Annotated in this window: 49 protein-coding genes and 1 tRNA gene (1 of these 50 running past the window's edge); 38 read left to right on the top strand and 12 right to left on the bottom strand. The window is 32.1% G+C overall.

Features of this window, described 5'->3' with window-relative positions:
- Window positions 1-589, bottom strand: partial view of an O-antigen ligase family protein gene (locus tag Q4Q35_RS05450; RefSeq protein ID WP_303276934.1) — the beginning only. Its footprint begins 809 nt before the window's first position; 589 of the gene's 1398 nt are visible here — the first part of the coding sequence; its start codon is at window positions 587-589; its stop codon lies off the left edge, out of view.
- 445 nt (window positions 590-1034) lie between these two features.
- Between Q4Q35_RS05450 and Q4Q35_RS05445 the strand changes: the two genes are divergently transcribed.
- From Q4Q35_RS05445 to Q4Q35_RS05420, 6 genes are all read left to right on the top strand, one after another.
- The gene (locus Q4Q35_RS05445) at window positions 1035-2582 is read left to right on the top strand and encodes a transglutaminase domain-containing protein (RefSeq protein ID WP_303276933.1); all 1548 of its coding nucleotides are present in this window, start codon (window positions 1035-1037) and stop codon (window positions 2580-2582) included.
- A gap of 345 nt (window positions 2583-2927) precedes the next feature.
- The gene (locus Q4Q35_RS05440) at window positions 2928-4586 is read left to right on the top strand and encodes a hypothetical protein (RefSeq protein WP_303276932.1); all 1659 of its coding nucleotides are present in this window, start codon (window positions 2928-2930) and stop codon (window positions 4584-4586) included.
- Window positions 4583-6379, top strand: coding sequence for a T9SS type A sorting domain-containing protein (locus Q4Q35_RS05435; protein WP_303276931.1), 1797 nt, complete (start codon window positions 4583-4585; stop codon window positions 6377-6379). Before Q4Q35_RS05440 ends, Q4Q35_RS05435 begins: the two co-directional genes overlap by 4 nt.
- Window positions 6380-6383: 4 nt before the next feature.
- A complete protein-coding gene (locus Q4Q35_RS05430) occupies window positions 6384-9290 on the top strand; it encodes a hypothetical protein (protein WP_303276930.1) in 2907 nt (968 codons plus the stop codon).
- 10 nt (window positions 9291-9300) lie between these two features.
- A complete protein-coding gene (locus Q4Q35_RS05425; RefSeq protein WP_303276929.1) occupies window positions 9301-9774 on the top strand; it encodes a hypothetical protein in 474 nt (157 codons plus the stop codon).
- A gap of 98 nt (window positions 9775-9872) precedes the next feature.
- Window positions 9873-10673: a BatD family protein gene (locus tag Q4Q35_RS05420; RefSeq protein ID WP_303276928.1), complete on the top strand. Its 801-nt coding sequence runs from the start codon at window positions 9873-9875 to the stop codon at window positions 10671-10673.
- 469 nt (window positions 10674-11142) lie between these two features.
- Here the strand turns inward: Q4Q35_RS05420 and Q4Q35_RS05415 are convergent.
- Window positions 11143-11224, bottom strand: a tRNA-Leu gene (locus tag Q4Q35_RS05415).
- Window positions 11225-11413: 189 nt separating this feature from the next.
- Here Q4Q35_RS05415 and Q4Q35_RS05410 point away from each other — a divergent pair.
- The 3 genes from Q4Q35_RS05410 (at window position 11414) to pth (ending at window position 13837) form a co-directional block, all read left to right on the top strand.
- Window positions 11414-12355, top strand: a complete 942-nt coding sequence (locus Q4Q35_RS05410) for a ribose-phosphate pyrophosphokinase (RefSeq protein WP_303276927.1) — start codon at window positions 11414-11416, stop codon at window positions 12353-12355.
- A 123-nt stretch (window positions 12356-12478) separates the two neighbouring features.
- Window positions 12479-13132, top strand: a complete 654-nt coding sequence (locus Q4Q35_RS05405; protein WP_303276926.1) for a 50S ribosomal protein L25/general stress protein Ctc — start codon at window positions 12479-12481, stop codon at window positions 13130-13132.
- 78 nt (window positions 13133-13210) lie between these two features.
- Window positions 13211-13837, top strand: coding sequence for an aminoacyl-tRNA hydrolase (gene pth, locus Q4Q35_RS05400; RefSeq protein WP_303276925.1), 627 nt, complete (start codon window positions 13211-13213; stop codon window positions 13835-13837).
- Between the two features lie 78 nt (window positions 13838-13915).
- Here the strand turns inward: pth and Q4Q35_RS05395 are convergent, their stop codons facing one another.
- Complete coding sequence (locus Q4Q35_RS05395; protein WP_303276924.1) at window positions 13916-17425, bottom strand: zinc-dependent metalloprotease; 3510 nt, start codon at window positions 17423-17425, stop codon at window positions 13916-13918.
- 81 nt (window positions 17426-17506) lie between these two features.
- On the opposite strand from Q4Q35_RS05395, the gene Q4Q35_RS05390 reads away from it, so the two are divergent.
- From Q4Q35_RS05390 to Q4Q35_RS05305, 18 genes are all read left to right on the top strand, one after another.
- Window positions 17507-18445, top strand: a complete 939-nt coding sequence (locus Q4Q35_RS05390; protein ID WP_303276923.1) for a bifunctional riboflavin kinase/FAD synthetase — start codon at window positions 17507-17509, stop codon at window positions 18443-18445.
- Window positions 18435-19751 carry an HTTM domain-containing protein gene (locus tag Q4Q35_RS05385; RefSeq protein WP_303276922.1) on the top strand — a complete coding sequence of 439 codons (1317 nt, stop codon included), beginning with the start codon at window positions 18435-18437 and terminating at the stop codon, window positions 19749-19751. Before Q4Q35_RS05390 ends, Q4Q35_RS05385 begins: the two co-directional genes overlap by 11 nt.
- 142 nt (window positions 19752-19893) lie before the next feature.
- Window positions 19894-21165, top strand: coding sequence for a serine--tRNA ligase (gene serS / locus Q4Q35_RS05380; protein ID WP_303276921.1), 1272 nt, complete (start codon window positions 19894-19896; stop codon window positions 21163-21165).
- Between the two features lie 599 nt (window positions 21166-21764).
- Window positions 21765-22298, top strand: a complete 534-nt coding sequence (locus Q4Q35_RS05375; RefSeq protein ID WP_303276920.1) for a GNAT family N-acetyltransferase — start codon at window positions 21765-21767, stop codon at window positions 22296-22298.
- 14 nt (window positions 22299-22312) lie between these two features.
- On the top strand, window positions 22313-24088 hold the full coding sequence (locus Q4Q35_RS05370) for a tetratricopeptide repeat protein (protein ID WP_303276919.1): 1776 nt from the start codon (window positions 22313-22315) through the stop codon (window positions 24086-24088).
- Between the two features lie 2 nt (window positions 24089-24090).
- Window positions 24091-24603: a GNAT family N-acetyltransferase gene (locus tag Q4Q35_RS05365; protein WP_303276918.1), complete on the top strand. Its 513-nt coding sequence runs from the start codon at window positions 24091-24093 to the stop codon at window positions 24601-24603.
- Window positions 24604-24605: 2 nt separating this feature from the next.
- On the top strand, window positions 24606-24929 hold the full coding sequence (locus Q4Q35_RS05360; RefSeq protein WP_303276917.1) for a DUF4286 family protein: 324 nt from the start codon (window positions 24606-24608) through the stop codon (window positions 24927-24929).
- A 219-nt stretch (window positions 24930-25148) separates the two neighbouring features.
- Window positions 25149-25943 carry a 16S rRNA (adenine(1518)-N(6)/adenine(1519)-N(6))-dimethyltransferase RsmA gene (rsmA, locus tag Q4Q35_RS05355; RefSeq protein ID WP_303276916.1) on the top strand — a complete coding sequence of 265 codons (795 nt, stop codon included), beginning with the start codon at window positions 25149-25151 and terminating at the stop codon, window positions 25941-25943.
- Window positions 25944-25964: 21 nt separating this feature from the next.
- Window positions 25965-27335, top strand: a complete 1371-nt coding sequence (gene mgtE / locus Q4Q35_RS05350) for a magnesium transporter (protein ID WP_303276914.1) — start codon at window positions 25965-25967, stop codon at window positions 27333-27335.
- Window positions 27336-27408: 73 nt separating this feature from the next.
- Window positions 27409-28365, top strand: coding sequence for a 2-hydroxyacid dehydrogenase (locus Q4Q35_RS05345; RefSeq protein ID WP_303276913.1), 957 nt, complete (start codon window positions 27409-27411; stop codon window positions 28363-28365).
- A 174-nt stretch (window positions 28366-28539) separates the two neighbouring features.
- Window positions 28540-28950, top strand: coding sequence for a response regulator transcription factor (locus Q4Q35_RS05340; protein WP_303276912.1), 411 nt, complete (start codon window positions 28540-28542; stop codon window positions 28948-28950).
- A gap of 120 nt (window positions 28951-29070) precedes the next feature.
- A complete protein-coding gene (locus Q4Q35_RS05335) occupies window positions 29071-29442 on the top strand; it encodes a VOC family protein (RefSeq protein WP_303276911.1) in 372 nt (123 codons plus the stop codon).
- A gap of 15 nt (window positions 29443-29457) precedes the next feature.
- Complete coding sequence (locus Q4Q35_RS05330; protein ID WP_303276910.1) at window positions 29458-29967, top strand: DUF4199 domain-containing protein; 510 nt, start codon at window positions 29458-29460, stop codon at window positions 29965-29967.
- Between the two features lie 4 nt (window positions 29968-29971).
- Window positions 29972-30445, top strand: coding sequence for a DUF1801 domain-containing protein (locus Q4Q35_RS05325; protein ID WP_303276909.1), 474 nt, complete (start codon window positions 29972-29974; stop codon window positions 30443-30445).
- Window positions 30442-30828, top strand: a complete 387-nt coding sequence (locus Q4Q35_RS05320) for a VOC family protein (protein ID WP_303276908.1) — start codon at window positions 30442-30444, stop codon at window positions 30826-30828. The genes Q4Q35_RS05325 and Q4Q35_RS05320 overlap by 4 nt, the downstream gene beginning before the upstream one ends.
- A gap of 28 nt (window positions 30829-30856) precedes the next feature.
- Window positions 30857-31621, top strand: a complete 765-nt coding sequence (locus Q4Q35_RS05315) for a sulfite exporter TauE/SafE family protein (protein WP_303276907.1) — start codon at window positions 30857-30859, stop codon at window positions 31619-31621.
- 76 nt (window positions 31622-31697) lie between these two features.
- Window positions 31698-32150 carry a hypothetical protein gene (locus Q4Q35_RS05310; protein ID WP_303276906.1) on the top strand — a complete coding sequence of 151 codons (453 nt, stop codon included), beginning with the start codon at window positions 31698-31700 and terminating at the stop codon, window positions 32148-32150.
- Between the two features lie 87 nt (window positions 32151-32237).
- Window positions 32238-32687, top strand: a complete 450-nt coding sequence (locus Q4Q35_RS05305) for a TM2 domain-containing protein (protein WP_303276905.1) — start codon at window positions 32238-32240, stop codon at window positions 32685-32687.
- 76 nt (window positions 32688-32763) lie between these two features.
- Here the strand turns inward: Q4Q35_RS05305 and Q4Q35_RS05300 are convergent, their stop codons facing one another.
- Entirely contained in the window at window positions 32764-33129 is a 366-nt protein-coding gene (locus Q4Q35_RS05300) for a DUF805 domain-containing protein (RefSeq protein ID WP_303276904.1), read from the bottom strand.
- 87 nt (window positions 33130-33216) lie between these two features.
- Here Q4Q35_RS05300 and Q4Q35_RS05295 point away from each other — a divergent pair, with 87 nt between their 5' ends.
- The 4 genes from Q4Q35_RS05295 (at window position 33217) to Q4Q35_RS05280 (ending at window position 35240) form a co-directional block, all read left to right on the top strand.
- Window positions 33217-33540: an ArsR/SmtB family transcription factor gene (locus tag Q4Q35_RS05295; protein WP_303276903.1), complete on the top strand. Its 324-nt coding sequence runs from the start codon at window positions 33217-33219 to the stop codon at window positions 33538-33540.
- 86 nt (window positions 33541-33626) lie between these two features.
- Window positions 33627-34148, top strand: a complete 522-nt coding sequence (locus Q4Q35_RS05290; protein WP_303276902.1) for a DUF6428 family protein — start codon at window positions 33627-33629, stop codon at window positions 34146-34148.
- Entirely contained in the window at window positions 34132-34623 is a 492-nt protein-coding gene (locus Q4Q35_RS05285; RefSeq protein ID WP_303276901.1) for a GNAT family N-acetyltransferase, read from the top strand. The genes Q4Q35_RS05290 and Q4Q35_RS05285 overlap by 17 nt, the downstream gene beginning before the upstream one ends.
- 170 nt (window positions 34624-34793) lie before the next feature.
- Complete coding sequence (locus Q4Q35_RS05280) at window positions 34794-35240, top strand: arsenate reductase ArsC (RefSeq protein WP_303276900.1); 447 nt, start codon at window positions 34794-34796, stop codon at window positions 35238-35240.
- 3 nt (window positions 35241-35243) lie between these two features.
- On the opposite strand, the gene Q4Q35_RS05275 is transcribed toward Q4Q35_RS05280, so the two are convergent.
- Genes Q4Q35_RS05275 through Q4Q35_RS05265 form a run of 3 tightly spaced genes read right to left on the bottom strand, consistent with a single transcriptional unit; the run spans window position 35244 to window position 38839 of the window.
- Window positions 35244-37070, bottom strand: a complete 1827-nt coding sequence (locus tag Q4Q35_RS05275) for a GNAT family N-acyltransferase (RefSeq protein ID WP_303276899.1) — start codon at window positions 37068-37070, stop codon at window positions 35244-35246.
- A 22-nt stretch (window positions 37071-37092) separates the two neighbouring features.
- Window positions 37093-38358 (bottom strand): aspartate kinase, encoded by a 1266-nt coding sequence (locus Q4Q35_RS05270; protein ID WP_303276898.1) that lies wholly within the window; start codon window positions 38356-38358, stop codon window positions 37093-37095.
- 1 nt (window position 38359) lies between these two features.
- On the bottom strand, window positions 38360-38839 hold the full coding sequence (locus Q4Q35_RS05265) for a GNAT family N-acetyltransferase (protein WP_303276897.1): 480 nt from the start codon (window positions 38837-38839) through the stop codon (window positions 38360-38362).
- Between the two features lie 123 nt (window positions 38840-38962).
- On the opposite strand from Q4Q35_RS05265, the gene fbp reads away from it, so the two are divergent.
- Entirely contained in the window at window positions 38963-39970 is a 1008-nt protein-coding gene (gene fbp, locus Q4Q35_RS05260; RefSeq protein WP_303276896.1) for a class 1 fructose-bisphosphatase, read from the top strand.
- Window positions 39971-40122: 152 nt separating this feature from the next.
- Here fbp and Q4Q35_RS05255 read toward each other — a convergent pair whose 3' ends face one another.
- The 5 genes from Q4Q35_RS05255 to gltB all read right to left on the bottom strand — a co-directional run bounded on the left by Q4Q35_RS05255 (window position 40123) and on the right by gltB (window position 48440).
- A complete protein-coding gene (locus Q4Q35_RS05255) occupies window positions 40123-40659 on the bottom strand; it encodes a hypothetical protein (RefSeq protein ID WP_303276895.1) in 537 nt (178 codons plus the stop codon).
- 124 nt (window positions 40660-40783) lie between these two features.
- On the bottom strand, window positions 40784-41395 hold the full coding sequence (locus Q4Q35_RS05250; protein WP_303276894.1) for a hypothetical protein: 612 nt from the start codon (window positions 41393-41395) through the stop codon (window positions 40784-40786).
- Window positions 41396-41406: 11 nt separating this feature from the next.
- The gene (locus Q4Q35_RS05245) at window positions 41407-41664 is read right to left on the bottom strand and encodes a hypothetical protein (protein ID WP_303276893.1); all 258 of its coding nucleotides are present in this window, start codon (window positions 41662-41664) and stop codon (window positions 41407-41409) included.
- Between the two features lie 793 nt (window positions 41665-42457).
- Window positions 42458-43921, bottom strand: a complete 1464-nt coding sequence (locus Q4Q35_RS05240) for a glutamate synthase subunit beta (RefSeq protein ID WP_303276892.1) — start codon at window positions 43919-43921, stop codon at window positions 42458-42460.
- 4 nt (window positions 43922-43925) lie between these two features.
- Complete coding sequence (gene gltB / locus Q4Q35_RS05235; RefSeq protein WP_303276891.1) at window positions 43926-48440, bottom strand: glutamate synthase large subunit; 4515 nt, start codon at window positions 48438-48440, stop codon at window positions 43926-43928.
- 462 nt (window positions 48441-48902) lie between these two features.
- On the opposite strand from gltB, the gene Q4Q35_RS05230 reads away from it, so the two are divergent.
- The 6 genes from Q4Q35_RS05230 (at window position 48903) to Q4Q35_RS05205 (ending at window position 57508) form a co-directional block, all read left to right on the top strand.
- Window positions 48903-49913: an outer membrane beta-barrel protein gene (locus Q4Q35_RS05230; protein WP_303276890.1), complete on the top strand. Its 1011-nt coding sequence runs from the start codon at window positions 48903-48905 to the stop codon at window positions 49911-49913.
- A gap of 83 nt (window positions 49914-49996) precedes the next feature.
- Window positions 49997-50335 (top strand): P-II family nitrogen regulator, encoded by a 339-nt coding sequence (locus tag Q4Q35_RS05225; RefSeq protein ID WP_303276888.1) that lies wholly within the window; start codon window positions 49997-49999, stop codon window positions 50333-50335.
- Between the two features lie 23 nt (window positions 50336-50358).
- Entirely contained in the window at window positions 50359-51624 is a 1266-nt protein-coding gene (locus Q4Q35_RS05220; RefSeq protein WP_303276887.1) for an ammonium transporter, read from the top strand.
- 412 nt (window positions 51625-52036) lie between these two features.
- On the top strand, window positions 52037-54373 hold the full coding sequence (porZ, locus tag Q4Q35_RS05215; RefSeq protein WP_303276886.1) for a type IX secretion system anionic LPS delivery protein PorZ: 2337 nt from the start codon (window positions 52037-52039) through the stop codon (window positions 54371-54373).
- On the top strand, window positions 54373-55092 hold the full coding sequence (gene recO, locus Q4Q35_RS05210; protein WP_303276885.1) for a DNA repair protein RecO: 720 nt from the start codon (window positions 54373-54375) through the stop codon (window positions 55090-55092). The genes porZ and recO overlap by 1 nt, the downstream gene beginning before the upstream one ends.
- Window positions 55093-55096: 4 nt before the next feature.
- Window positions 55097-57508 (top strand): TonB-dependent receptor plug domain-containing protein, encoded by a 2412-nt coding sequence (locus Q4Q35_RS05205; protein ID WP_303276884.1) that lies wholly within the window; start codon window positions 55097-55099, stop codon window positions 57506-57508.
- Window positions 57509-57671 lie beyond the last annotated feature (163 nt).

Here is a 57671-nt window from a genome sequence, read left to right as displayed (position 1 = left end):
AATCATTCATCGCTGCATAAATATAGTCACCCACCATAATTTCATTCCACCCTCTTTGAACGTTTTTAAAATAAGCTGCCTTAGCAGTATTGTAACCTTTTTCAAAAGAAAATAATCCATACCCTAACATGGGTTGGTTTTTGATTTCATTTAATGTGATTTTAGCAACTAATAATCTGCCATCTGCAGATTCTTTTTTGTAATCGTATAGCTTTTTTCCTCCTATCAAGCAACAAAGTGTAAACACAATTATACTAAAGAATTTTGTCCTTAAGTTAAGTTTATTTAAGGCTAAGGTTTTATTTTTTATTAAAAAAATAAAAAGACATACTATAAAACCTATAAGTGCAGCCCGAGATTTTGTAGTAATTAAAAGAAAAATATTAGTTGCGATATAAATTAACAGAATGTATTTCTTTAAAAGAGATAATTTTTTGTAGTTATAAAATGTATACCAGATAGAAATTAGTAACCCTATTACTAGGCTATATGCGAAATAATTAGGGCTTGTATGAGTTCCTACGGTTGAAAAAAATATTGTTTTACTCAACTTTAACCAACCAATATATTGTGATACTCCAAGTAACATTTCTAGCAGTACTTTTATATATAATATATAAATTAGCCCCTTAAAAATGGACTCTTTGTAAACCGAATACATAATTTTAAAAAAAAAGTAAATACAAGCATACGACACTCTAATCCATAATGCTCCATCTAGTATATTGCTTTGAGAGAACATTGAGAAATGAATTACTTGATAGCATACAAATAATAGTATGAGCCTGTCTATTACATTAAATGCTATATGGTTTTTCTTTTCGAAAATAACCAAGCAAAACCCCCATAAACCAGTTGATACTAATATATACTCGTTTTTTGGAATCTTTACAAAAAGATCAATTAAGGGAATAGTAATTAATATCAAACACAATAAAAAGAAGTATATATTTGTTTTTTTGTTTGAATTAACAAAATAAGTACTGTTTAAATATTTTTTTTTTAACACAAACTAATCAATTCTGTTTTAAATTATGGTTTTAAAAATACAAACATTTTTAATGTTATTTATTTCATTTTTGTCATTTGGACAAAAAAATAGAACTGAAGTTTTACAAAATTATAATAATGTACTTAAAGAAGTACAAAGCCATTATAAGGATGACCCTAATACTTATAAGTTAAAAGCAGCAAATTTTCTTTTAACAAATTTGTATTCACACAAATCATTAATTAGTGAGTTTTCAACTAAAGAAGGTGATCCATATAACTTTAATGAATTCAATTACGATAATATTGATTCAGCTGAAAATGATTTAAAATCTTTTATAAAAGCAGGTGGAAAACATAAATTCATCTCAATTTATGATATAGAAAAGGTTACTTCGTCTTTTATAATATCAATAGTTGATAGTTCAATAAAAGCATGGGAATCAAGCCCATGGAAAGGCAGTTATGATTTCAATACTTTTTGTGAATATATTTTGCCTTATAGAAATACTTTTGAACCAGTAGGAAACAACTGGAAACAACGTTATTATGAGCGTTATCATTCTCTAATTAATGATTCAGAAGATAAAGAAGACCCTATAGCTGTATGCACAAGTCTTTTGCAAGAAATGGATTATTTTGAATTTCAAAAAAAAAGAACACTTCCACAACCTGCTTTGAGTATTGACCAAATGCATTTTAGAAAAAAAGGAAAATGTGAGGATTTGGCTAGTATTGCATTACTAAATGCACGAGCCATTGGTTTAGCAGTTACCTATGATTTTACACCTCATAATGCAGCTTCTTCAAACTCACATTATTGGAATACAATTATTAATAAAAATGGAGATCATATTCCTTTTAACGGAAGCCTAGACCTTCCATATAATTATAATGCTAATCATAGGAGATTGGGTAAAGTTTTTAGAAAAGTATTTTCTAATCCTAAAAATAATTTAAGAAAATTCGTTAAAGTCAATCAAATACCAGAAAAAAAATTAAAAGACCCTCATATAATAGATGTTACCGATGAATATGTAGATACCTATAATATTGATTATAAATTTTCTAATACTAAAGACCAAAAGGTTGCTTATATAACTGTTTTTAATAAAAATAAATGGAGAGCTGTATGGTGGAGTAAAATCAGTAATGGTATTACAAAATTCACCGATATGGGAAGCAATATTGTGTATTTACCGGCACTAACCAAAGAGATGATTGATAATGGGGGAAAACGAGTTAGTTTGGCGTATGAAAAATACCCAATTTGGTTAGATAAAAAAGGAAATCAAACGGTTCTTAAGCCGAATTTTAAAAATAGTTTTTCATGTAGTATCTCAAGAGATAATGAAGAGGTTGGCCCTTATAGGGATTTTAATACCGTTGAGCTTATTGATGGTCAACTATTTAATTTGTACTATTGGGAAGGCGAATGGAAAATGATTACTAAACAAAAAGTAAAAGGGACCTCTTTATCTTTTAGTGGCTTACCTAAAAATACTTTATTTAGACTTACCCCCGAAAATCCTGATCGTTTTGAGCGTATTTTTTTAATAGATGATACCAATTGTAAGATAATTTGGTTTTAAATTATCTTACGCCCTCTAGTTTTTAGTATCATCATTGTTAAAATCACTTTCTATAAATATTTTTTAATTTATTTTACTCGCTGAGAATACTTGACATTGCTGTGTTTTACGGTTAAACCGTAAATGAAATGTGGGAAACCCGTAACAAAAAAAAATAAAATAATTTATATTTGGTTAACCAATTTTGTTGCTATTTTTTGTAAAGAAAACAATAAAGGATTTATAGCAATTTTTTAAATTCAAAACAATAATACGATTTTAAAAAAGTGTTCTAAGTTAGAGTATAAAACATATGTTCAACATAAAAAAGTCAATTTGTTTCGAAAAAAACACCTAACAACTATATTGATTATAATAATAAGTCAATCTTTTTACGGACAAGTATCTGATTTATTGCTAATAGAAAAAGAAAAGCAATATGTAATTCAGAAAATTTTACAAGAAAAAAATTCTGATGCTACTACATCTTTTATAAAAAAAGCACAACAAGCAAACATTTCCAAATCAGAAATAGATTCTTTATTAATTGCTAAAGAAACTTATTTATATCTACAAAAACGTATACAAAACAATGCTAAACTAAGAGATTCTCTTTTTTTGTTTTCAGAAAATAAAGGAACCCTTAAAAGAGAGAATTTCAATATGTACCGCAAAAAGCTAACAGATATTTTATCTCAAAAACAATTTTATAATTTATATAAGGACATTATTGATGCTAAATCAAAGTTGGCAGTTAAGCATAAAATGAATGAAGTTGTTAAAACCTACAAGGTTGAAGAAAGAACTAGAAAAGAATTACTTACCATTATAGAACCATTATATAAAGATATTTGTTTAGCTGAAGTATATTATAACTACGATAAGAAACTAGCTCAATATGAGAAGTATCAATTAGAAAAACGTTTAGCTCTTAAGGTTGAAGAAAAAATAAAACGTTTAGGCCTACAAAAGGCACATACTATTTTTGATTCATCAGATTCAAAAGTGATTGATTTTATTAAAACGGCCCGATCTTTAAAAATTAAAGACAGCCTTATCGTTGAAATAACAAATAGAATTGAAGATTTAAATCAACAATTAGAAAATTCAAAGAAATCGCAAGGCGTAAGTAAGCCAGAATATTTATATACACTTTATGATGATAGCTTAGATAGTTCAGATGCGTACCGAGCGTTTGAAAACTATGTGACTTCTGTACTTACTCAAAATCAATATCAATGGTTGTTTTGGGACCAACTTAAACCTAAAATTGACCAAATGTCTCGTCAAAGATTTGTTGAGTTTAGTACTAGATATAATTTAGATGATTTCAATAATAAAGGCAGTAAGCTATTGCAACAATGGATACATAGGTATGTTACTGAAGAAGTAATAGCGAATCGTTATTATGCTCATGAAAGTTCTTTGGCAAGCGTAAAAGTAAAATTAGTGAAAACTAAGGCTGATAAAAAGTATAAAGAAATTATTGAAGGTATCATTAAAAAACCTACAATTGAAATCAATGTAATACCAAGGGTTAAGGACTTTTTAGCAAATGCAGCAGAACAAGGTGTTGATATTGAAAAAACCCACAAAATTCTCCAAGCTTGTTTAGAGTATGAATTAAAGCAAGAAGAAATAATGGTGTTAAAAAAATATAATAAGACAACTGTTTACAGTTTAGAAAACGATGATAAAAAGATTCAAACTAGAGATTCATTCAGGTATTTTTTAACTAAAAACTTAACTAAGGAAGAATATCGAAAACTTTTTTGGAAACAACTAAAACCAGAGATCGATGCTCGTGTAAAGTCAAGACTCAATAAAGTAAGAGAAACTTATCCCAAAATAAAAGGAAGCCCGTTTGAAGAGCTACATTTAATGATTCAAAATCAAGTGACAAACGAAACAGTTGCTAAATATTATTATAGTTATGATAAGAAAATTGCCAAGCAGAAAGTAAAAGCACTTAATTACAAATTTAATAAAGAGTACAAAGAAAAAATAAAACAGAATAAAATATGAAAAATAAGCTCATGATGCTCTTTGTATTTACAACGAGTATCTTTTCAGCCTTCACTCAATCTGGTGATTTCGACTGCGTAGAAGATACAGCATTTCAAACAAAATTTATTGTTGGATCTTCTTATTATATTCAAAACATTCCCAGAGGGATTAAATTTTTAACACGTTTTGCAGAAAGTGGCTGTTTAGATGCTCAATTAAAATTGAGTGAAATATATTCTAATTCTGAAGATAAGTATGGGGTTTTTGATACTCAAAAAGCTTGCTATTTTGCTAAAAAAGCTGCAGATGCAGGTAGCGAAAAAGCTAGAAAATTACTTTTAGAACTATATAAAAAAGAAAATGGGTGTGATTTAGAAGATGATGAAATAGTTGCTTACATGACTTGTGATGAAAAAACGGATAAAGTTTACACCTTACTTAAAGGAAACACTATAGTCGTTGCAGATGAAATCAAGGCTATTGAAAGGCTTACCAAATTTGCAGATGAAGGTTGTGTTGAAGCTCAATATATTGTTGGTAAATATGCTAAAAAAGGTTTTAGAGATAAAATAGAGATTGATTATAACAAGGCTTATCAATATCTAACTATGGCTGTAAACCAAGGTCACCCAAGAGCTCATGCACATTTAGGACAACTATATGAAAGAGGTTATGGTTGTGATTTAAATTATAACAAGGCTTTAGAGTTGTTTGAGAATGGTTACCATCTGGGAGATGATATGAGTGCTTATTGTATTGGCTACGATTATCTAAGAGGCATGGGTAATGTAGAACAAAATTATGATAAGGCTATAACATGGTTTGAAAAAAGCAACTATCAAATGGCTAAACATTGGCTTGCTATATTAAATTATTTTGGATTTGGAATGCCAATTAATAAAGATCAAGCAATCGAACTTTTAGTAAATAATGAGGGTATTTATAATAGTCCTCGTTTATTAGAACACTTAGAACTACATAAAAATGATCCTGAAACTATTTTAGGAGACTTTAAAGAATTTGATATTGACCAAGAAACAGAACAGGTTAATGAGGTTTTAACTACAGAATATGAAGACTTTAATGTTGAAATTTCAATAGATAATATCACTAGTAACTGGCAAGGAAAATTAGTTGAACTAGATTTTGCAAGTGAATATATTGTTCGTGAATTCCCTATTGCAGTAAATCTAGAAAAAAACAGCAATGCAGATGCTGTAAATTATACAACTACCATAAATAACAACTCTTATTCTGGTGAGGGCATACTTCAAGATGAAAGTTTATATTTTGATGATTTTACAATATCAATTCCTAAACTATACAAAGACAATTTAGTGGATAGTTTAAGCTTAAAAGTCTTATCAGCAGATTTAGAACTTAAAAAATTAAATCACATAGAGTATTTAACTGCATTTGTTGAAAGTAAAGAACTGAATTGGAATGAAAAAGGAACTCCCCTATTATTAGTATTAACTAATACAGAAGTGGTTACAGATAATGGCGAAGTAATTAGTCAAGAAATCATTAACGAATTATTAAATACTCAGAGCAATAATTTTATAAAACTTTTCCCTAACCCATTTCAAAGTGATTTGTTAATCCAATATGATTTGGCTATCGAAGGTTATACTACTGTAGAAATTTATAGTTTACATGGAGGGTTTTATAAAAAAGTGGTAGATAATCATCTGCAACCAGCAGGCGAAAAATTATATTTTTTTGATGGAGATAATTTAGAAAATGGCTATTATGTTGTAAAAGTTACAGTAAATGGTCTAGTGCATACTAAAGTGATAATTAAAGAATAGATAGATGAAAACAAGTTATTTAAAAACTGTACTATTTTTGTTTCTAAGCATTATAGCAGCACAAGGAAATGTTTATGCTCAGGAAGATTCAGATGATGATTGGGACGATGATCCTTTTGAGGGCGACAGTGGGTATTCAAGTGATGGATTTCACTCCCAGTTAAGTTATACTGCAGGAGGTGGAGGTGGATTTGTATCTGAATCTATAAGTAATGGCTATACAATTGCTTATACAGAATATCTAACTGGAAACTCTGGAAATATGACAACGGGTTATTCAGGTGCAGGATTAGTATTTCATGTTATAAATGTCGAGGGGACTAATAATGAAGATTTAAATTCTTTTAGCTATGTAATAGACCAACCTAGTGATGATAGCCCTTATGTAAATAGTGAAAATTCCAATGGAAATACTAGCACAAATAGTAATGTTGGGAATAACACAACAGGCAATGAGGATGGCAGCACTCCTAATCCAGATTTAAATTTAAAAGTAAAAAATGATGGTTCGGTTGTTATTAAGGTAATTAACTTAAAATTAAAACATGGGAAATCTAAACAATTTACAGTCAAAGTCCCTTATTCTCTTCCTGTCGTAAAAAATTTGGTAGGTAAATTGCCTGACCTTCAAATTCCCGGTATAGATATAGGAAACTATGAACTTTCGGGTTTGGCAATGGTAGATGGAATTGCAGCGTATACAGTATTAACTATTACAGCAGACTTTCCTGATTATATGTCGGATGACACTATAATGACATCAGTTCAAATACCTATAGAAGGAAATGGAAACAGTTCTGTACCTGATAGTAATACTAGTCCTGATGAAGATGAAGAAGATGTGATTGTTGCAGAATATACTGTTGAAGCCCCTGGAGATGAAGAAGAAAATCAGAACAATTCTACTGATGATGACACACCTTTATCCCCGTTAGCTGATTCTGCTACTATAACTAAGAACACTATTGTAGATAATAAGCGTGTTGTAATTCTTAAAGCTAATGGTCTTATATTTAATACTACCTCATATGGAATGTATTTAAATATTGAAGTTCCTGAAGCATGGTCTCCTCATTCAGTAAGAGAAGTAGGCCATATCATGAAAGAAGGGGTTGGAAAAATAGGTACTTATGTTCTAGGGCATTTCTATAATAATTGGAATGGTGATATTAACACAATCGGCCAAAAAACTGTAACTCCAGGTACTTTTAATAGCATAAGAATACGGTTAGATGTAGATGGCTTTGATGGAATTGAAAATTTAGAAATTAATATTAGTAAAGACTATCAAGAACAATTAGAAAAACAAGTTTTACCACCTCTTTATGGTTACGACACCGATATAGAAGTTGTGAGAATTTGTGATGAATTCCCATTAGAAGCTGGACGAAGATTTACAAAATCAGTAGAAATTACCTTACCATATTATCTTAATCCTGAAACTGGAGGAGAAGGTCCATCAGGTATTATATACGATGATTGTGGATCTGTAAAAGCTATATATAATTTTTTAGACCCAATCAATAACGGTGATGGTACTAGAACATATGAAGAAGTAGAAGTTATAGCATATACAGATATTCCTGAAGGGGGATGTATTGAATTTGAAGTAGAATATATAGTAGAAGCCAATGATGAAACAGACTATCATCGTTTTTCTTTGCCCCATGATAGAGACTATGACATAACAGCTGGCTGTGAAAAGGCGCCATGCAGTGAAGATGCACTAGAAAATTGTAGTGATCTTATATTACAAGCTATAGCTCTACAAAACACGCCACCACCGTTAATGGCAAGCAGAGAAGTAATTATTAATTACGAAAAAGAGTTTGTAGCTGTAATAGAACAATTAGGAGGAGAAACAAATCAAATAGTATCAACGGTATATGGTAATGCTTCAGCTAATGATGTATTAGAATTAGAATCACACTCTGAAATTCTTAAAAACATACAAAGTACTTTGGATATAAGTGCACCTTATGATTTTAATATAGGCAGTATTACAGATGCTGAAGGTTTAAGGCAAGTTACAGAAGATACTGTTGAAACAGCTGCAATAGATGCGCTTCCAGAAAATCAAGAAGTGGCAGACCAAGAAATGGATTTCGGTGATTATTTAACTATTGCAGAGCCATTTTTAGTAGAAGCATTAATAGCTTTTTTACCTGGCAGTGATATTATAGAGTTAGTACGTAGTATAAACAATGGCGATAAATTAGGAGTTGCTTTAGCTATAGCTGGTTTAGTAGCAACTGCAGTGGGTGGTAGTGCAATTAAAGGAGCTTTAAAGAGTATTAAGATTTTTAACAAAATCACACAAATTACTCGAAAGCTGGGTACTGCTGCCAAAGCTGCCGCCAAAGCTGCTAAAAAAGGTTTTGAAACCACAATGGATAATGCGGGTAGGTTAATTCTTAAAAGAGGGGATGATGTTGTTACTGTGGGGGACGATTTAGTAAAGAAGTTTCATGAGATCCTAGGAATTCCTAAAGGCTCTAGACCAAATCCAAATACTTATTTGGATCCACAGTATATTTCAAATCATTTAGCTAAATTTGATGATGGAGCTGTTAGATTTACCAAACAGTCTAATATTGATACATACGGAACACTTGGACCTAATGATGCTTTTACAATGCCTAAAAGTGAATACGACAACTTAATTGCAGAAACGGGCGGTGATTTGGCACAAATAGAGACCAAGCTAGGCTTAAACCCGGGTGATCTAACAGGTGATGATGCGGTTATAGCTTGGATTGAAAAGAATGATTTTGGAGAAGTTAAAATCCCTTCAGGAAATGAATCTGGAGTTATAGATGAGTTTTGGCAACCAGGAGGAATTACTTCTGGAGGAGTGCCTGAAGGTATTATAGATCTTTCAGACCCTAATTTACCATATACTAAATTATAATTTTTTAATTATGAATAAACAATATGAATTAGATAACGGTTGGATAGTTAAACAAGAAGGAGACAATCCTCCAATTCTATATGTAACTCCCATAGCTAATACAGTTTTTAAAAAAAAAATAAAAGTTGAAATTGACGAGACAGTCTTCAAAGATATTGTTTTTGGAGAAAGAAGTACTAAAGAACTTTTTAAAAAGTATAAACTACATACAATAATTATTGAACAAGGTTCTATTAAAGTCAAGCCTATATCTATTTCTAAAAATAGTTCTAATACCTATTATGGTAAGGACTTTATTCTAACAATAGAAAATGATAAGTTTTTTATAGAGTATCAATTATCTATACAAGGTGGTGGAAGTAGAAAATTTGAAATTAATCATGAAGTTTATTTAGAGGCTATAAAAGGAAATTATACAACTTTTGGTTTATTTAAAAAATATAATCTTCATCATTTAGATACCCCTGAAAATGATGTGAAATAGCTTTTTTACAAATTACTATTAAGAGAGAGTCTATTTATAACATATGAGTTAAAAATGAATTTTAAGATACTATATATATTACTTTTATTACAAATACAATGCTTGGGCAAGTAAGTTTTAAAGCTGTTATAAGTCAAGATAATATCGCTATTGATGATATTTTTACTGTTAATTTTATACTTGATTCTATAACAGATGAAAAAATAAGTAACTTTAAAGCTCCTGATTTTAAAGACTTTAAATTTGTTTCAAAACCAGGAAAAATAGTGCGTGGTGGTTGGAAAGAAGGAAAAAGAATTGATTCAAAAATATATTATCATAAAATTAAAGCTTTAAAACCTGGAAGGTTAACTATAGGGAAAGCCTTTGTGTTAGTAGATTCTAAAGAATATATTACTAAATCCATTACTCTAAATGTACTTTCTATTGAAGAAAAGGTAGCAACTCAAGCCACTGCATTTTGGAATAATAAAGATAAAAGCAAGTTAATATTAATAGATAAGAATATTCATTTATTTTTAGGTGTGAGAATGATTGACTTTGACCGAGATAAAGCTAAGTTCTATTCGGTAAAAAACAAAGAAGTAACTCCTAAGTCTATAAATAATGTGCTTCCAAAGTTTTTAACAGAACATTTATGTGATATTAAGAAAATGAAGCAAGACGGTAATAGTATTTTATTAAGTACCCTTTTACTTATGGAGAAATATTATGTTAGAAATCTCCTCAAACCAAAAGATAATGAGGATTTAGTGTTTGTTCAAAAATTAAATGTTAATAAGAAACCAAAAAAAGAGGAAATTAAAGAACTTGAGATTTTAAAGAAATATATGTACAATACAATTACATACTCTTATGATGATGAACAAGGGCGGTTCTTTTTAAAATCTACTCAATAAGATGTTGTATTTTTTAAGAGAGATTACCTTTAATAATAAATAATAATCAAAAAAAGGACTCTTGATTCCTCGCAAGAAAGTACAGGAAATTAAGAGAAAACCTTGTCAATTATGTGTTTAAATTAAATAATTGATTTGAATTTTCGAATACAGATTATCTAAAAACCTTTAACTACTAAATAATCTTTCGCGAATTCTAGAAACATAAGTCCTCTAACGTCTAAAGTGCTGTATCGTTATTTTAAATTATAATTGGCTGTTTATGTATAAAAATACCAGATTTTTAGTTTAGCGACAGACTTATGTTTTTGATCCAAAAATAGTGTGATTACCGAGATAAGGAGCTTTAAATCTAGTCCAGAATTGAAAAGCATTTTCCAAATATTGAGCTATAAATATTTAAGTTGAATTTTATTTTGTTGTACCTGTGAAATAAAAAAGGCTTCAACATTTCTGTTAAAGCCTTTTGTACTCAAGGTGGGAATCGAACCCACACTTCCGAAGAAACTGGATTTTGAATCCAGCGCGTCTACCAATTCCGCCACTTGAGCATGAAGTGTCTACCTCCCGATAGCTATCGGGATCGCCACTTGAGCATTTCGGACAGCAAAAATATAGATTTTTTCGATATTAATCATAAAAATACAGAGCAATATACTTTTTAGGTGAAAATAAATGTATAAATTTGCACCTCGTTTAAAAAAGGGTGCTTTTTAGTACTATAAAACAACAAGTTAACTATGCCAATTGTTATTCCCGAAGCTAAAATTTTTGCATGTAAGCAGAGTAAAGTGCTAGGTGAAAAAATAGCTAAATCCTTTGGAGCCGATTTAGGTAATGTTATTACATCTACTTATAGTGATGGAGAATTTCAACCATCATATGAAGAGTCTATTAGAGGTACCAGAATTTTTATTATTGGTTCTACCAATCCGGGTCCGGAAAATTTAATGGAAATGCTATTGATGATTGACGCTGCAAAACGAGCATCGGCAAGACACATTACGGCAGTAATGCCTTATTTTGGTTGGGCAAGGCAAGATAGAAAAGATAAACCCAGAGTACCTATTGCGGCTAAGCTTGTAGCAAAAATGTTAGAAGCTGCTGGAGCAACACGTATTATAACCATGGATTTGCATGCCGATCAGATTCAAGGCTTTTTTGAAAAACCAGTAGATCACTTGTTTGCATCTACAATTTTTCTACCTTATTTACAAAGCTTGAATTTAGATAATTTAACCATTGCATCTCCAGATATGGGAGGTTCAAAAAGAGCCTATGCCTATTCTAAAGCCTTAGAAAGTGACGTAGTAATATGTTATAAGCAACGAGCTAAAGCCAATATAATTTCGCATATGGAATTAATCGGGGATGTTACAGGCAAAAATGTAGTACTTGTAGATGATATGGTAGATACAGCAGGTACACTAACAAAAGCAGCAGATTTAATGATGGAGCGTGGCGCATTAAGTGTAAGAGCTATTTGTACACATCCTATATTGTCTGGGAAAGCTTATGAAAATTTAGAAAAATCAAAATTAGAAGAACTTATAGTAACAGATTCTATTCCGTTATCTCAAAAAAGTGATAAAATTAAGGTTTTAAGCTGTGCCGACTTATTTGCTGAGGTTATGGAAAAAGTACATAATAATCAATCTATAAGCTCGAAATTTGTAATGTAGTTTCAATTTGAGTTTATCTTGAATATAGTCGAAAAACTCAATTACTATAAAACATTATAGTAGCTTAAAAATAAATATTAATAAAGTTTACATAATATAATTAAATAATAATAAATAACAATTATGAAATCAATTACAATCAACGGATCTCAAAGAGAAAGCGTGGGCAAAAAAGCAACAAAAGCCTTACGTAATGCTGGTCAGGTTCCTTGCGTATTATACGGAGGAGATAAGCCAGTTCATTTCGCAGCACCAGAACTAGCATTCTCTAAACTTGTATACACTCCTAATGCGCATACAGTTGTGATTAATTTAGATAATGGAGAAACTTTAAATGCAGTACTTCAAGACATTCAATTTCACCCAGTCACAGATAGAATTTTACATATAGATTTTTATCAGTTATTTGAAGACAAAGAAATTGCTTTAAATATTCCAGTAAACCTTGTAGGAAACTCAAGAGGGGTTAAAAACGGAGGTGTTTTAAGAAGAAACAATAGAAAACTTCGTATTAAAGCACTTCCTGCAAACTTACCAGATTTTATCGAGATAGATATTACTCCTTTAAAAATTGGTGATAAAGTTGCAGTTGGTGATTTACCAAGTGATAAATACACGTTCTTGCATTCAGATAACACCGTAGTATGTCAAGTTAGAACATCTAGAGTAGCGGTTGAAGATGAAGAAGATGAAGAATTAGAAGAAGGAGCAGAAGGAACTGAAGGAGCAGCAGCGCCTGCAGCAGAAGGGGCAGAAGCACCTGCAGCTCAAGAATAGATAATATTCTTAAATTTTAAATATTAAAAGCATTCTGTATATCAGGATGCTTTTTTATTTTTACAGAAACATAAGATTATGTATCGGTTTTTATTCAAACTATTTAAAAGAAAAAAAGTAATAGAAGAACAAGATATTATGAAGAAGTATTTAATAGTTGGTTTAGGAAATATTGGAGAGAAATATGCAAATACGCGTCACAATATAGGGTTTAGAATATTAGACTATTTTGCTAATAAAGAAACATTAGCTTTTGAAACTCAAAAACTGGGAGATATAGCTACGTATAAATTAAAAGGGAGAACGTTTATTTTTTTAAAGCCCAATACTTATATGAATTTAAGCGGAAAAGCTATATTATATTGGTTAACAAAAGAAAAAATCCCTTTAGAAAATTTATTAGTTATTACCGATGATTTAAACCTGCCTTTTGGGAGTATTCGGTTAAAAGCAAAAGGTAGTGATGGTGGGCATAATGGATTAAGGGACACTCAAGAGAAATTAAATACAACAAAATACAATCGTTTTAGATTTGGAATTAGCGATGCCTTTAGCAAAGGAAGGCAAGTTGATTATGTTTTGGGAGAATGGACCCAAGAAGAGTCAGATAAACTTAAAGAACGTTTAGACACATCGGCTGAGCTTATAAAATCATTTGTTTTAGCAGGAATAAATATTACTATGAATACTTTTAACGGTAAATAAAAGTGGCTGTTTATAAGCGTTTAAAATTAAATGTTACATTGAGCATAGTTGAGATGCCGTTCATTTTTTAGGAAACTTTTAATTAACAACAATCTTTTTAGTAGCTTTTCGAAGCCCATCATATGCACTTAAAATATATATGCCAGATTGTATATTATTTAAATCTATACTTTCGTCGAGATCACCAGTAGCTTCAAATACGCTTTTATAAATAAGTTCCCCTCTTACAGTAAAAATTTCGACAATAATATCTCTGGAAAGAGAACCATTTAGATTAATATTGAATTTTCCGTTGTTTGGGTTAGGATGTACTATTAGGTTATCAAAACCAGACTCTTCAATAGCTGCGGTTGGCAGTATTGTAAGGGTGTAATCTTCTACTTCTCCATCAAACCCATTTGCAGAAGGGATTGGTTCTTGTTCTCCCATACTTCCAATATATCTGGTGGCAACTCTCATGATAGTGTTTCCTAAAATAGCGTCTATAGGAACACTAATAGAAAGAGGTGAATTACTAGTTGCTTCATTTGTAGCGTTGGTAACTTCACCTAAATCATATGCCTCACCAGTATCATTAAAATTGGAATTTTGATTCCAGTCAATCCATACTTTTGTTGCTGTCGTAAAATTACCATCAGTAGTAACATTTGCAGTTAAATCATAAGTGTCATCTCTACTAATTTCTGTAGCAACAGATGAATAATCGGAATAATCAGAAGGCTTTGTAGAAGATTGACTAATAGTATTAAATTGAACAAGCGTTATAGAAGTGTCATATTCTACATCTGTTGATAATATATTGAGTGTATAATCTTCAACTTCACCATCAAAACCATTTTCGCAAGACGTTGGAGATGTGTCGAACTTGGTTGAAACCCTCATGGTAGTATTCCCCACAGCAGCATCAATAGGAACGGTAATAGAAAGTGGCGAAAGTGTTGTTGCTCCATTAGTGACGTTAGTGGCGTCTCCTAAATCATATTCTTCACCAAAATCATCAAAACTACAATTTTGATTCCAATCTATCCAAACCTTAGTACGGGTAGTCCAATTACCATCAGTATTAACATTTACGGTTAGGTCATAAGAGTTATTCCTATTTATGTTTGTAGTGATCGAGGTATAATCTGAGTAACCGAAAGGTTTTGCGGAGGATTGGTTAATGGTATTAAATTGTACCAGCGTGGTACTTGTTTTATAAACTGCACTTTCTGCAACAGAAACACAAAGGCCATCGAAAAAAGGAAATTCTAGGGACTTGTTTTTTGTAATAGATGTTGAAGTTCCTGTAACTGTTAACGTATAATTGCCCTGTGAAACACCATCTAAATCACTAATAGTCATGGTAACGCTACCAGAAGCGCTTAAATTAGCTGGCGAGAAGTCAACCGTAGAACTTCCTGGATTTCCAGAAGCACTAAAAACAGTATTTTCTGAAAAACCATTTGCTACAACATATTCAAAATGAAAAACAGCAGTAGTTGCATTGCAGTCAACCGGATCTAAAGTCTCTTCAACTATAAAAAAATCGGGGTCTGAAGAAATCGAAAAATCGAAATCAGAGACATCGTAAAAAATATTATCCGCGGCTTCTACTAATAATCTAGCATTAGCTGTATCAGGCATTGCAGGAACAGTATAAGTAAAAGAACCGTCGTTAGGCGTGTTTGATGCAATAGTCGTGGGAAATGTTAATCCGCCATCTGTGGATAATAGAATATTTACATTTTGACAATTTATAGTACCATTAGCTGTTTGTCCAACAACCCATTCAATAGTTTGATTAGTTCCTTGTGCCCAGGAAACCGGGTTGTTGGTTATGGTAAAAGGAGTAACATCTTCTACGGTGATTTGCATGGTATCATAACTAGTTTGCCCACCTGTTGAAGAAGCCGTAGACCTATCTCTAACAGTTAACGCCCAATTTAAAGTTCTGGCTACACTAGATACTGTTTCCCAATCACTTCCTAAAGTAGGATTGGTTCGAGTAGTATTCCCAGCTAAGACACTATTAAATTTAGGTATGTATCTGTCTGGAGAGTTTGTTGGAGGTAAGGACCTGTTCATAGGCCCAGAAGTTAAATCGGGTCCAAAATTAAAGTAGTTAGAAAGGCCACTATCTATTTGTTCCCAACAATAGGTTAAATTATCTCCCCCGTCCAAATCGGTAGCAGAACCCTTTAAGATATAAGCTGTTCCTCTTGGTATGTTATAGTCATTTCCAGCATCTGCACTTGGTGGATTATTAGATATGGCTTCGGTCGTTTGACAGCTTTTGGTATCCAGATTGTCTAATATTTGCTTAATACTATGGTAGTGAAAATAATCGTCGCTATTTTGCTCTACGTTATTTTGTTCAGGATCAGCAACACCAGCATACGCCATAATTGTTGTTCCGCTACCAGGCTCAGAGTTAACACCTGTGCCTTCAGTCTCGAAAGCCCAAGTATGATTCGCTCCCATTTGATGTCCAATTTCATGAATTACATAATTGATGTCGAATGAATCGCCTTCTGGGATTGCATTACTTGGAGAGGTATAGGCACTTCCTTTACCATGAGGCGATCCGCCAGTGGGATTTTGACACACACATCCAATACAACCTGCGTTTCCACCACCACCAGTAGCCCCAAATAAATGACCAATATCGTAAGCGCTATTACCAATCTCATTGGTTAACGTATTTTGAAGTTGTAAACTCCATCCATCAGTATTGTCGAAATTATCCTTATGGGTACCAACATTGGCGTCAGAATACGGATCGGTATCTGCATCATTATATATTAATTGTGTTGCATCTATAAGCTCGAAAGTTACGGCCATATCAATCTCAAAAACCTCATTAACTCTAGATAATGAAGCATTAATTGCTGCTAAAGCATCTGCAATGGCATCCCCATTTCCAGCATTTTCGTCATCGTGATAATCGGTATATTCAGAGGTCGTAGAAATAGCTATTCTAAATTTTTGAAGTGTTTGATCGTTAGCCCCACCCTCATTAATTTTGCTTAAAGAATTTTGGCCATTTTTATTGAGTGTCTTATTTAATTCGTCGATAGTTTTACATTCAAATTTATTTGTAAGGCTGTTTTCGTTTTCTCTATTATATAGTACATATTGATTAGAGTTTTTAGAAAGGGGTTGCATAAAAACAGTGGGTTTATCAATATACGAAATCATGGTCTGTACGCCTTGAAGTGAAACACTCATTCGTAATCGGGCACCCGAATTATCTCGGCTTACCCCAACATACGATTTAATATTTGGGTATTTAGCAGCAAGCTCTGGAGAGAAAACAGGAGCTTCATAAATGTTAAACGATTCTAATTCACCATGATGTCCCGGAATACTAATAATGGTATTGCCTTTTTTATTTTGCCCTCTTAACGTTGCAGAAGTAGTAGTACTTTTAAACAAAGACAGATCAAGTTCGAAAACTTGAACCTTATTTTTATCTAAATGAAGTTTAGATAATTTTTCATAACTTTTAATGATTTCAACCTTTTTCCATGAAGAATTTTGTGCAATGCTTGAAAATGTATACAAAATCATTGCAATTGATAAAACATAATGTAGTTTTGTTTTCATAAAAAATATTTAGGGCATTTTCATTAAACGTAATATAACAAATCTAACTTTTTTAAATTAATTTAACAATTTTATCGTTAAATGAGTAAGGCGAAAAACATTGAAACATATAAACCTGTAGACCCTACAGTGGTTACAATTGGAACTTTTGATGGGGTTCATATAGGGCATAAAAAAATAATAAAACACTTAATTGATACTGGTAAAAAAGAGCATTTAAAATCTGTAATCCTCACTTTTTTTCCTCATCCACGGATGGTGCTTCAAAAAGATTCAGGCATAAAATTGATAAATACTATTAAAGAACGTCGCCATATTTTAGACGCTTTGGAATTAGACCTATTAATAGTTAAAAAGTTTACAAAAGAATTTTCAAGGCTCACATCCGAAGATTTTGTTAAGGAAATTCTTGTCGATAAACTAAAAGCAAAAAAAGTAATAATTGGCTACGATCACAGATTTGGCAGAAACAGAAATGCAAATATCGACGATTTGAAAAAATTTGGAGAGATGTATGGATTTGAAGTTGAAGAAATTTCGGCACAAGATATAGACGATGTAGCCGTTAGTTCTACAAAGATTAGACATGCTTTAATCGATGGCGATATAGCTAAAGCAAATTCTTTTTTAGGTTATAATTTTATGTTATCAGGAAGGGTTGCAAAAGGAAAAGGTCTAGGAAGACAATTAAACTTTCCGACGGCTAATATTCAAATAGAAGAGGATTATAAATTAATACCCAAGCAAGGCGCCTACATTGTAAAATCCGTAATAGATAAAATAACTGTTTATGGTATGATGAATATTGGCATGAACCCAACAGTTAATGGTAATAAAGAGACTATTGAAGTTCACTTTTTTAATTTCAATAAAGATATTTATAACAAAACAATTCAAATTGATTTATTGAAACGTATTCGAGATGAAGAAAAATTTGAATCGGTTGATGCCTTAAAACATCAATTAAAGAAAGATAAGAAAATGGCTTTTGCGTTTATAGAAAAACACCATGATCAATAAATGGCTATTTAAACATATAGATAATTCAGCGTTAATAGTTTTCCGAATTATTTTCGGACTTCTTTGCTTTTTAGAATCTGTTGGTGCTATTTTTACAGGTTGGGTAAAACGTACGCTAGTAGAACCGGAATTCACTTTTTCGTTTATTGGTTTTGAGTGGTTACAACCACTTCCGGGAAATGGTATGTATGTCTACTATGCAATTATGGGCATATTTGCATTATTCATAATGGTTGGTTATAAATATAGGTTGAGTGCTATATGTTTTGCCTTAATGTGGGCTGCTACTTATTTAATGCAGAAATCGGCTTATAACAATCACTATTATTTATTGATGCTTTTAAGTAGCATTATGGCATGTCTTCCAGCTCACAAATATGCTTCTATAGATGTGAAATTAAACCCTAAATTAAAAAGTTTTTCAATGCCTCATTGGTGTCGTTTGGTTATTGTGTTGCAACTTTTTATTGTTTATACCTATGCTTCTATCGCAAAATTATATCCAGATTGGTTAGATGCTAGCGTAATAGAAATGTTTATGAAAAACAAGAAGGGTTACATTTTAATAGGTGACTTACTTCAACAAAAATGGCTGCACTATATTTTAGCTTATGGCGGTATACTGTTTGATGGCTTAATTGTCCCGTTATTACTATTCAAACCCACAAGAAAATACGCTTTTATGGCTTCTGTTTTCTTTCATTTATTTAATTCGTTTGTATTTCAAATAGGAATTTTTCCTTATTTATCATTAGCATTTACACTGTTCTTTTTTGAACCTGCACTTATTCAAAAGTTATTTTTAAAAAAGAAACCTTTTTATAATTCAGATGAGGTGGTCATTCCAAAGTTGAAAACACCATTATTAGCTGTTTTTTCTATTTATTTTTTAGTTCAAATAGGGCTGCCGCTAAGACATCATTTTATTGAAGATGATGTGCTCTGGACGGAAGAAGGCCATAGACTTTCGTGGCGTATGATGCTTAGAACAAAAAGCAGTATAACTAAATATAGAGTTGAAAATAAAGATTCAGGTAAAAGTTTAGTAATTAATTTAGATGATTATTTAACGGCAAAACAGAAGCGTTCTATAGGCGCAAAACCGGATGCCATCTGGCAATTTACACAATATTTAAAACAAAAGTTTGAAAGCGATGGACAAAAGGTAGCTATTTATGTTGATTGCAAAGTAAGTGTAAACGGAAAGTCTTATAAAAGATTAATAAACCCAGAGGTAGATTTTGCAAAAGCAACATGGAGTACATTTAAACATTGTGATTGGATATTACCTTCAAAAGAAGACTAATGCGATTTGCCGTTTTGAATTTGTTATAATTAAAATGCTCCATTTTTAACGGGACAGGCTATTTTATTTTACAGTAAATTAAAACAATAATTGGTATAAATATTTTGTAATTCCCTAAATTTGTCGCTTAAATTTTTAAACCATGTTACAAGTTCCTTTTATTAGAGAAAACAAAGAATTGGTAATTGAACGATTAGCAAAAAGAAATATAGATGCTACTCAAATGATTCAAGATGTAATCTCCTTTGATGAAGATAGAAGACGTATCCAAACAGACTTAGATAATACGTTGGCAGAATCTAATTCATTATCTAAAGAAATAGGTAACTTGTTTAAATCTGGAGAAGTTCAAAAAGCAAACCTTTTAAAAGAGAAAACGAGCCAATTAAAAGAAACTTCAAAAGAACTCACAGAAGCACTTAGTAGTAAATCTAATGAGCTAAACGAACTGCTTTATAAAATTCCAAATATACCACATGAACTTGTGCCTCGTGGTAATTCTGATTTGGATAATGAAACCATTTTTGAAGAAGGTGAGATTCCTGTTTTGCACGAAGATGCCATGCCACATTGGGAACTGGCAAAGAAATACGATATTATAGATTTCGAACTAGGAAATAAAATCACAGGTGCGGGATTTCCAGTTTATAAAGGTAAAGGAGCGAGACTACAACGTGCATTAATTGCTTATTTTTTAGATAAAAATACAGCAGCAGGTTATACAGAATACCAATTACCACATTTAATAAATGAAGCGTCTGGTTTTGGTACAGGACAGTTACCAGATAAAGAAGGACAAATGTATCATGTCACCGAGGATAATTTGTATTTAATACCAACTGCAGAAGTTCCTGGAACTAATATTTTTAGAGATGTGGTTTTAAATGAAAGTGAATTACCCATCGCTATTACAGGTTATACGCCTTGTTTTCGACGTGAAGCAGGAAGTTATGGAGCGCATGTAAGAGGACTAAATAGATTACATCAATTTGATAAAGTAGAAATTATTCGAGTTGAGCATCCAAGTAAATCATACGAAGCTTTAGATGGCATGATTGACCATGTAAAAGGTATTTTAAAAGAATTAAAGTTACCATACAGAATTTTGCGTTTATGTGGAGGGGATACATCTTTTGCATCGGCATTAACATACGATTTCGAAGTGTTTTCTACGGCACAAGATAGGTGGTTAGAAATATCTTCAGTCTCTAATTTTGAGACTTTTCAGGCCAATCGCTTAAAATTACGTTTTAAAAATAGTAATGGTAAAAACGAATTAGCCCATACATTAAATGGAAGCTCGTTAGCACTTCCTAGAGTGCTTGCCGGGATTCTGGAAAATTACCAAACCAAAGAAGGTATTGTAATACCAGAAGTACTTCAAGCTTATACCGGATTTAGTATTATTAATTAGAAATAAATAAGCATAAGCAGTATGAAATTAAACCTTACTGTTTTGTAAGGATTTTACATTTATAATCGATTAAGTGCAAGTTTCTCATGCTGTTTAACGATTTTGTTTTGAATTTTTTTGAGTTAAGGTATATATTTTGGATGTTAGCTAGACCAAATCTATCAAACCTACTACCAACCATGAAAAACCTTAAACGCATCGTAATTTTAATTACATTAATTTTTTTCGCAAGTAAAATATTGTTTTCAGATTTCGAGATTTCAAAATCTGAAAATAAAGTAAGTGCAGTCGTGAATAAATAGAGATTAATTTCATTTATAAAACTGTCCCCAATCATGTAATTACAACGTTTTTTAATATTAACGATAATTAATGGAACATTATTTTGGTTGGTTAGTGCCCGGATTTTTATTCGGGCATTTTTTTGTAAAACCTTTAAAATTCTTAGAGGTTTTTCATTACATTCAGAATAACATTTTTTAGACCGCTCCCTATTTTATATTGTGTAGTTTCTATGTGATTTTAAAAATTCTAAATATTTACAATATCTACACATCACATTTCTTATATTTACAGTACCTACTTAAGTAGCTGCTTAGATGAAATATTTACTTGAAGAGGAAGAAACAGATAGAATTTTATTTAGGAAAATAGACCCATCAGATTTTAATATGTGGTTAGAATTTTTCAAAAATCCTAAATCATTTAAATATTGGATTTCTGAATTGGAAAAACCCGAAATTGAATGTGAAAAATGGTACGAAAAGCAACATTATAGATATAAGAATGGCTTAGGAGGAATGAATGCCTTAATTGAAAAAGAAACAAATAAGCTTGTTGGACATTGTGGATTGCTGATACAAACAGTCGATAATAAGCCTGAAGTTGAGATAGGATATTCAATTTTACCAAAATTTTGGAATCGAGGTTTTGCAACAGAATCGGCTAAGAAATGTAAAGATTTTGCTTTTAAAAATGATTTAACAAATTCAATAATTTCTATAATTAGTTTAACCAATAAACCTTCAGAGAAAGTTGCCGTAAAAAATGGCATGCGAATAGACAAGGTAACAGAGTACAATAATAATAAAGTTAATATTTTCCGAATTAATAAAACAGAATGGAATAAATAATAAGGCAAAAACCGATGAGAATTATTGTTATTTTATTAATATTTTTTAGCACATCTATATATGCACAAGGTGATATTCTTGCAAAGCAATATTTCAAGAAAGGCAACTTTCAAAAAGCATTATATGAATATGAAAAGTTATATGCTAAATCTCCTTCCAATATTAATTACATCAATCAGATTGTAACTACACATCAACAATTAGAACAATATGATGAAGCCGAGGCATTTTTGTTAAAACAAATAGAACGAGTTAATTACGCTGCATTTTTAGTAGAGTTAGGATATAACTATCAGCTTAAAAACGATTTAGAAAATGCGACTATTAATTACAAAAAAGCCATTGCCAGTATAGACGCAAGAGCCAGTAATGTGTTTTCTGTTGCCAGAAGTTTTCAAAACCATACACTTTTAAAAGAAGCAGCGATATCTTATGAAAAAGCAATGGAATTAAATCCGGATTTTAATTTCAACCTGCAATTGGCCAAGATATACGGAGAACAAGGAAACATAGAAAGAATGTTTACAGGTTATATTCATTTTGTAGAATCTAACCCTGCCGGTTTAAGAAATATTAAGAGAGAAATTAACGATTTTATAAGTGAGCATAGCGATAATGAAAACAATATAATATTTCGAAAAATTTTACTTAAAAAAATTCAGCAAGAACCTAATTTACTTTGGAATGACATGTTGAGCTGGTTGTTCATTCAGCAAAAAGATTTTAAAAAAGCATTTATTCAAGAAAAGGCTATTTTTAATAGACAGCCAGATAATTTAAATAGAATTCAAGAGTTGGCAGTAATAGCTTCTAACGAGAACGAAAGTGAAGTAGCAAAAGAAGTTTTTGAATACATCATTGAAACTGCACAAAATACAGATACCATATTAAAAGCACACTACAATTTACTTCAATTAGAAACGAAAGAAAGCTCAAAAGAAAATTACAGTATTATTAGTGCTAAATATTTAGAGTTATTTAAAGAATTTGGAGTGTTTTCTCAAACCCTAAAACTACAAATAGCATACGCCCATTTTTTGGCGTTTTATATGAATGACACCAAAAAAGCAACCACATTTTTAGAAAACACATTAAAGTTACCACTAGCTAAATTACAGAAAGCAGAAGTGAAATTAGAGTTGGGAGATATTCTTATGTTGCAAGAAAAGTTTAATAAAGCTTTAATTTATTACACACAAATTCAACGCAATTTAAAAAATAGTACCATTTCGCAAGAAGCACGATACAGAGTAGCAAAAGCAAGTTATTTTAAAGGAGATTTTAAATGGGCAGAATCACAACTTAAAATTTTAAAAGCTTCAACCTCGCAACTTATTGCCAATGATGCGCTTTATTTAAAACTACTTATTTCTGATAATAAATATGAAGACTCTTTGCAAACAGCTCTAAAACTTTATGCCAAGGCCGATTTATTGGCCTTTCAAAACAGGAATGAAGAATCTATAATGTTATTAGATAAGATTTTAGATGAACATAAAACCGAACCTATCATAGCCCAGGCTTTATATAAACAAGCCCAATTATTCGAAATTAAAAAGCAATACGAAAAAGCAGCAACTAACTATAATGCAATTATTGCTAATTATAGAGATGGCATTTTAATAGACGATGCTTATTTTAAGTTGGCCAATATTTATGAAAACCAATTGAATCTTCCTGAAGAGGCAAAAGCCTTATATGAGTTAATAATCTTTAATCATGCCGATAGTATTTATTTTGTAGATGCTAGAAAACGATATAGAGCGTTGCGGGGTGACGCTATTAATTAGCTATGATAATAACAGAAACCGAACGCTTACTTATCTCTAAATTTACGCTAGAGGATGCACCATTTTTTTTAGAACTGACAAATACACCTAATGCACTTAAATATATAGGTGATAAAAATTTAAAAAGTGTTGAAGATGCAGAAACGTATCTAAAAAATAAAACTATTAAAAGTTATCATGATTTTAATTTCGGATTTTACAAACTTGAACTGAAAGAAGAAAAGAACAAGCCTATAGGAACTTGTGGGCTTGCAAAACGGAAAGAACTGGATGGTGTAGATCTTGGATTTGCCTTTCTTCCTCAGTATGAAGGTAGAGGTTTGGGGTATGAAGCCTCAAAAGGAATAATGACGTTAGCAAAACAGACTTTTAAATTAGATAAACTTATAGCAATAACAGTTCCATATAATAAAAACTCGATCAAGTTATTAGAAAAGTTGGGCTTTGCTTGTGAAAAAAGAGTAAAACTTTTTGAAGATGACGAAGAACTTCTGTTATTTGCAAAAAAAATGTAAATATGATTATATACAATGTGACCGCAAACATAGATGAATCCATTCATGACGAATGGTTAACATGGATAAAAGAACATATCCCCCAAGTACTAGCTACCGGGAAATTTGAAAAAGCGACACTAACCAGAGTTTTAGTAGAAGAAGATATGGGAGGTATAACATATTCCATTCAATATAGATCATATTCCCGTGAAGCTTTAGATGCCTATTATAAAGAAGATGCCGAAAAATTAAGAGCTGATGGTATGAAAAAATTCGCAGATAAAATGTTAGCCTTTAGGACAGAACTAGAAATTATTGACGAATATACCGTAAACTTTAACTAGTTTGTCATTCCTGCGAAAGCAGGAATTTCATGAAGAAATAGAAACCATCTTGTCCATATTTTGATATAAATCTACTCCTTCCCTTATTTTAAGAGAAGGTAGGTTTAAACGCATATACGTTTAAAGAGGGAAGAGTTAAAAAACAAACTCTATAATACACCACGCCATCGGTTTTAAGTTTCATATCTTCGTATGTCGTAATAAAATATTCGTGAATTCGTGGCATATAACCCAAATCAACATCAAGTAAAAGCAAAAAAGTATTTAGGGCAACATTTTTTAAATGACGAATCCGTTGCACAAAAAATTGCCGATACACTTACTTTAAAAGAGTATAAAAATGTTTTAGAGATTGGTCCAGGAATGGGTGTATTAACGAAGTATTTACTAAAAAAAGAGATCGCGACTTATGTGATAGAAATAGATACAGAATCTGTAGCGTATTTACAAGCCAATTATTTAAACTTGGCTCCAAGAATAATAGAAGAAGATTTTTTAAAGTACGATTTAAATAATGTCTTTAATCAAGAAGCGTTCGCCATTATAGGCAATTTTCCATATAATATATCTACACAAATAGTTTTTAAAACTTTAGAAATGCGCGACCAAATTCCCGAATTTTCTGGAATGTTTCAAAAAGAAGTAGCGCAGCGAATTTGTTCTAAAGAAGGCAGTAAAGTATATGGAATTCTATCGGTTTTAACCCAGGCCTATTATGATGCCGAATATTTATTTACGGTACCACCAAATGTTTTTAACCCACCGCCAAAAGTAGAATCTGGTGTATTACGGCTTATCAGAAAAAAGGATTATACATTACCCTGTGATGATGCATTATTTTTCAAAGTAGTAAAAGCAGCCTTCCAACAGCGTAGAAAAACACTTCGTAATAGTTTAAAAACGTACAATTTATCAGATAATTTAAAAGCAAATGTTATATTTGGCAAACGTCCCGAACAATTAAGCGTTCAAGAATTTATAGAACTCACACAATTGATCGAAAAAGACGTATAGAATCTTTTAAACGTTCCTTTTTTGTCTGAAGAAAAAGAAAACATACAATTCCAACTCACTAATGAGCTCATTGAGCAAGTAGAATTATTAGTCGAAACACAAAACGACAAAGAACTACAAAAGCTTTTAAAAGAGTTTCACTACGCAGATATTGCTGAGATTTTAGATGAACTAAATTTAGAAGAAGCCGTATATGTTATAAAGCTTCTGGATTCTGAAAAAACTTCGGATGTATTAACAGAACTTGATGAGGATAATCGGGAAAAAATATTAAAAAACTTATCTGCAAAAGAAATTGCTGAAGAAATCGAAGAGTTAGATACCGATGATGCAGCAGACCTTATTGCAGAACTACCAGAAGAACGACAGCAAGAGGTTATCTCGAAAATTGAAGATGAAGAGCATAAGGCAGAGATTACAGAGCTTCTAACTTATGATGAGGATACCGCAGGAGGACTCATGGCGAAAGAGCTTGTAAAAGTTTATGAAACCTGGACGGTTGCTGGGTGTTTACGACGCATTAGAGGGCAGGCTAAAGAAGTAACCAGAGTACATTCTATTTATGTGGTGGACAAACAAGAAAAACTAATTGGGCGCTTATCTTTAAAAGATCTCATTGTTGCGAAAAGCGACAAAAAAATCGCAGATATTTATATCTCGAATGTAGATTATGTTAAAGTAAATGAAGATGTTGAAGACGTTGCTAAAGTCATGGCTAAGTACGATTTAGAAGCCATTCCGGTTGTTGATGAAAATCAGATTTTATTAGGAAGAATAACCATTGATGACATTGTAGATGTTTTAAAAGAAGAAGCAGATAAAGATTATCAATTAGCAGCAGGTATTACACAAGATGTCGAGGCTGATGATAGCATTTTGGAGCTTACCAAAGCGCGATTACCTTGGCTTGTTTTAGGATTGTTTGGAGGTTTAGGAAGTGTGTTTATCATGAAAGATTACGAACACATTATGGATACCGTTCCTTCTCTATTTTTCTACACGCCTTTAATTGCAGCTATGGCTGGAAACGTTGGTGTACAATCTAGTGCCATCATAGTTCAAGGTTTAGCAAACGACATCGTTAAAGGGAGCCTTTTAAACCGTTTATTAAAGGAAGTTGGACTAAGTTTAATCAATGGTTTTGCGTTAGCACTTTTAGTAATCCTATTTGGTTTAATTATTGGGCAAGATTCGCTTGAGAGTTTAGCCATTGCAGTTTCAATGATGTCTGTTATTGTTGTTGCCGCCTTGGTAGGTACATTTGTTCCAATTATTTTAGACAAGAGAGGTATCGATCCGGCAATCGCAACGGGGCCTTTCATAACAACAAGTAACGATATTCTTGGAATCTATTTATTCTTTGTACTTGCAGGTTTAATCATTGGTTTTTAAATGTCTTAGCTTTTGTATCTTTATAATATGCAAGTAATCTTCATTAACCTTAATAATAAATCCAAAAAACATTTTGAAAATACTTCATCTGGACACCAATCATGAACTAATGATTAACCAACTTAGTGATCTGGGCTTCACAAATCATGAGGACTATACATCATCAAAAGAAACAATTGAAGCAAAGATTAAAGAGTACGATGGTATTATTTTGCGAAGCCGTTTTACTATCGATAAACAATTTTTAGATGCAGCAACAAAGCTTAAATTTATAGGTCGGGTAGGTGCTGGTTTAGAAAACATAGATTGCGATTATGCCGAAAAAAAAGGAATCGCTTTAATTGCAGCCCCCGAAGGAAATAGAAATGCCGTAGGAGAACATGCGTTGGGGATGGTACTATCTTTATTTAATAAGCTCAATAAAGCAGACATAGAAGTTAGACGAGGTAAGTGGTTACGTGAAGATAATCGAGGCATAGAACTCGATGGAAAAACAGTAGGTATTATTGGTTATGGGAATATGGGAAAAGCTTTTTCTAAAAAGTTACGTGGTTTTGATGTTGAGGTACTTTGTTACGATATTAAAGAAGGTGTAGGAAATAATGATGCGAGGCAAGTATCATTAAAAGAATTCCAAGAAAAAGTAGATATAGTAAGCTTACACACCCCACAAACACCCTTAACTTTAAACATGATAGATGAATCGTTTATTAATCAATTTAAAAAACCATTTTGGTTTATAAATACAGCACGAGGTAAAAGTGTGATGACCAAAGATTTAGTTTCAGCTTTAAAATCTGGTAAAGTATTAGGAGCAGGACTTGATGTTTTAGAATATGAGAAAGTATCGTTCGAAAACTTATTTAAAAAAGATATCGCATCGGGTGAAGCGGAAGTGCCAGAAGCCTTTCAATATTTAATTAATGCGCAAAATGTTATCTTATCGCCGCATGTTGCTGGTTGGACAATTGAAAGCAAAGAGAAATTAGCACAAACTATAGTCGATAAAATTAAGGCAAAATTTTGCTAGATTTAACGGGTCAGAGCAATTTTAACAGCTTCTAACTTAGAATAAATGTCAGGTTGAGCGCAGTCGAAACCTATTTAAACTTGCAAATTTTAATGACCTTTCGACTGCGCTCAAGGTGACATACAAATAATTTAATATGAGTAATTTTTTACCCTAACTCGTTAAATTTAGTATATGAAAAAAACAATTTTAGTTTTTACACTTTTAATTGTCTCTCTATATACTCTTTTCAGGGTTAGTAAATACTCTTTAATTCTGGGAGAAACTTCAATAGAGTTTATTATAATAACTATTGCCGTTATATTTTTTATTATAGGTGTATATATTAATAAAAAGAGTCTTCACAAATCACGAAATATTTCCGAGGAAATCAATCATCAAAAAATTAAAGAAATGGAAATTACCTCTCGTGAGTATGAAGTACTTCAAGCCATTTCAAAAGGGTTATCAAATAAAGAAATTGCCGAAAAATTATTCCTATCAGAAAGCACCATCAAAACTCACGTTTCTAATTTATTAGTAAAACTTAATGCAAAAAGGCGTACACAAGCCATACAAATTGCAAAAGACCATAAGATTTTATAGTTTTAGAACTAAAGTATTAGATATTTGGTACTTTAGTATGAAGCCTGTTTTCGTAATCACCAGTAGCTTTATACCGGTAAATTAATAAGATTTCATTAATTATTTTAAAAATAAACCAGTATGACATTAGGAGCATTTTCGGTAAGCTTAAGCGTTAAAGATATTAACGTTTCAAAAGTATTTTATGAAAACCTGGGGTTTAAGGTTTTCGCAGGCGATTTAGAAAGAAATTATCTCATTATGAAAAATGGAAATGCTTTAATAGGACTTTTTCAAGGTATGTTTGAGGATAATATTTTAACCTTCAATCCCGGTTGGGATGAAAATGCCAATACATTAGATGCTTTTACAGATGTTCGAGATATTCAAAAACATTTAAAAAGCAAAGAGGTTAAATTTGAAAATGAAGCAGCCGAAAACTCTACAGGTCCGGCAAGTTTTGTTATAAAAGACCCTGATGGTAATGCTATTCTTATCGATCAACACGTTTAATGTAATCTAGAAATTATGCAAAAAACGATTAAGAAATTTGGTGGTTATGCAGCTTTGGTTGGAGGGCTTTTATTTATTGGCGGACATTTTTTCGATTGGGGTATAGGTTTTGGGGTTTTAGAAATTTTTGGCTATACAGCCATTTTTGCCTCACTGTCTTTTGTGTTTTTTGGAATAAAACATTTTAGAGACCAAATAAATAATGGCACTATTTCATTTAAAAAAGCATTGCTTATTGGTTTAGCAATTTCGGCAATTTCAGGTATGGTAATTGGTCTTCTGGATGTGATTTACGTAACTATGATTAACCCCGATTTTGTTGTCGAATACAAGACATATGCTTTAGAAGGTATGAAAAACACCTTATCGGCAAATGAATTTGAAAAAGAAAAGGCAGTATTGGAAGAACAAATGAAATTATTTGAAAGTCCTGTCTTTGCTTGGGGTATTATGTTTATAACCATATTTGCAATAGGAACTATTGTATCTTTAATATCATCCTTATTCTTACAACGCAAAAACTAACATCATGCAATCTAATGCCACATCACCACAACAATATTTAGACGAATTACCAGAAGACAGAAAAGAACCCATTAATGCATTAAGGCAGCAAATCTTGGAAAACCTACCGAAAGGTATGGAAGAACAAATGAATTATGGCATGCTAGGTTATGTTATACCACATTCTGTATACCCAGATGGCTACCATTGCGATCCTAAATTGCCATTACCATTTATGAATTTAGCGTCACAAAAGAATTTTATAGCGGTTTATAGTATGGCGCTTTATGCGAAAAAAGAGTTGTTGGATTGGTTTACCTCAGAATATGCTAAACAATGTAAGTATAAGTTAGATATGGGGAAAAGTTGTATTCGTTTTAAAAAGATGGACGATATCCCTTCTAAATTAATAGGAGAACTTACTGGAAAGGTTGACGCAAAAGAATGGATAAATATTTATGAAACATCTGTAAAAGATAATAGAAAAAGAAAGAAATGAAAAAACGTGTAACAGGAATAGGAGGCTTATTTTTTAAAGCTAAAGACCCAAAAGCATCAAAAGATTGGTACAAGAAACATTTAGGGTTTAATACCGACGATTACGGTTGTACTTTTTGGTGGAAAGATAAAGAAGGAAACGATTGTTCTACACAATGGAGTCCATTTTCTGCAGATACCAAATACTATGAACCATCTAAAAAAGACTTTATGTTTAATTATCGTGTAGAAAATTTACATGAGTTACTTAAAGTTTTAAAAGAAGAAGGGGTAACTATTGTTGGAGAGGTTGAAGAGTATGAGTATGGGAAATTTGGTTGGATTTTAGATAATGATGGCAACAAAATTGAACTTTGGGAACCAATAGATAAAGCCTTTTTGTAATTTAGCCCTAAGATTTAAGCATAAATAATTGACTTATTTAGAAATACTACAATCATATAATTTAACTGCATTACGATGGACTGCCATTTTTTTTGCAGTTTTTTTGTTGGGTTTATCCAAGTCAGGAATTAAAGGCATAGGTATTATAATAGTAGTTATACTAGCCTTTGTTTTTGGCGAGAAAGCATCCACAGGAGTGTTGCTCCCCATGTTAATTACAGCCGATATTTTTGCAGTGATATATTATAATAGACATGCACAATGGAAGTATATAAAAAAATTAATGCCATGGATGATTGTAGGTGTTTTAATAGGTGTATGGGTAGGAAATGATATTTCTGAAGTACTATTTAAAAGAATAATGGCAGTTATTATAATTGGTTCTGTATTAATTATGTTTTATACAGAAAATAGAAAAAAGACAAGCGTACCAACCAATAAATGGTTTTCAGGCACCACAGGGTTTTTAGCAGGGTTTACAACCATGGTGGGTAATTTAGCAGGGCCAATTTCTAATATTTATTTTTTGGCGATGCGTTTACCAAAAAATGAATTTATAGGAACTGCGGCATGGTTATTTTTCATTATAAATGTATTTAAGTTACCCTTTCATTTTTTTGTTTGGAAAACAGTTACTAAAGAAACCCTTGTTTTAAATACTGTTTTAATTCCAGCAATAATCATTGGTTTTTTTCTCGGAGTAGCTATCGTAAAATTAATTTCGAATATAAATTATAGGCGATTTATATTAATTGTTACAGCTATAGGTGGCGTTATCATGCTTTTTAGGTAAACTCTAAAACCCTTTTCCTGTAACATTTGTATAAGTTAATAGACATATAAACTGAATACGTTAAAGTGAAAAAGTTATGTCTGATGAATCTAAAAATAATCAACCGAATGATAAAGTTTATGACGCAGAAGTTATAAAAGGTGATTCGAAGGGTAAAGATCATGTTAATGATAAAGCAGAAAAGTTAAAAGCAGAAGCCAAAGAGATTTACTATAAAACAAAAGAAAAAACAAATGTGCTTTTTGGAGAAGCAAACGAAAAATTAGAAGACTTCACAGAAATAGCAAAAGAAAAAGGAGTAAAACTCTCTGTAGAAGCCAGAGAAAAATATACTGAAGCCAAAGAAAAGGTAAAAGAATTTGCAGAAGAAGCAGGAGAGGAGTTAGATAAGGTTGCTGAAAAGACGACTGAATTAGTAGATGAAACCAGCAATAAATTAGAAGAATTTGCAGAAGAAGCCAAAGACACACTATCTGAAGTGTCAAAAAAAACAAAAAGCTTTCTAAAAAAGGTTTTCGATAAGAATTAAACCGTTAACTATCTGTTATAGTGGTGTTTTCATAAATGAATTTAAATTTTTATTACCTTTATATTTTAACCAAAATTATAAAATATTATGTCTGATGAAAAGAATTTAAGCGACGACCTAAACGATATGTTAGGTGATGCTAAGGAAGGGGCAAAAAAAGCAGCTGATAAAGCAGGCGAATTTGCCGAAGAAGCAAAAGAAAAGGCAAAAGAAACATTTGAGGATGTTAAAGAATCTGCTTCCGATTTTGCTGATGGTGCCAAAGAAACTTTTGATAATATAACTGGTGAAAATAAAAAAGTATTAGCAGGAATTTTAGCTATTTTATTTGGTACAATTGGTGTACATAAATTTGTTTTAGGATATCATAAGGAAGGTATTATATTATTAGTATTGGCTGTATTAGGAGTTTTTACTTGTGGATTAACATCAGGAATTGCCTGGGCAGTTGGTGTTATTGAAGGGATTATTTATCTTACCAAATCTGACGAAGAGTTTTATAACACTTATCAAGTAGGTCAAAGACCTTGGTTTTAATCGATCGTTATTTAAAATATAAGAAAGCCAGAAATTAAATTTCTGGCTTTCTTTCTATAATAGAAGTATAAAATACTTATTTTTCTTGACCAATTAAGTCTATTTCTTCAGCATCAGACTTTGGGTTTGGTCCCCATTTGTTTGATCCAGCTTCACTATCTGTACAAGCTAAAATTAAATTGTAAAAAGGAATTAGTAAAAACCAACCACTTTTTCCGGCGTCGTGCATTCTTCTCACACCTACTGCTAATGAAGGAATCATAATTGCAAAAAAATAAATAACATATAATGTTATTAAAAAAGGCATTTCTAATCCTATAGCAAGAAATAAAAGTCCATAAATAATAATAATATTGAACAAGGAAAACATCCAATATTCTTTTCGTCTGGCTCTTCCAGAAAAAGTTGCGTACTGCTTCAGTGCGTTTAAGTACCAATTCATAATAATGTAATTTGGGGTTAATAAAACCAAATATAGTTTTTTTATTTAAGTTTATTATCGTAATATTGCAATATATAAATAAAAGCAATGGGAATTACTAAAAATCAAATATTTACAGATAAGCAAAATGACCTAGCTCAGTTTTTTAAAGTTTTAGGTCATCCTGCTAGGGTTGCTATTTTGCAATACATTAGTAATCAAAATGCGTGTATTTGTAACGATTTAGTTGAAGAAATAGGATTAGCACAAGCCACTATCTCTCAACATTTAAAAGAACTTAAAAGTATAGGGCTGTTACATGGTGAGGTAGAAGGTAAAAGTATGTGCTATTGTATTAATATTGAGCGATGGACAGCTATTCAAAATCAATTAAATTCATTTTTTAATACAACAAAATCAAATTGTTGCTAAATGAAGAATAATTTCTTGAGATTTACTCTCAAGGTTTCTGTTAAAATTGTCATTCCCGTGAAAATGGGATCTAAATCTAAATAAATATGAAAACACAAGAGTTATTTAAAGTATTAGAGCAAAATCAAGACAAATCATTATTGTTTGAATATGCGCCAAATTTATTGGTTGGAGCTAATTATCATATAACCGAAGTTAAACATTTAGCTGTTGATTCTATAGATTGCGGTTCCCAGGCAGATGCTTGGAAAGAAACAGTCATTCAGCTTTGGGAAAGTCCAAAAGAGTTAGGCAAAACAGAATATATGTCAGTTTATAAGGCTTTGGCTATTTTAAATAAAGTAGGCAAAATGAAACCCTACGATTTAGATGCCGAGGTTAAGTTTGAATATAGCAATGCAACATTTCATACAGCACAACTATTTGTTAACGATTTCGAAATAAAAGAAAACAACTTAATAGTTAAATTAGCCATTGAAAAAACGGATTGTAAAGCAAAAGAACTTTGTGGTGTTTCGACCCCACATAATGAGAAAGTGTCCGAATCTTTAGAAACAGTATCGGCAAGCGCAGAACCTTGTTGTTCTCCTGATGGAAATTGTTGTTAGGACGTTAACAAAAAATGATTGGAGTTCCGTTTCAAAAGTTTATAAAGAAGGGATCGCTACTAGAATAGCCACTTTTGAAACGGAGGTTCCTAATTGGAATCAATGGGACGCTAAGTATTTTTCTATTTGTAGATTCGTAGCTACAATAGACAGTAAAGTTGTAGGATTTGCAGTTTTAGCGCCGGTATCAAAACGGCAGGTTTATAAAGGAGTTGCAGAGGTTAGTGTATATGTTTCAAAAGCATTTAAAGGAATGCATGTTGGCGAAACATTATTAAAAAAAATAATTAATGAAAGTGAAGCTAATGGAGTTTGGACCTTGCAGGCTAGTATTTTTTCAGAAAACACAGCAAGTATTAATTTACATTTAAAATGTGGATTTAGAGTTGTTGGTATTCGAGAAAAAATTGGACAATTAGATGGGGTATGGTATGACAATCATTTTCTAGAAAAAAGAAGTAGTAAGATAGATTAATGTTAGGCAGGGATTAGCCTAGAGGCTTAAGACTATTTAGTTGTATGGCTTAAGTTAATTTGTCATTTAACTAATAAAAACGGGTTAAAATAGAGGTCTATTTTAAATAAAAGTTTAATTAATAATTGTGATTTCTCTCCTTTGGAGAGATGTCTGAAAGACAGAGAGGAATGAAAAACATTTTAGTATTGTGTACAGGTAATTCGTGTAGAAGCCAGATGGCACATGGTTATTTAAATCATTTTTTAGATAACAGAAGCGTAAACGTATATAGCGCAGGAATAGAAACCCATGGTTTAAACCCGGGAGCATTAGCTATTATGAAAGAAGATGGAATTGATATTTCTCACCACACGTCAAATCATGTAGATGAATATGAAGATGTTAATTTTGATTATATCATAACTGTATGCGATCATGCGAATGAAAACTGTCCATTTATACCAAGTAAAAATGCGTTGCGTTTACATCATAATTTTTTCGATCCATCAAAAGTAACTGGTACTGAAGAGGAAAAACATGTTGCATTTTTAAAAGCCAGAGAAGAGATTAAGGGTTATTTTAAAGATTTCGTTGAAGAGTATTTAGAGTTTGATTTTTTGCTTAAGGAAAATTAGAGATTAACTATCATTATTTTCCAACTTACTTTCTAATTCTGCTTGAAACTCTTCCATTACAGGACGCACGGTGCTTTCTGGTAAGTCAGCAATTTTAATGTACATCAAGCCATCGACAGCATTATTAAACAGTGGGTCTACATTAAATGCAACTAATCGAGCATTTTGTTTTATGTATTTCTTTAATAGTACAGGTAAGCGTAAAGCACCGGGTTCTACCTCGTCTATAATTTTATCAAACTTATTTAAGTCGGCTTCGGTAGCATCAAAAACAAAATCTTTATCGGCATCTTTAAGGATGACTTTAAATTCCTTTTTAGGATGCACATATTGTGCAATATATGGGTCGTAATAATGTGATTTCATAAACTCGATCATTAATGACTTTGAGAAATTAGAAAACTGGTTACTAATACTAACGCCACCAATTAAAAATTTATGCTCAGGAAAACGAAGTGTAGTATGTACAATACCTTTCCAGAGTAAAAACAAAGGCATAGGTTTTTGTTGGTATTCTTTAATAATGAAAGCACGTCCCATTTCTATAGACTGGCTCATCATTTTATGCAATTCCGGTTCGAACCTAAAGAGATTTTGTAAATAAAATCCATCTATACCATAACGCTCATATATCTTAGAACCTAAGCCCATCCGGTAGGCACCGGCAATTAATTTTTTTTCACTATCCCAAAGAAACATATGGTGATAATAGCTATCAAAAGTATCTAAATCTATAGCTTCGTTTGTACCTTCACCAACCTCTCTAAATGTGATTTCTCGTAAGCGTCCAATTTCACGTAAAATGTTAGGCATACTTTTGGGTTCTGCTAAAAACACTTCGTAATTTTTACTTTGCAGCAGCCTGAAATTATTTTTAACAAGTGCTTCCACTTCTTTTGTCATCAACATACTGTCGACAGGTGTCACAATACTTTTAGGAACTTTAGGGGTTTTTAATGTTGACGAAATATTATCTAAAATCTTTGATTTATCTTCAAAAGCATTTGATAACATATAAGTTTTTCGTCTTAAAAAATCCGAAAAATCATCGAGAGAAGTGTGTTCTTTTTGATCGGCAACAGAAATAGGTTTTCCTATTCTAACTTTTATGGTACGTCGTTTTTGAGTTAATAACTCAGACGGCAATTTAGCAGTTCTAAAAGTGTCACTAATTTTAGAAAGCTTATAAAATAATTTACTGTTTTTAGCGTGAAAATAAATGGGAACTACAGGGACTTCGGCTTTTTTTACAAGCTTCATAGCAGCTTCTTCCCATGGCTTATCAACGACTAATTTACCATCTCTATATGTTGATACTTCTCCAGCGGGGAAAATACCTAGTGGATGTCCATCTCTTAAATGCAAAATAGAATTTTTAAAACCTGAAATACTGGATTTAGTATCTTTCCTGTCCTCAAAAGGGTTAACAGGCATGATGTACGGTTTTAAAGGCTCTATTCTATGTAATAAAAAATTAGCTATTATTTTAAAGTCTTTTCGCTGCTCAAGCATAAGTTTTAAAAGTAATATACCATCAATACCACCAAGTGGATGATTAGAGATAGTAATGTAAGCACCATCTTTTGGTAGGCGTTTCAAATCTTCTTCAGGAATTTCAAATTTAATTTGAAAATCACCTAGAATACTATCTAAAAAAGGTAAAGCATTGAGGTGTTTGTTACGCTTATATATTCTATTAAGAGTAGATATTTTAAGAACTTTCATTAAAACCCAACCAATAAAAGTACCTATAAATCCATATTTGCTTAATTGGATAGCTTTAGCAACTTCTTTGGCGGTTACTAGCCCTGTATTTTGTTGTTTGGTCATGAGTGTAAATGTACTAAATTGTTTATTTAGTTACTATCTGAACTGTTTCTTGGGTTAATTGTTTTAATAACACAGTTTTATCTCCCTCAATCTGCCTAATAGCATTTTCGTTATAATGACGAATAGTATAAAGTGATACATTTTCGTTACAAGTTACATTAAATTTTGCTCTTAAATGATGTAATAATTTATCGAGGTTATTAAAAAGATTATCCACACAAACCGAAAAACTAATGGCAGAATTTTGAATAACATCTACTTTCATTTTATATTGATGCAGTAAGTTGAAAATGGCACCGATATTTTCTTCAACGATATATGAGAAATCTAAGGATGATAATGAAATTAAAACTTGATTTTTCTTTACAATGAAGCAAGGAATCATGGGTTCTAGAGTAACATTTTTGCCAATTCTGGTTCCTGCTGCTTCAGGGTTTAAGAATGATTTTACGTATAAAGGAATTTCTTTTCCTTGTAAAGGTTGTAATGTTTTTGGGTGAATTACTGATGCGCCATAGAAAGCCAATTCTATGGCTTCTCTGTAAGATATTTTATTAAGCAGTTGAGCATTTTCAAAATAACGAGGGTCGGCATTTAAAACCCCAGGAACATCTTTCCAAATAGTTACACTTTCGGCATTTAGACAATACCCATAAATGGCTGCTGTATAATCACTGCCTTCTCGACCAAGTGTTGTTGTAAAGTTATTAGAGTCGCTGCCTAAAAAGCCTTGTGTAATATTTAAAATAGTTTTGTTGAATTTTGAAGTTATTAGACTTTGTGTTTCTTCCCAATTTACATTGGCACGTCTATAATAATTATCTGTTTTAATTTGTGTTCTAACATCAATCCAATTATTTTTTAGGTTAATTGTGTTTAAATAGTCGCTTATTATAGTTGTAGAAACTAATTCGCCAAAACCTATTACCTGATCGTAAACAAAGTTATAATCAGGTGATTTATTTGTTGTAAAAAAGGTGTTTAACTCATCAAAAAGAGTTGATACATTTTTAAAGGTAGGATGATTTTCATCCCGATAGTTATCGGGATCAAATAAATCTAATAAAATGGCATTATGATATTTTTTAACTTCTTGAAGTGAACTTTGCAATTGGCTTTTGTCTTCAAAATAATTTTTAATTACAACTTCCAAAGCATTGGTTGTTTTTCCCATAGCAGAAACAATAATTAATGTATTTGCAGACCCCACTTTTTGTAATACCGACGCTATGTTTTTTACACCTGCAGCATCTTTTACCGATGCCCCACCAAATTTGAATACGTGCATGCTATAATTTTGAGATATAATCTTTTATTCCCTGTTTGTCTAATTGTACCACCATCCAACCGCGTTTAATATGGGCTCCTTTTTTTTCATAAAAATTTATGGCAGGTTCATTCCAGTCAAGGACTTCCCAATTAACACGTTTTACACCTATATTATGAGCATATTTAATAACTTCGTCTAAAAGTGCTGTCCCCAAACCAAAGCCTCTCATCTTTTCACTTACTACTAAGTCTTCTAAATGTACAGCCTTTCCTTTCCAAGTCGAATATCTATTAAAAACTAGAGCAATACCTTCAATTTTAGTGTTAACTTCTGCAACAAAACATTGAAATGAAGGGTTATTACTAAATCCGTCTGTTTGTAGTTCTTCAACAGTAACTTCGACAGCATTTGCTTCTTTTTCAAAACTGGCTAATTCTTTTATTAGATGAAGTACTTGAGGCATGTCATTCTTAGTGGCTTTGCGTATAGTGTAATTCATAGATTATTATAATTATTTCAAATATAGTTTAAAGTTGATTATTTAAAGCTATTAATCTTTTCCGAAAACGTTGTAGTTCATTAAAAAATAATAGATATTTGCACAAACAAAACCAACGCTTTTATGTCTCATAAAAAACAAACTTTAGGAGAATTTATTATTGAAAACCAATCATCTTTTAAATACTCATCAGGCGAACTATCCAGTCTTCTTAATTCCATTCGATTAGCAGCAAAAGTAGTAAACCATGAAGTAAATAAGGCGGGGTTAGTAGACATTATTGGCGCAGTTGGAGATACTAATATACAAGGGGAAGACCAACAAAAATTAGATGTATATGCTAATGAAAAGTTTATACAAACACTAACTAAAAGAAACATTGTTTGTGGTATAGCAAGTGAAGAAGAGGATGATTTTATCGCTATTAACAGTCAAGATGAAAATCATCAAAATAAATATGTTGTATTAATAGACCCTTTAGATGGTTCTTCAAATATTGATGTGAATGTATCTGTGGGAACTATTTTTTCAATTTATAGGCGTATTACACCAGTTGGAACTCCTGTGACACTAAAAGATTTTTTACAAAAGGGCAGCCAACAAGTTGCAGCAGGCTATGTGGTTTACGGAACGTCTACTATGTTGGTTTATACAACAGGAGATGGCGTTAATGGCTTTACACTAAACCCTGCAATAGGATCATTTTATTTATCGCATCCAGATATGGAATTTCCCAAAGATGGAACTATTTATTCTGTTAATGAAGGAAACTATATTCATTTTCCTCAAGGAATAAAAAATTATATAAAATATTGCCAAGAGGAAGAGGATGACAGGCCATATACATCAAGATATATTGGGTCTTTGGTGTCTGATTTTCATAGAAATATGATAAAAGGTGGTATTTATTTATATCCTCAAAGCTCTAAGAACCCAAATGGGAAATTACGTTTGTTATACGAATGTAATCCTATGGCATTTTTGGCAGAACAGGCCAACGGTAAAGCTAGTGATGGCTTTATAAGAATTATGGATATTGAACCTACAGAATTACATCAACGAGTGCCTTTTATTTGTGGAAGTAAAAATATGGTTGAAAAGGCTGAGGAGTTTATGCGAAATACAAAATAAAATGCGAACTTAAAAAGTTCGCATTCAACCCCTGCAACTATAGCAGGCTTCTAATTGATAAATAGCAGTTATTTTGTAGATAATGTACTTTAATTTTCTTTATTGTTATGTTATCTTAATTTTAATGAAATCTACTAATAAGTACTATTGATTTAAAACCTTAAGGTCGCTCCAATGTTTAAGATAGATACACCGTATCCCGCTTCAACAAACGCAGCGATAGTCTTTGTAAAATACCAACGCCCGCCTATATACCCTGAGGCACCAGCTGCACTACTATAGCTACCCAAACTACTGTCATTGTCTGAAATATTATTGTATGAAACCATAGCGCCAGCATAGACATCTAAATTGTCAATATCGAAACCTGTATAATGGTATGCACCACGAATTCCAAAGATGATATAGGTCCATTTATAGTGATTTGAATAAAATCCGTCATAACTAAATGTTTTATATCCAAAATAAGCTCCCAAACTTACAACCCCTGGACCAGGCAAGTCCCAAATACCTCTTTCATAAGATGCTCCAAATCCAATGCCTTCTGTTGCACCTGAATATACTGAAAGACTACTGCCAATTCCTATCCCAGCATTAATAGCATTAGTTCCTACTTTAAATTCTTGAGATGAAGCAAAATGCATGGTAAGTAATGTAAAAATTACTGAGAGAATAATTGATTTTTTCATTTTGGTTGTTTTTATTTTTTAGTATTTGATAATTTTAAGTTTGATTTATTTTCTGCATTACTATAAAATAGTTTGCATTAAATCAGTATTAATTTATTGTTCTCTGAGATAAATTATTATACGTTTATTGTTTAGGAGAAATAAAGTCTGAATCGTAAAGCAGTCTTCCTGTATTGTCTGGAATATATACTCCATCTGGATTCCCTTTATTATCAAGCATCATAATAGCCATTTGCATGTCTTCTAAGCCATCTTCGGTTACTTTTCCAGAAATAGCTATTGTGGCGGAAGCCAATACAGAATCATTTATTTGACTTGATGTTTTTAAGAACATCGAAAATTCATTATTACTGCCTGAAATAAAAGCACCATTACCTTCATCCTTTTGTGAGAAATTCACATGATTACCAATGTAATCAATGGTAAGAGTCTCATTATTTTGATTACTGAAAGTAGCCAGATAATCGCTAAATAAATGTCCAGGAATATCTCCTGATACTGTTGAGGCTTCAAGGATTAATGGACTAAACAAAAAAGTACCTTCTAAATTTGGAGGTGCATTACCTGTATTAATGTCAAAACCCAAGTCTTCAAGGGCATCTATCAAATCTTCATTATAGAAAGCTATGATGTCTTCGATAGAGCCTTCAAAAACATCATCTTGATTATCATCGCTTTTACTACAATTAAACAGTATGGTTAATGCTAATAATGTAAATATTAATTTTGTTTTCATGGTTTTTTATTTTAATCCTCGCAATAGGCTAAAGTTAAATCTATTAATTCTTGAATACTACCGTCTTCATCTGTATCGGGACAAGCATTCCTAAGACTTTGTAGTTCACTTATTTGTTCTGAACACGTCAAATCGCCTTCATAATCATAATACTTTAACAATTCATCTAAACATTTTATACTATCGATAGAGTCTTTAACTTCAGAACAGCCTGTAAACATTAGAGTGATTAAAGCTATAACTGCAATAAATTTGGTTGTTTTTTTCATCTTTTGTTTTAAATTATTGATTAATAGAATTTTGATTTCATTTTTAAAAGTTTGATTAATAGTTATTTTGGTTATAGTTTATTTTTTAGTGATTTCGCAAAAGCCCATTATTACTTCCTTACATTGCAGGTCATGCCCCTATTGGTTTCTTTTATACGTAACCCTTTTATTAGGAAGAGAGTGACAATTGTCTTCTCATTGTACCTTCTGTAATTATGATTAATTCTAAAAGTGTCCCTCTTTTTATAGCTCTTTCTTGAGAGAATATAATAAGTGAAGAATAATAAAAAAGAAATCCTTTTTTGTTTTCATTTAAAAATAGTTTAGTTGGTTAATAGCAATTAAAACCTGTAAAACAAGAAAATTAAAAATGAAAGATTTAGGAGGGGTTTTTATAACAAAAAAAATTTAAAAAATAAATATTAGCCTACACATTTAATAAGATAAATATTACATTTTAGTATAAAAACAATTATTTTAGAAATAGGGTGGTATAAATTTGATTAATTTAAAAAGAGTTGTTTATTTCTATACCTGCCTACTGATGAAGCTAAGAGAGAAGTATTAATGTATAGTACCAGTTCAGATGTAAAGTTACGGTTGAGTATTATGAAGGAGCATTGCATAAAAAGAAATGCTTTATTTGAGTAATTTTATATTGGGAAATGGTGTAAGTAATTGATTTACAGCGTCAATTGAATTAAGGTACTCCATATGCAAACATCAAAAAAACGTCTAAAAAGTGTTGTTCTGAACGACACTTTTTAGACGTTTTTATAACTAGGAGTTTTATTTATAAGGCCACCAAGTCCCCACTAACATCCTTAGAAGGCAAATTAGATTTACCCATTAGGTAAATATCTACCTGACGTGCAGCCTCCCTACCTTCGGAAATAGCCCAAACAATTAAAGACTGTCCGCGGCGCATATCTCCGGCGGTAAATATATTTGGAATGTTTGTTTGATATTTTCCGTATTCAGCTTTATAATTAGAGCGAGCATCTCTTTCAATACCTAACTTATCGGACAAAGTACTTTCAGGACCAGTAAACCCTAATGCTAATAAAGCCAAATCGCAAGGCCATGTTTTTTCAGTACCTTCAATTTCTATAAGTTGCGGACGTTCACCAGGAACCATTTTCCACTCTACATTAACCGTTTTAAGAGCAGTAAGCTTACCATTTTTGTCGGTTACAAACTCTTTGGTATTGATCAACCAGTTGCGCTCAACACCTTCTTCGTGCGAAGATGATGTTTTTAACTGCAATGGCCAATAAGGCCAAGGTGTAGTTGGCGAACGATGCCCTGGAGGTTTTGGCATGATTTCAAAATTTACTACCGATTTTGCACCATGACGATTAGATGTTCCAATACAATCCGAACCTGTATCACCACCACCAATAACGATAACATGTTTATCGGTTGCTAATACTTGTTCTTTTATGTCTTGCCCAAAAACAACTTTGGTTTGCTGTGTTAAGAAGTCCATAGCCTGTACCACACCATCAGCATCAATACCTGGCGTTGGTAAGCTACGTCTTTCTGTAGCACCACCACATAAAACAACAGCATCAAATGCTTTTAATTCTTTTGCGTCGTAGTTTACACCAACATTTACATTGACTTTAAAAGTAATCCCTTCTGCTTCCAAAATAGCGACACGACGATCAATAATCTCTTTTTCCATTTTAAAGTTCGGAATGCCATAACGTAATAATCCTCCAATAGCGTCATCTCTTTCAAAAACAGTGACTGTATGTCCTGCTCTATTTAATTGCTGAGCAGCAGCTAAACCGGCAGGCCCTGAACCAACTATGGCTATGGTTTTACCAGTTCGAGATTTTGGTGGCTGTGGTTTAATCCAACCTTCTTTAAAGGCGCGTTCTACAATATTTTTTTCAATATTTTCAATTGATACTGGGTCTTCAATAATACCTAATACACAAGATTTTTCACAAGGAGCCGGACATAAACGTCCTGTAAACTCTGGAAAGTTATTAGTTGAATGTAATAACCATGAAGCTTTTTGCCATTCACCTTGGTGCACCATGTGGTTAAAATCCGGAATTAGATTACCAAGTGGGCAACCACTGTGGCAAAACGGGATACCGCAATCCATACAACGAGACCCTTGTTTTGTTAATTCTGGTTCACTTAAAGGAACCGTAAATTCTTTATAATGCTCTACCCGTTCTTTTACAGGTTTGTACGCTTCATCTTGTCTTTCAAACTCTTTAAATCCTGTTACTTTTCCCATGACATTATGCTGTTGTTAATTCTTCTACCATTGGTTCTTCATTAGCAATTCTCTCTAACGCTACTTTATATTCTTTAGGCATTACCTTAACAAAGTTAGCTAAGTAATGATCCCAGTTAGCTAGAATTTCTTTACCTCTATTACTGTTAGTATAGGTTACATGCTTTTCAATTAATTCTTTTAATTCAGTGGCATCAGCTTCAGTAATAGGATCGAAATCTATAGTTTCTTCGTTACACAACCCATCGGTGAACTGTCCGCTTTCGTTTAAAACAAAAGCATAACCGCCACTCATACCAGCGGCAAAGTTTCTACCTGTTTTTCCTAGCACAACTACGCGACCTCCAGTCATATATTCACAACAATGATCCCCTACACCTTCAACAATTGCTGTCGCTCCTGAGTTTCGTACAGCAAAACGTTCACCAGCAATACCATTTATATAAGCTTGACCATGAACAGCACCAAATAGACAAACATTACCAACGATAATATTTTCATTAGCAACAAAATTCGCAGAAGCAGGTTTTTTAACAATCAATTTAGCACCAGATAATCCTTTACCTAAATAATCGTTTGTATTTCCTTCTAAATTGAAAGTTAATCCGTGTGCACCAAAAGCACCAAAACTTTGACCAGCAGATCCTGTGAAGTTAATGTTTAATGTGTCTTCTGGTAAGCCCAGATGCCCATAGATTTTTGAAACCTCATTACTTACAATGGCTCCAACAGTACGATTAACATTCTTTATCGGATATGCTAGGTTCGTTTTTTCTTTTCTGTATAAAGCTCTATGTGAGTCTTTTAATATTTTAAAGTCTAAAACGTTATCTAAATTATGATCTTGTTGTTCTGTATTCTTTATGGTCATTTTACTATACGCAGCAGGTCTATGTAAAATACTTGATAAATCTAAACCTTTGGCTTTATAATGCTTAATGGCTTTATTAGCGTTTATTTTATGGGTTTGACCTACCATTTCGGACATGGTTCTAAATCCTAATTGCGCCATAATACTTCTTAATTCTTCGGCAATATAATAGAAGAAGTTAATAACATGCTCTGGTGTGCCTTTAAAGTTTTTACGCAATTCTTTATCTTGTGTTGCCACACCAACAGGGCATGTGTTTAAATGACATTTACGCATCATAATACAACCGGAAGCGACTAAAGGTGCTGTAGCAAATCCAAATTCTTCAGCCCCTAGAAGCGCCGCAATTGCAACATCTCTACCAGTTTTTAATTGACCGTCACATTCAACAACTATTCTACTTCTTAAATTGTTTAATACCAATGTTTGTTGTGCTTCAGATAAACCAAGTTCCCAAGGTAAACCGGCATGTTTTAATGAGGTTAAAGGCGAGGCACCTGTACCACCATCGTAACCGGAAATAAGAACAACATCGGCTTTTGCTTTGGCAACTCCAGCTGCAATGGTACCAACACCTACTTCAGATACTAGCTTTACATTGATTCTGGCATCTCTATTGGCATTTTTTAAATCGAAAATTAATTGTGCTAAATCTTCAATAGAATAAATATCGTGATGTGGTGGAGGCGAAATTAAACCGACAAAAGGGGTTGAATTTCTAGCGTCTGCAATCCATGGTAATACTTTTTCACCAGGTAATTGTCCGCCTTCTCCAGGCTTGGCTCCCTGAGCCATTTTAATTTGAATTTCCTTGGCATTGGTAAGATAATGCGATGTTACTCCAAAACGACCTGATGCTACTTGCTTTATTGCTGAACTACGACTGTCGCCGTTTATATCTTTTTGAAAACGTCTTCTGTCTTCTCCGCCTTCACCAGAATTTGATTTACCACCAATACGGTTCATTGCGATGGCTAAGTTTTCATGTGCTTCTCTGGAAATAGACCCGTAAGACATAGCACCTGTTTTAAAACGCTTGACAATTTCTGTCCAAGGTTCTACTTCTTCTAATGGAATAGGGTCTAAATTGTCAAATTCAAATAACCCACGAATGGTCATTAGATTTTCCGATTGTTCGTTGATTGCTTTTGAGTAAACATCATAGCTTGCTTGATCACTTAATCTAACAGCTTGTTGTAATTTTGCAACGGTGGTTGGGTTAAATAAATGGCGTTCACCATTACGTCTCCATCTGTAATCGCCTCCAATGTTTAAACCTAAGCGTTTATCAATTAAATTATCTGGGTAAGCTTGTTTATAACGCTCGTTAATTTCTCTTTCAATTTCATAAAGCCCAATACCTTCAACTCTTGAAGCAGTATAAGGGAAATATTTTTCTACAAATTGAGAATTAAAACCAACGATTTCGAAAATTTGAGAACCTCTATAAGAGTGTAGGGTAGAGATTCCAATTTTGTTCATAATTTTCAAAATACCTTTACCTATAGCTTTGTTGAAATTATCGACAGCTTTTTGCTCGTCCATGCCTGTAATAAAACCTTCTTTTACTTGCATTCTGATAATTTCATTTACCATATAAGGATTTATGGCACTAGCACCATAACCAAATAGCGTAGCAAAATGATGAGGTTCACGTGGTTCGGCAGATTCAATAATAATATCGAAGTAAGAACGCTTACGTAAACGGTTTAGTTGGTGATTTACATAAGAACATGCTAATAAAGCTGGGATAGGTGCAAATTCTTGATTAACACCTCTATCGGAAAGAATTATGATATTTGTTTTTCTTTCTAATGCTTTTTCTATTTGTTTTATAATATCCTCTAAAGCATCTTCCAGACCATTTAAACCTTGTGCTTTTGGGTAAAGCATTTGAATAGTTTCTGCTTTAAAGCTTTCAATTTGAATGGTACGTATTTTTTCTAAATCAGCATTAGAAATAACAGGATTTTGAATTCTTAATTTTCTACACTGTCTATCTGTTATGCTAAATATATTTCGGTCTTTACCAAGATTTAAACTAATATCGGTTACAATTTCCTCACGAATACCATCTAATGGTGGGTTAGTAACTTGTGCAAATAGTTGTTTAAAGTAGTTTGAAATTAGTTGAGGTCTATCTGATAAAACTGCTAATGGTGTATCAATTCCCATGGAGCCTAAAGCTTCCTTACCTACAACAGCCATAGGTGTGATAACTTCTTGAATATCTTCAAACGTATAGTTAAATAATCGCTGTCGTGTCTTTATGTCAATAGTCTCAATTGGGCAAGTCTCATTGGTGTAAGGAACATCTTTTAAATGTAATCTTGTTTTATCTAACCATTCTTTATAAGGTCTTTCCGAAACAATTTTACTCTTAATTTCTTCATCTTCAATAATACGTCCTTCGTTCATGTCTACCAGGAACATTTTTCCGGGCTCTAATCGACCATGTTTTTCTACATCTTCAGGAGCTATTTCTACGACGCCAATTTCAGAGGACATAATTAATTTACCACTTTTGGTAACAGTATATCTAGAAGGTCTTAATCCGTTTCTATCTAATAAAGCACCAATATAGTCACCATCTGTAAATGGTACAGAAGCTGGGCCGTCCCATGGTTCCATAATACAACCATTATATTCGTAGAATGCTTTTCTTTCCTCAGACATGGTTTTGTGTTTTTCCCATGCTTCCGGAATCATCATCATCATAATTTCTGGTAATGATCTTCCTGTGTGTGTTAATAATTCAACCACCATATCCATAGAAGCCGAATCTGACTTGCCTGGTAATATGATAGGAAATAATTTATCTATTTGAGGCCCGAAAACATCACTTTTCATGATTTCTTCGCGAACACGCATTCTACTAACATTACCGCGTAGGGTGTTAATTTCACCATTCTGACACATAAAGCGGAATGGTTGTGCTAGTTCCCAAGTAGGCATTGTGTTGGTTGAGAAACGCTGGTGTACAAGTGCCAGACGAGTAACTAAATCTATTTGTTGTAAATCTGTATAATAAGGACCGATATCTTCGGGCATTATAATACCTTTATATATTAACGTAGTAGTTGATAAACTAGGTACGTAAAAATAAGCGCTTTCAGAAATTTTAGATCTTCTAATAGTATGCTCAGTAATTTTACGTGCTGCGTATAATTTAGCCTTAAAATCCGCTTCGCTAATAGCTTCTGTTTTGCCAACAAAAAGTTGCTCAATATTAGGCTCTGAAGCTAAAGCTATTTGGCCTAATTGAGTCGAATCGACAGGTACTTTTCTCCACCCTAAAATAGAAAGCCCTTGAGCTTTTATTTCATTTTCAAATGTGTTTTTACAAAATTGGTATTGATTTGGCGTTTTTGGTAAAAACACCATACCTACGGCATATTCTCTTTGACTAGGGATATCAAAATCACAAACTCTTTTAAAATAATCATGAGGGATATCAATTAATAAACCAGCTCCATCACCAGTTTTTCCATCGGCACTTACACCACCACGGTGTTCTAATTTTACAAGAATTTCTAAAGCATCATGGATGATTTGATTTGTCTTATCTCCATTAAGATTACAAATAAAACCAGCACCACAATTTTCATGTTCAAATTCGGGTAAATACAGTCCTTGTTTCTTCAGCATAATCAACAAATTTGGTTTAAAACTTGAGTTGAAGAGCTAAGATATACACTAAGATTTGAATAACAATAAGGGGTATTTCATTATTCCGATTATAGAAACGAAGTTGAGATAAAAATAATTATATATCAATATTACACGCATTTTTTAATAAATATTCAATCTATAATTTTTAGGAATAAATACGGATATATGAATTAATACTAACAAATAATCAAATTAATGAAAATAATGTCATTAAAGTTTATAAAGTATTGACAATAATTCAAATAACAGCGTTGTTAAAAATTCAAAAATAGTCATGATAAACATAATACCTATAAAAAAATAGGGTAAAAAATGAAATATTAACAAAATTTACCTAATTACCCCTATTTTTTATAGGGTGTATGTATATTTTACATAGTTTAGTGCCACTAATTAGTAAACAAGCACAAAAAATAAATAACTAAAATTTAAACAATTATGAAAAAACTATTCACACTTTCAATGCTTTTTATGGCAACAGTTTTATTTGCTCAAGAAGAGGAAGCTTCTGATAAGAAAGTATCTATAAGCGGAACAGTTGATGCTTATTACAAAACAAATATAACATCTACTGATGTAGCTAATGCGGCATTCAATGATGGTGATGGAGGTTCTCAAAATTTTGGAACTTCTTTTGCCGATGAGACAGGTTTTGCACTAGGTATGGCAAATATTATTGCTAGTTATGAAGGCGAGAAAACAGGTGTTGTTGCTGATATTGCATTTGGACCTAGAGCAGATTCTGCTACTGGTGGATTTAATTTAAATCAATTGTATGCATACTGGAATGTATCAGATGGGACAACATTAACTTTAGGTAGATTTAATACATATTTAGGGTACGAAGTAATTTCGCCAGCAGCAAACTTTAACTATAGTACGTCTTATTTATTCTCTAATGGGCCATTTTCTCATGTAGGTTTAAAAGCAGATTTTGCTTTATCAGACGATTTTAGTTTGATGTTAGCAGTTATGAATGCTACAGATGTTAATAGTAATACTACTGGAGATTATGCTTTAGGAGCTCAATTAGGATATGCAGGTCAATTTTTAAATTTCTATTATGATTCAGGTGTTGTGCTTGGATTTGAAATTGATTATACTGGTGGGTTCGATTTATCAGACAGTTTCTTCTTAGGGATTAACGGTGCTTATGCAGATAATGATGGAAATGGATTTTATGGTGCTGCTTTATATCCACAACTTGCAGCCTCTGATAGTTTTTCAATTGGTTTAAGAGGTGAGTATTTTAACTGGATGAATGATGCTCCTGTAGATGATACTGATGTATTTGCTGTGACTTTAACTGGAAGTTATACATTGGAAAACTTAATAATAAAGCCTGAATTACGATTAGATAGTAATTCTGAAGAGGTTTATTTTAATTCAGATTTAGAAACAACAAAAAGTTTAGCTGCTTTTACACTAGCTGCTATATATTCATTCTAAATAAAAACAATTAAGCAAGCATTACTGAAACATCAGTAATGCTTTTTTAGATTAATGTCTAATCAATAAAACCATATATAGATATGAAGAAAATTGAAGCAATTATTAGAAAGTCCAAATATAGTGTAGTGAAAGAAGCACTGCATGATGTTGGAGTAAACTTTTTCTCTTACTGGGATGTTACCGGTTTAGGAAATGAAAAAGAAGGACATGTTTACAGAGGCGTATCATACAGTACTAGTGATATACAACGTAGATATTTATCAATCGTAGTAAATGATGATTTTGAAGAAGTAACTATTCAAGCTATTCTTAATTCTGCCGGAACCGGAGAAGTAGGGGATGGTAAAATATTTGTATCAGATGTTAAAGAATGTTACAGAATACGAACAGGGGAAAAGGGTGGAGACACTTTAAAATAATAATATTTAAAATCATTTAAATTATGGAAGGATTAGGATTATTTACAGCACATAACGTATGGATGATGGTCTGTACAGCACTCGTTTTCTTTATGCATACAGGTTTTGCATTTCTAGAAATTGGGTTAACAAGGCAAAAAAACACAATCAACATTTTATTTAAAAATATTTTTATTATAACAGTAGGGTTACTATTATACTATATTTTAGGTTTTAACTTAATGTATCCGGGGTTTGCTGAAGGGTCTTCAGGATTTTTTGATTTTGCTGGGTTTGGAATTGCTCCACCTGAAGGAGGAATGACAGCAGCTTATGCTGAATCGGATGCAGGTGCTAATGATGGTGGTTACACTTGGTGGACAGATTTCTTATTCCAAGGGATGTTTGCTGCTACAGCTGCAACAATTGTTTCGGGAGCTGTTGCCGAACGTATTAAAATTGGGCCATTTATGATATTTGTGGTATTATATGTTGGTATTATATACCCATTAGCCGGATCATGGAAATGGGGAGGTGGATTCTTAGATATGAGAGAAACTCCTTTTTACGATTTTGCAGGTTCTACATTGGTACACTCTGTTGGTGGCTGGGCTGCTTTAGTTGCTGTTTGGTTATTAGGATCTCGTATTGGTAAATTTAAGGACGGTAAACCTCAAGCAATTCCAGGACATAATATTCCATTAGCAACTGCAGGAGTATTGGTATTATGGTTAGGATGGTTCGGATTTAACGGTGGTTCTGTGCTTTCTGCAGATCCAGAATTAACATCAATAACTTTAGTTACTACATGTTTAGCCGCTGCGGCAGGTGGTGTGGTTGCTGCTTTTGTATCATTCTTAAGATATAAAAACTTAGATTTAACTATGTTTTTAAATGGTATTTTAGGTGGATTGGTAGGTATTACTGCTGGAGCAGATCAAATGAGTCCAGAAGATGCTATTATAATTGGAGCTATTGCTGGTGCTTTAATCGTATTTGCTGTTAGCTTTATTGATAAATTAAGATTAGATGACCCTGTAGGAGCTATTGCTGTACACTTAGCTTGTGGTATTTGGGGAACTTTAGCTGTTGGTATTTTTGGAGCTTTAGCTGGTGTAGATCAGTTAATTAGTCAATTAATTGGTATACTTTCTTATGCAGTTATTTGTATAGTTTCATCGTTCCTTATACTTTTTACACTTAAGAAAACAGTTGGTATTAGAGTTTCTGAAAAAGAAGAATTAGAAGGTCTAGATAGTCATGAACATGGAATGAGTGCTTATGCTGATTTCAGAATGAATGAGCATTAATTAAAATTAATTTAATTAGTAATCAAAGAAAGATGTCCTGCACGTGTAGGGCATCTTTTTTTGTATATAAGTATAAACACAAATTCTTTAAGTTAATTAATTGCAGAATCATTTTAAGTGATGATCAAGTTTGATAAAAAGATAAAGCCTTTGATTATTGAAGGCTTTATCTTTTAATATGCTATTAGCTAACAAACTTGGTAAGTGTTAATCTCAAGTAACCTAATAATGTAGAGTAAGACTATTAAAATGATTATTAATATTTAATAATAAAAAGCTTATTTTGAGTCTTACAATATGCAGCCACATAATTTCACAAAAATTGTCAACTTACTTTTGGATGACTTAAAATATATTATTTTGAAGTAAAATTCGTTAGTTATAAATATATTTGAATTTCTAAATACAATACATGCTAAAAAGACTAGTTGTTTTCATGATTTTCTTGTCGCCATTGCTGCAATTTTCTCAAGATTTTTCTGCATTATGGGAAGGCCATTTTTCATATAATACTATAAAAGATGTATCGCAAGGCAATAATAAAATTTATGCGGCAGCAGAAAATGCTGTTTTTAGTATTGATATACAAACAAACGAAATTGAAGAACTTACTACTGTTAACGGATTATCAGGAGAGACGATTTCGACAATTTATTATAGTGAGATATATGAATTATTGGTTATCGGGTATGAGAATGGTTTAATAGAAATAGCCTTTGATAACGATGATACGATTCTTTCTGTTGTTGATATTATTGATAAGCCTACAATTCCATCATCAAATAAAAAAATAAATCACATTAATGCTTATCAAAATGTTATATATATTTCGACAAACTATGGGATTTCGGTTTTTGATTTGGAAAGGTTAGAGTTTGGAGATACTTATTTTATTGGTAATGGAGGAAGCCAGATCCAAGTAAATCAAACCACTATTTCTGATGATTATATTTATGCTGCTTGTATAGATGGTATTAGAAAGGCTTTAGTATCTAGTCCAAACCTTATAAATTATCAAAATTGGCAATTAATTAATTCAGGTAATTGGTTATCAATAGAATCTCAAGCAGATGCATTATATGCTATAGGAACTAATAGACGAATGTATCAAATAGTCAATGATGTTTTAAATCAAATATTTCTCTATGGAAATACACCACTGGATATGAGATCTGTTGGTGAAAATTTAATAGTTACCACACAAAATGAGGTATTTGTTTATGATGCTGATTTTAATATAATATCTCAAGTTTCTATAGACCCTTCTTTTGATACCCAATATAATTCTGCTATCATAGGTTTAGAGTATATGTATATTGGAACTAATGATTTTGGTGTTTTAAAAACACCATTGGTAAACTCAACAACATTTGAAGAAATACACCCTGATGGACCACTGTTTAATATTCCATTTTCAATTGAAGCAGAAGCAAATGGTTTGTGGGTTACTTTTGGTGAATACGATGTGTTTTATAACCCATACCCATTAAATAGTCGTGGATTTAGTCATTTAAAAGATGGTGTTTGGACAAATAATCAATTTAGTGAAGTTTTAGAAGCAAAATGTTTGAACAGCATTGCCATAAACCCGTTTAATTCTGATCAAGTATTTATAAGTTCTTTTATTAATGGATTGTTAGAAATTAATGAAGATGTTCCGGTTACTTTATATAATGAAACTAATAGTGGTTTAGAATCTTTAATTTCACCACGTGATCCAAATTATATTGATATACGTGTAGGGCCTTCTTTATTTGATAGTAACGGATTATTGTGGACAACGACGGCACTTATAGATAACCCTTTAAAGTCATATAACCCAACTACCAATCAATGGAGTTCTTATAGCTTTACAGATGTTATTCCCGATGGATTCTCTGATGGTAATTTAGGTTTTGGAGATATCGTTCTTGGGGTAGATGAAACTAAATGGATTGCGAGTTATAAGTTCGGTCTCATTGGGTTTAATGAAAATTCTCAATTAATTAAAAGTATTAGCAAAGAAGATGAAAATATGCCAACAGAATTAACTACTGCATTAGCATTAGATAGACGAAATCAGTTATGGATAGGGACTTTTAGAGGTTTGCGAGTGCTTTATAATACTTCAGGTTTTTTTACAGATGATGTCCGAGTAGAAGAAATTATTATTGAGGAAGATGGTATAGCGAAAGAATTATTATTTGAACAATTTGTTACAGATATAGAAGTCGACGGTTCAAATAAAAAATGGATAGGAACTTCAGATTCAGGATTGTTTTACTTCTCTTCAGACGGGCAGGAAACAATATTTCATTTTACTAAAGATAATTCACCGTTACCTACTAATGCTATTAATGATATCTCTTTAGATAAAACAAACGGTATAGTATATGTAGCTACGACTAAAGGCTTAGTATCCTTTCTTTCTGGGGCATCCAGCTCATCCGAAAGTTTAGAAACTGCTCATGTATATCCTAACCCTGTAAGACCAACATTTAACATAGTAGATGAAAAAGTTAAGATTCAGGATATTTCAGAAAATGTAAATATTAAGATAACAGATATTGGAGGGAATTTAGTAGCCGAAGCTCAATCTGGAACAAATCAAAGATATGGAGGGTACAACCTCGAAATAGATGGGGGGACAGCTTTTTGGAATGGAAAAAACTTAGCCAATAATGTCGTTGCTTCTGGAGTTTACTTAGTCATGCTCTCTGACTTGGATTCGTTTGAAACTAAAGTTTTAAAATTAATGGTTGTTAGATAATGTTAATAACTACAAATGCTATTGTTTTATCCAAATTAAAATATAGAGATAACGACTTAATAGTTAAATGCTATACACAACAATTAGGTATAGTTAGTTTCTTGTTAAGAGGTGTTTTAAAGAGTAAAAAAGGACATTCTAAAACAGCTTACTTTCAATTACTCTCACAATTGCAATTAGTTATAGTATACAAGAATAATAGGTCATTACAGACGATAAAGGAGACTAAGCTAAATACTATTTATACAAGTCTTCACTCTAATGTTTTAAAGAGTTCCATCGTTATGTTTTTATCCGAAGTATTATCGAATACGCTAAAAGAAGAAGAAAAAAACGAAACACTTTATAGTTATATCGAAACTACGTTATTGTGGCTAGATGCACATTCCGAATATTCTAATTTTCATTTACTGTTTTTACTTAATTTAACGAGATATCTAGGGTTTTACCCGGACACAAAAAATATAGATTATTCTTTTTTTAACTTGAGCGAAGGCAAGTTTGAAACTAAATCGCAAGATAGATATTCTATATCTGGAGAAAATTTAACACTTTTAAAACAGCTATTAGGCACAACATTTGATGCATTATCTATTGTGGAAATTAACGCTAAGCAAAGACAGTCATTTTTAAGTATGATTTTGCTATATTTTGAATTACATTTGGGGAGTTTTAAAAGACCTAAATCGTTACAGATATTTAATCAGGTTTTTAATTAAAGGTATGAAGTTTTTTTATATTATTTTCTTCTTTTTACTTGTTTCTATATCTTCTCAGGCACAGAATATAAGGGTGTTTAGTGAGCTTACAAAAGAACCCATTTTTGGGGTGGCTATTTACAATATAGATAAATCTGAAAGTGTTTTTACCAATTTTAGAGGTGAAGCAGACTTAAGCAGATTTTCGGATATCGAAACAATTTACTTCAAACATTTATCACACGTATTAAAAAAAATAACGAAGCTTCAGTTAGGAAACTCAAATAAGGTGTATTTAAGCTCCAATACTCAAGGGCTCGTAGAAATTGTTATTTCAGCTTCAAAATTTGAACAAAATAAAAAAGATATTCCGCAAAACATAGTTAGTGTAAATAGTGCAAGCATTCAATTTTCGAATCCACAAACAAGTGCCGATTTGTTAGAGAATACTGGGAAAGTGTATGTTCAAAAAAGCCAACTAGGAGGAGGAAGCCCTATGATTAGAGGGTTTTCTACTAACAGATTATTAATTACTGTCGATGGCGTAAGAATGAATAATGCTATTTTTAGAGGAGGAAACTTACAAAATGTTATAGCTATTGATCCGTTTTCTATTCAAAGTACAGAAGTTACTTTAGGTTCGGGTTCTGTAATTTATGGAAGTGATGCTATTGGAGGAGTCATGAGTTATTATACTCAAAAACCAAAATTATCTTATTCAGATTCATTGTTATTTGAATCGAATATTGTTGGACGTTATGCCTCGGCCAGTGATGAAAAAACGGGACATTTCGATTTTAATTTGGGATATAAAAAATGGGCATTTGTAACAAATGGTAGCTTTACAAGTTTTGGAGATTTAAAAATGGGTACAAATGGGCCTAATGATTATTTAAGGCCTGAATTCGTTTTAACAAATGATACTGGAGATGTTATCGTTAAGAACGATAACCCATTAGTTCAAAAATTTTCCGGATACGATCAATTAAATGTCATGCAAAAAGCCCGTTACGAACCTTATAAAAATTTAAGCTTCGATTTAGGCTTGTATTATACCAGAACATCAAATATTCCTAGATACGATCGCTTAATAAGATATAGAGACGATGTCCTGCGATCAGCTGAATGGAATTATGGACCACAGGTATGGTTCATGTCTAATTTACAGATTACTAAATTAAGTAGTAATTCTAATTTATACGATAAAATTAAAGCGACTTTAGCGTATCAAAATTTTCAAGAAAGTAGGCTAGACAGAGATTTTCAATCTACCACAAGAAATGTAAGGGAAGAGTCTGTAGATGCATATTCTTTTAATTTAGATTTAGAAAAAATATTGAGTCCAAAAACGCAGTTTTTTTATGGATTAGAATATGTGTATAACAAAGTGAAGTCTGATGGAAAGGAAGAGGATATATCTAGTAATATTAGTGTAGCATCTGTTTCCAGATACCCAGATGGCGCCAGTTGGCAGTCAGCAGCAATATATTCTAGTATTAAATATAAACCACATTCTAAATTTGTTTTTCAATCTGGTTTGCGTTTTAATCATGTTGTATCTAAGGCAAATTTTGAAGAAAATAATGTCTTTTTAAATTTACCTTTCGAATCATCTAAGAATACAGCAGGAGCACTTACAGGTACTGCGGGTATTAGGTGGTCACCAAATAGAACTATACAATGGAAGCTTAATGCCTCTTCTGCTTTTAGAGCACCTAATATTGACGATATCGGTAAGGTATTTGATTCCGAGCCTGGTTCGGTAGTGGTACCCAATGAAAATCTAAAGCCTGAATATGCATATGGTGGTGAATTGGGGCTGGTATTAGATTTCGATAAAAGAGTAGTATTAGATATGAGTACATATTACACCTATTTAGACAATGCTTTAGTACGTAGGGATTACAGTTTAAATGGTAATACAGAGATTGTTTACGATGGGGAATTAAGCAATGTACAAGCAATACAAAATGCTTCAAAAGCATGGATCTATGGTTTTGAAATTGGTTTGAAAGCAGTACTTACAAACCGAATGTATTTAACATCTCAATATAACATTATTGGAGGGACTGAAGAGGAAGATGAGACAGAAGTACCAATTCGCCATGTGGCGCCTAACTTTGGAAACACCCATTTAATTTGGCTCTCTAAAAGCTTAAAGTTAGATCTGTTTGCAAATTATAATAATGAACTTTCTTTTAATCAACTAGCACCTTCTGAAGTTGAAAAAGATTATATCTATGCACTTGATGCTAATGGAGACCCATATAGTCCTTCATGGTATACATTGAATTTTAGAGCACAATATCAAATAAGTAATTCAATGACATTTACTGCTAGTTTAGAAAATATAACAGACCAACGCTATAAAACATATTCTTCCGGAATTGCGGCAGCAGGAAAGAATTATATTTTATCTTTAAAATATAGTTTATAATTCATTCCGAGGAGTGTAGTCTGGCGCATTCAGAATTTAGGTCGATATAATGATTATAAGACATAAAAACTCCAAGATTTGATTTATATGAAGTCTTGGAGTTTCTTTTTTCTAAATTTAGAGATGAGAATAGGGTTTTTATAGAGAACAAGTCATAGGTATC

Source organism: Flavivirga aquimarina, assembly GCF_030540835.1.
Lineage (GTDB): Bacteria > Bacteroidota > Bacteroidia > Flavobacteriales > Flavobacteriaceae > Flavivirga > Flavivirga aquimarina.
This window is presented reverse-complemented; position numbering and strand designations above follow the sequence as displayed.

Coding starts and splice junctions, on each gene's coding strand:
- Q4Q35_RS05445 (WP_303276933.1), top strand. CDS start 1,035: ATGGTTTTAAAAATACAAACATTTTTAATGTTATTTATTTCATTTTTG.
- Q4Q35_RS05435 (WP_303276931.1), top strand. CDS start 4,583: ATGAAAAATAAGCTCATGATGCTCTTTGTATTTACAACGAGTATCTTT.
- Q4Q35_RS05430 (WP_303276930.1), top strand. CDS start 6,384: ATGAAAACAAGTTATTTAAAAACTGTACTATTTTTGTTTCTAAGCATT.
- Q4Q35_RS05425 (WP_303276929.1), top strand. CDS start 9,301: ATGAATAAACAATATGAATTAGATAACGGTTGGATAGTTAAACAAGAA.
- Q4Q35_RS05420 (WP_303276928.1), top strand. CDS start 9,873: ATGCTTGGGCAAGTAAGTTTTAAAGCTGTTATAAGTCAAGATAATATC.
- Q4Q35_RS05410 (WP_303276927.1), top strand. CDS start 11,414: ATGCCAATTGTTATTCCCGAAGCTAAAATTTTTGCATGTAAGCAGAGT.
- Q4Q35_RS05405 (WP_303276926.1), top strand. CDS start 12,479: ATGAAATCAATTACAATCAACGGATCTCAAAGAGAAAGCGTGGGCAAA.
- pth (WP_303276925.1), top strand. CDS start 13,211: ATGTATCGGTTTTTATTCAAACTATTTAAAAGAAAAAAAGTAATAGAA.
- Q4Q35_RS05395 (WP_303276924.1), bottom strand. CDS start 17,425: ATGAAAACAAAACTACATTATGTTTTATCAATTGCAATGATTTTGTAT.
- Q4Q35_RS05390 (WP_303276923.1), top strand. CDS start 17,507: ATGAGTAAGGCGAAAAACATTGAAACATATAAACCTGTAGACCCTACA.
- Q4Q35_RS05385 (WP_303276922.1), top strand. CDS start 18,435: ATGATCAATAAATGGCTATTTAAACATATAGATAATTCAGCGTTAATA.
- serS (WP_303276921.1), top strand. CDS start 19,894: ATGTTACAAGTTCCTTTTATTAGAGAAAACAAAGAATTGGTAATTGAA.
- Q4Q35_RS05375 (WP_303276920.1), top strand. CDS start 21,765: ATGAAATATTTACTTGAAGAGGAAGAAACAGATAGAATTTTATTTAGG.
- Q4Q35_RS05370 (WP_303276919.1), top strand. CDS start 22,313: ATGAGAATTATTGTTATTTTATTAATATTTTTTAGCACATCTATATAT.
- Q4Q35_RS05365 (WP_303276918.1), top strand. CDS start 24,091: ATGATAATAACAGAAACCGAACGCTTACTTATCTCTAAATTTACGCTA.
- Q4Q35_RS05360 (WP_303276917.1), top strand. CDS start 24,606: ATGATTATATACAATGTGACCGCAAACATAGATGAATCCATTCATGAC.
- Q4Q35_RS05340 (WP_303276912.1), top strand. CDS start 28,540: ATGAAAAAAACAATTTTAGTTTTTACACTTTTAATTGTCTCTCTATAT.
- Q4Q35_RS05335 (WP_303276911.1), top strand. CDS start 29,071: ATGACATTAGGAGCATTTTCGGTAAGCTTAAGCGTTAAAGATATTAAC.
- Q4Q35_RS05330 (WP_303276910.1), top strand. CDS start 29,458: ATGCAAAAAACGATTAAGAAATTTGGTGGTTATGCAGCTTTGGTTGGA.
- Q4Q35_RS05325 (WP_303276909.1), top strand. CDS start 29,972: ATGCAATCTAATGCCACATCACCACAACAATATTTAGACGAATTACCA.
- Q4Q35_RS05320 (WP_303276908.1), top strand. CDS start 30,442: ATGAAAAAACGTGTAACAGGAATAGGAGGCTTATTTTTTAAAGCTAAA.
- Q4Q35_RS05310 (WP_303276906.1), top strand. CDS start 31,698: ATGTCTGATGAATCTAAAAATAATCAACCGAATGATAAAGTTTATGAC.
- Q4Q35_RS05305 (WP_303276905.1), top strand. CDS start 32,238: ATGTCTGATGAAAAGAATTTAAGCGACGACCTAAACGATATGTTAGGT.
- Q4Q35_RS05300 (WP_303276904.1), bottom strand. CDS start 33,129: ATGAATTGGTACTTAAACGCACTGAAGCAGTACGCAACTTTTTCTGGA.
- Q4Q35_RS05295 (WP_303276903.1), top strand. CDS start 33,217: ATGGGAATTACTAAAAATCAAATATTTACAGATAAGCAAAATGACCTA.
- Q4Q35_RS05290 (WP_303276902.1), top strand. CDS start 33,627: ATGAAAACACAAGAGTTATTTAAAGTATTAGAGCAAAATCAAGACAAA.
- Q4Q35_RS05285 (WP_303276901.1), top strand. CDS start 34,132: ATGGAAATTGTTGTTAGGACGTTAACAAAAAATGATTGGAGTTCCGTT.
- Q4Q35_RS05280 (WP_303276900.1), top strand. CDS start 34,794: ATGAAAAACATTTTAGTATTGTGTACAGGTAATTCGTGTAGAAGCCAG.
- Q4Q35_RS05275 (WP_303276899.1), bottom strand. CDS start 37,070: ATGACCAAACAACAAAATACAGGGCTAGTAACCGCCAAAGAAGTTGCT.
- Q4Q35_RS05270 (WP_303276898.1), bottom strand. CDS start 38,358: ATGCACGTATTCAAATTTGGTGGGGCATCGGTAAAAGATGCTGCAGGT.
- Q4Q35_RS05265 (WP_303276897.1), bottom strand. CDS start 38,839: ATGAATTACACTATACGCAAAGCCACTAAGAATGACATGCCTCAAGTA.
- fbp (WP_303276896.1), top strand. CDS start 38,963: ATGTCTCATAAAAAACAAACTTTAGGAGAATTTATTATTGAAAACCAA.
- Q4Q35_RS05255 (WP_303276895.1), bottom strand. CDS start 40,659: ATGAAAAAATCAATTATTCTCTCAGTAATTTTTACATTACTTACCATG.
- Q4Q35_RS05250 (WP_303276894.1), bottom strand. CDS start 41,395: ATGAAAACAAAATTAATATTTACATTATTAGCATTAACCATACTGTTT.
- Q4Q35_RS05245 (WP_303276893.1), bottom strand. CDS start 41,664: ATGAAAAAAACAACCAAATTTATTGCAGTTATAGCTTTAATCACTCTA.
- Q4Q35_RS05240 (WP_303276892.1), bottom strand. CDS start 43,921: ATGGGAAAAGTAACAGGATTTAAAGAGTTTGAAAGACAAGATGAAGCG.
- gltB (WP_303276891.1), bottom strand. CDS start 48,440: ATGCTGAAGAAACAAGGACTGTATTTACCCGAATTTGAACATGAAAAT.
- Q4Q35_RS05230 (WP_303276890.1), top strand. CDS start 48,903: ATGAAAAAACTATTCACACTTTCAATGCTTTTTATGGCAACAGTTTTA.
- Q4Q35_RS05225 (WP_303276888.1), top strand. CDS start 49,997: ATGAAGAAAATTGAAGCAATTATTAGAAAGTCCAAATATAGTGTAGTG.
- Q4Q35_RS05220 (WP_303276887.1), top strand. CDS start 50,359: ATGGAAGGATTAGGATTATTTACAGCACATAACGTATGGATGATGGTC.
- porZ (WP_303276886.1), top strand. CDS start 52,037: ATGCTAAAAAGACTAGTTGTTTTCATGATTTTCTTGTCGCCATTGCTG.
- recO (WP_303276885.1), top strand. CDS start 54,373: ATGTTAATAACTACAAATGCTATTGTTTTATCCAAATTAAAATATAGA.
- Q4Q35_RS05205 (WP_303276884.1), top strand. CDS start 55,097: ATGAAGTTTTTTTATATTATTTTCTTCTTTTTACTTGTTTCTATATCT.